Annotated in this window: 36 protein-coding genes (1 of these 36 only partly in view); 21 read left to right on the forward strand and 15 right to left on the reverse strand. The window is 48.2% G+C overall.

Features of this window, described 5'->3' with window-relative positions:
• From OIK42_RS16195 to xylB, 5 genes are all read right to left on the reverse strand, one after another.
• A protein-coding gene (locus OIK42_RS16195; RefSeq protein WP_273642105.1) for a TonB-dependent receptor crosses the window boundary here: on the reverse strand, positions 1-1700 show its 5' portion. The gene continues 1657 nt to the left of window position 1, outside the view; the window shows 1700 of its 3357 coding nt (coding positions 1-1700); its start codon is at positions 1698-1700; its stop codon lies off the left edge, out of view.
• A gap of 320 nt (positions 1701-2020) precedes the next feature.
• Entirely contained in the window at positions 2021-3751 is a 1731-nt protein-coding gene (locus OIK42_RS16200; protein WP_273642106.1) for a glycoside hydrolase family 9 protein, read from the reverse strand.
• 23 nt (positions 3752-3774) lie between these two features.
• Positions 3775-5697 carry a sialate O-acetylesterase gene (locus tag OIK42_RS16205; RefSeq protein WP_273642107.1) on the reverse strand — a complete coding sequence of 641 codons (1923 nt, stop codon included), beginning with the start codon at positions 5695-5697 and terminating at the stop codon, positions 3775-3777.
• A gap of 80 nt (positions 5698-5777) precedes the next feature.
• Positions 5778-7097 carry a xylose isomerase gene (xylA, locus tag OIK42_RS16210; RefSeq protein WP_273642108.1) on the reverse strand — a complete coding sequence of 440 codons (1320 nt, stop codon included), beginning with the start codon at positions 7095-7097 and terminating at the stop codon, positions 5778-5780.
• Positions 7098-7223: 126 nt separating this feature from the next.
• Complete coding sequence (gene xylB / locus OIK42_RS16215; RefSeq protein ID WP_273642109.1) at positions 7224-8681, reverse strand: xylulokinase; 1458 nt, start codon at positions 8679-8681, stop codon at positions 7224-7226.
• Between the two features lie 232 nt (positions 8682-8913).
• Between xylB and OIK42_RS16220 the strand changes: the two genes are divergently transcribed.
• The 3 genes from OIK42_RS16220 (at position 8914) to OIK42_RS16230 (ending at position 14893) form a co-directional block, all read left to right on the forward strand.
• Complete coding sequence (locus tag OIK42_RS16220; RefSeq protein ID WP_273642110.1) at positions 8914-10116, forward strand: XylR family transcriptional regulator; 1203 nt, start codon at positions 8914-8916, stop codon at positions 10114-10116.
• A 247-nt stretch (positions 10117-10363) separates the two neighbouring features.
• Entirely contained in the window at positions 10364-12037 is a 1674-nt protein-coding gene (locus OIK42_RS16225; RefSeq protein ID WP_273642111.1) for a glycoside hydrolase family 43 protein, read from the forward strand.
• 12 nt (positions 12038-12049) lie between these two features.
• Entirely contained in the window at positions 12050-14893 is a 2844-nt protein-coding gene (locus OIK42_RS16230; protein ID WP_273642112.1) for a glycosyl hydrolase 115 family protein, read from the forward strand.
• 75 nt (positions 14894-14968) lie between these two features.
• On the opposite strand, the gene OIK42_RS16235 is transcribed toward OIK42_RS16230, so the two are convergent.
• The 3 genes from OIK42_RS16235 to OIK42_RS16245 all read right to left on the reverse strand — a co-directional run bounded on the left by OIK42_RS16235 (position 14969) and on the right by OIK42_RS16245 (position 18787).
• Positions 14969-16039, reverse strand: a complete 1071-nt coding sequence (locus OIK42_RS16235) for an MBL fold metallo-hydrolase (RefSeq protein WP_374211877.1) — start codon at positions 16037-16039, stop codon at positions 14969-14971.
• Between the two features lie 238 nt (positions 16040-16277).
• A complete protein-coding gene (locus OIK42_RS16240) occupies positions 16278-17708 on the reverse strand; it encodes a sugar porter family MFS transporter (RefSeq protein ID WP_273642114.1) in 1431 nt (476 codons plus the stop codon).
• Positions 17708-18787, reverse strand: coding sequence for a glycoside hydrolase family 43 protein (locus tag OIK42_RS16245; RefSeq protein WP_374211878.1), 1080 nt, complete (start codon positions 18785-18787; stop codon positions 17708-17710). The genes OIK42_RS16240 and OIK42_RS16245 overlap by 1 nt, the downstream gene beginning before the upstream one ends.
• Before the next feature lie 379 nt (positions 18788-19166).
• On the opposite strand from OIK42_RS16245, the gene OIK42_RS16250 reads away from it, so the two are divergent.
• The 14 genes from OIK42_RS16250 (at position 19167) to OIK42_RS16315 (ending at position 33038) form a co-directional block, all read left to right on the forward strand.
• The gene (locus OIK42_RS16250) at positions 19167-20189 is read left to right on the forward strand and encodes a C4-dicarboxylate TRAP transporter substrate-binding protein (RefSeq protein WP_273642116.1); all 1023 of its coding nucleotides are present in this window, start codon (positions 19167-19169) and stop codon (positions 20187-20189) included.
• Positions 20186-20653, forward strand: a complete 468-nt coding sequence (locus OIK42_RS16255; RefSeq protein ID WP_273642117.1) for a TRAP transporter small permease — start codon at positions 20186-20188, stop codon at positions 20651-20653. Before OIK42_RS16250 ends, OIK42_RS16255 begins: the two co-directional genes overlap by 4 nt.
• Entirely contained in the window at positions 20650-21936 is a 1287-nt protein-coding gene (locus OIK42_RS16260) for a TRAP transporter large permease (protein ID WP_273642118.1), read from the forward strand. Before OIK42_RS16255 ends, OIK42_RS16260 begins: the two co-directional genes overlap by 4 nt.
• A gap of 25 nt (positions 21937-21961) precedes the next feature.
• Positions 21962-23170 carry a D-mannonate dehydratase ManD gene (gene manD / locus OIK42_RS16265; protein ID WP_273642119.1) on the forward strand — a complete coding sequence of 403 codons (1209 nt, stop codon included), beginning with the start codon at positions 21962-21964 and terminating at the stop codon, positions 23168-23170.
• A 220-nt stretch (positions 23171-23390) separates the two neighbouring features.
• Entirely contained in the window at positions 23391-24416 is a 1026-nt protein-coding gene (gene dusA / locus OIK42_RS16270; protein ID WP_273642120.1) for a tRNA dihydrouridine(20/20a) synthase DusA, read from the forward strand.
• A 189-nt stretch (positions 24417-24605) separates the two neighbouring features.
• Complete coding sequence (locus tag OIK42_RS16275) at positions 24606-24887, forward strand: hypothetical protein (protein ID WP_273642121.1); 282 nt, start codon at positions 24606-24608, stop codon at positions 24885-24887.
• Positions 24888-25480: 593 nt separating this feature from the next.
• Positions 25481-26149, forward strand: coding sequence for a phage shock protein PspA (gene pspA, locus OIK42_RS16280; RefSeq protein WP_273642122.1), 669 nt, complete (start codon positions 25481-25483; stop codon positions 26147-26149).
• A 64-nt stretch (positions 26150-26213) separates the two neighbouring features.
• On the forward strand, positions 26214-26417 hold the full coding sequence (locus OIK42_RS16285) for a PspC domain-containing protein (protein ID WP_273642123.1): 204 nt from the start codon (positions 26214-26216) through the stop codon (positions 26415-26417).
• Positions 26417-26743, forward strand: a complete 327-nt coding sequence (locus tag OIK42_RS16290; protein WP_273642124.1) for a hypothetical protein — start codon at positions 26417-26419, stop codon at positions 26741-26743. Before OIK42_RS16285 ends, OIK42_RS16290 begins: the two co-directional genes overlap by 1 nt.
• Before the next feature lie 157 nt (positions 26744-26900).
• A complete protein-coding gene (locus OIK42_RS16295) occupies positions 26901-27893 on the forward strand; it encodes a DUF2333 family protein (protein ID WP_273642125.1) in 993 nt (330 codons plus the stop codon).
• Between the two features lie 3 nt (positions 27894-27896).
• A complete protein-coding gene (locus tag OIK42_RS16300) occupies positions 27897-28658 on the forward strand; it encodes a TIGR04219 family outer membrane beta-barrel protein (RefSeq protein ID WP_273642126.1) in 762 nt (253 codons plus the stop codon).
• 90 nt (positions 28659-28748) lie between these two features.
• On the forward strand, positions 28749-30584 hold the full coding sequence (locus tag OIK42_RS16305; RefSeq protein WP_273642127.1) for an assimilatory sulfite reductase (NADPH) flavoprotein subunit: 1836 nt from the start codon (positions 28749-28751) through the stop codon (positions 30582-30584).
• Positions 30584-32296, forward strand: coding sequence for an assimilatory sulfite reductase (NADPH) hemoprotein subunit (cysI, locus tag OIK42_RS16310; protein WP_273642128.1), 1713 nt, complete (start codon positions 30584-30586; stop codon positions 32294-32296). The genes OIK42_RS16305 and cysI overlap by 1 nt, the downstream gene beginning before the upstream one ends.
• Positions 32289-33038 carry a phosphoadenylyl-sulfate reductase gene (locus tag OIK42_RS16315; RefSeq protein WP_273642129.1) on the forward strand — a complete coding sequence of 250 codons (750 nt, stop codon included), beginning with the start codon at positions 32289-32291 and terminating at the stop codon, positions 33036-33038. The genes cysI and OIK42_RS16315 overlap by 8 nt, the downstream gene beginning before the upstream one ends.
• Before the next feature lie 20 nt (positions 33039-33058).
• On the opposite strand, the gene OIK42_RS16320 is transcribed toward OIK42_RS16315, so the two are convergent.
• Positions 33059-33958, reverse strand: a complete 900-nt coding sequence (locus tag OIK42_RS16320) for a TIGR03899 family protein (protein WP_273642130.1) — start codon at positions 33956-33958, stop codon at positions 33059-33061.
• A 127-nt stretch (positions 33959-34085) separates the two neighbouring features.
• Here OIK42_RS16320 and OIK42_RS16325 point away from each other — a divergent pair, with 127 nt between their 5' ends.
• Together OIK42_RS16325 and OIK42_RS16330 are read left to right on the forward strand one after the other, a co-directional pair.
• Complete coding sequence (locus OIK42_RS16325; RefSeq protein ID WP_273642131.1) at positions 34086-36317, forward strand: bifunctional diguanylate cyclase/phosphodiesterase; 2232 nt, start codon at positions 34086-34088, stop codon at positions 36315-36317.
• 172 nt (positions 36318-36489) lie between these two features.
• Positions 36490-36795, forward strand: a complete 306-nt coding sequence (locus OIK42_RS16330; protein WP_273642132.1) for a pyridine nucleotide transhydrogenase — start codon at positions 36490-36492, stop codon at positions 36793-36795.
• 150 nt (positions 36796-36945) lie between these two features.
• Here the strand turns inward: OIK42_RS16330 and sthA are convergent, their stop codons facing one another.
• The 4 genes from sthA to OIK42_RS16350 all read right to left on the reverse strand — a co-directional run bounded on the left by sthA (position 36946) and on the right by OIK42_RS16350 (position 43902).
• A complete protein-coding gene (sthA, locus tag OIK42_RS16335; protein ID WP_273642134.1) occupies positions 36946-38373 on the reverse strand; it encodes a Si-specific NAD(P)(+) transhydrogenase in 1428 nt (475 codons plus the stop codon).
• A gap of 78 nt (positions 38374-38451) precedes the next feature.
• Positions 38452-40311, reverse strand: a complete 1860-nt coding sequence (locus OIK42_RS16340; RefSeq protein ID WP_273642135.1) for a sensor histidine kinase — start codon at positions 40309-40311, stop codon at positions 38452-38454.
• 2 nt (positions 40312-40313) lie between these two features.
• Positions 40314-42572 carry an EAL domain-containing protein gene (locus OIK42_RS16345; RefSeq protein ID WP_273642136.1) on the reverse strand — a complete coding sequence of 753 codons (2259 nt, stop codon included), beginning with the start codon at positions 42570-42572 and terminating at the stop codon, positions 40314-40316.
• Between the two features lie 202 nt (positions 42573-42774).
• Positions 42775-43902 (reverse strand): acyl-CoA desaturase, encoded by a 1128-nt coding sequence (locus OIK42_RS16350; RefSeq protein WP_273642137.1) that lies wholly within the window; start codon positions 43900-43902, stop codon positions 42775-42777.
• A gap of 105 nt (positions 43903-44007) precedes the next feature.
• On the opposite strand from OIK42_RS16350, the gene fabR reads away from it, so the two are divergent.
• Entirely contained in the window at positions 44008-44628 is a 621-nt protein-coding gene (gene fabR / locus OIK42_RS16355) for an HTH-type transcriptional repressor FabR (protein WP_273642139.1), read from the forward strand.
• Positions 44629-44631: 3 nt separating this feature from the next.
• Here fabR and trmA read toward each other — a convergent pair whose 3' ends face one another.
• Positions 44632-45723 carry a tRNA (uridine(54)-C5)-methyltransferase TrmA gene (gene trmA / locus OIK42_RS16360; protein WP_273642148.1) on the reverse strand — a complete coding sequence of 364 codons (1092 nt, stop codon included), beginning with the start codon at positions 45721-45723 and terminating at the stop codon, positions 44632-44634.
• A gap of 215 nt (positions 45724-45938) precedes the next feature.
• Between trmA and OIK42_RS16365 the strand changes: the two genes are divergently transcribed.
• On the forward strand, positions 45939-47219 hold the full coding sequence (locus OIK42_RS16365; RefSeq protein WP_273642140.1) for a DUF5610 domain-containing protein: 1281 nt from the start codon (positions 45939-45941) through the stop codon (positions 47217-47219).
• Positions 47220-47306: 87 nt separating this feature from the next.
• On the opposite strand, the gene OIK42_RS16370 is transcribed toward OIK42_RS16365, so the two are convergent.
• Positions 47307-47789 carry an RNA recognition motif domain-containing protein gene (locus OIK42_RS16370; protein WP_273642141.1) on the reverse strand — a complete coding sequence of 161 codons (483 nt, stop codon included), beginning with the start codon at positions 47787-47789 and terminating at the stop codon, positions 47307-47309.
• Positions 47790-48348 lie beyond the last annotated feature (559 nt).

A 48348-nucleotide genomic window follows, 5' to 3' on the forward strand; every position in this document is an offset into this window, starting at 1 on the left:
GAACCCCAGTTCCAACCGGTAGAGCGCACGGTTTGCTCACGCTTAGCATAGCGAATACCACTTTGTACTGACGTAAAAATACCATCAGACTCGAGGTGGTACGTACCGTCTAAACGGGCGGCGATTGAATCACCCTCTGAGCGCTCATAGTGTTCCATGGCGCTACGCAGCCAGTAAGACGTTGGGTCCTGGAAGAAATTAGAATCACCCGCTGGGTCGCCGGTGAAGCCCGGATAATTGCCTCCGGCATACACATCCGGGTTGGCATCACGATAGCCAAACCATGGCTCAATTAAAGTCATTGTTGGCGTTTCACCGGCCAGATCGTACTGCTGACCAGCAAAGGCGCCGGTGTGAACCGTCACATCGTCATCCTGAGTTTCGGCCCAGATATACTGAACGTCTGCAGATAATTCCAGACTTTCGGTTGCCATCCATTCCAGGTTAAACGATAAATCTTCAACCAAGGTTTCAGTTTGCTTAACGCGCGAATCAAACTGGAAAGGATAACCAAACTGCGGGCGACCACCCGCTTCCCAAGAACGTACAACCCGATCAGCGTTACCATCGGCGGCACGCCAGCCATCAACGCCCTGAGTCATGGTGCCGGATTCGAACAAACCTTCGTCGTTAAATTCAAATTCTGTGCCTTCCAACGCACGGGTGCGGCGGCCATCAAGGTTGTAGTAACCGCCCTGATATTTAATCGCTTGCTCATGCCACGACAGGCTCGCATCTGAGCGAATGTACTGCATGGTGGCAAGAATGGTTTCGTCTTCATTTTCCCACTGCAGGGCACTGGCAAAACCTTCACGAGAACGGTCATCAAACTTGTTCAGTGCGTTTGATGCATTTGGCATCCACACCGTACCGTTACCATCTTCGCCTACAAAGCGCTCGGCACCGGCTAAATCACGGGCATAAAACTGCACATAGGCATCAGACTGAATACCGTGTGAGCGTCCGTACAGCTGTGAGTTGGCGTAGTTAAGTAACAGGCCAATCTCGCCGTTTCCATCGAGCTCCCAACGGTCACTGAATAAACCTGATAATGTGGGACTGCCTTTTTCGGCCAGATCGCCATACGAATAGTCAGCACTGAATGCCAGTACGCGTTCTTCGGAGTCAAATGGCTTACGGGTTCGCAGGCTGATCGTACCGCCAATACCACCTTCAATCATATCGGCAGTTTGGTTTTTATAAATGTCGACACCGCCCATTAATTCTGGCGATACGTCCTGGAATGACAGACCACGGCCACTGTTTGCGGTAAAGGAGTCACGGCCGTTAAACTCACTACGTGTCTGGGTCATACCACGAATAATGGCGCCGCTGCCTTCCACACTGAAATGGTCAGGGTCATCAGGGCCGGCAAAACGTTCAATAGATACACCGGGTAAACGCTGAATGGCTTCTAACACGCTTCGATCGGGCAGTGAGCCAATGTCTTCAGCTGTAATGGAGTCGACAACGGTATCTGAGAAACGTTTGAGGTTCTGAGCGTTGAGCAGGTTACCACGTACGCCCCTTACCTCAATTTGCTCTACGACTTCTTCGTCTTCGTCGGCTTCATTAGTGTCCTGTGCTGGGGTTTCTTGCGCCATGGCACCATGCATCGCTGACATAATAGTCAGTGCTATCAATGATTTGTTAAATGTGTGCGAAAATCGGTTTTTGTTGTGTGCCCGAATCTTAGCCATTTTTACTTCTCCGCTGAGATAGAATGGAATTCTTGTAATCCACCTTATTGACTCAAAAAACTACCACCAGAAGACAGTGCCGATGTAAGCCAATTATGGTGTGAGCATAGTGTGTTAGGTAAGTTGAAGTATCAATAGTATGTTAAAATATCACAAAGTAAAAACCATATATCGCAACAATGAATTAACATTTGGCGTGAAGTGAAATGCAAATAACTGTTTTAAATGAAGTAAATTTTGGTAAAGCCGTTTATTTGTATGACAAATAAAAGCGGCGAGAAACAAAGTCTTTACAAATGCTTCTCGCCGGCGGGGTGGGATTATTCGCTGTAGTTGAGCAATGCGGCAACGGAATACACCAGGGGGGCATTCCAGTTTATGGTTACTTCGTTAGTCGAATAACTGCACCAATCATCTAAATACGATGTGGCAGGTAGCGAAGACGAGTAGTTGCAATTATCCTGATGCCCGTTTTGGGGGCCGCCGGCCAGAAAGCCGGGTACTGGTTCGGCGATATCATCGGCATGCGACTGACGATGATGAATGAACATCGGTGTCTGTTCACCATGGCCGGTAACGAAACTGTAGCCGGTAGGATTTTTACCCAACACATAGTCAACAAGCCCGGTCATCGCTTCAAGGTAGCTGCTGTCGTTACTGAGTTCATAGGCTTTAGCCAGCATCATTGCATGGTTCATTGCCACACCGTTACTGCCCCACACAAAGTCATTGCCGTTCATGGCAACTTTTAGCGGTGAGACCTGTGCTCGTTCAGCGAGTTGGGTGGCATAGTCCAAAAAACGCGCCTTAAGTTCGTTGTAACGCGGTTGGCCCAGGGTCGACTGACCCTCTGATGACAGTAGCGATAGATAGGCGAGGCCCATCGTATTTGACCAGCCCGGCGTTGATGGATAGCCGAGATAATTGTCCATTGCTGTCAGGTAAGCCTGATTACCCGTTGTCAGATACAGTTCAGTCGCGGCCCAGGCAAATTCGTCGTTGAATTCGTTGTCGCCGTATTCCCCGGTTACCACATTCTCCGGGTTGGCAAAAGGTAAGTCAGGGTGACTTGTTGCCCACTGCCATGCTTCTTCTGCTGCCGAAAGATAGGTATTTGTCATGTCCGGGTAAACGCGGGCGGCGGTAGCCATGACACCGGCAAAATTGAGCGTCGCTGCAGTACCTTTGTCTACAACATAGCGCTGTGCAGTGGCTTGTGCCGGCATGACATCAGGGGCAAAATTAAGTGTGGTAAGTTTGTGAAACACGCCTCCGTCTGCGTCCTGCATGGTAAGCATCCAGGCCAAATTCCAACTGACCTCATCGAGCAAATCGGGCTGAGCATTGGTTGATTCAGGAATATTCCAGGTACGTCCGTCATAAAAGTCAGCGAAGTCCAGATAGGCTCGCATTAACGTGTACGTGGAAATGCCGGAATTAACGATGTATTTATTATAATCACCAGCGTCATACCAGCCCCTGGGGCTGGACAGGGGTTGGTCGGGGTTATTCAAATTGATGATATGGGTATCAGGGTGGCCTGCTGCGCGCTGCCATTTACCGGCAAAAGCTGGATCCAAAGCGGCGCTGGCGCGATTAAAGTAATAGGCTTTTATGCTGGCATCATGCAATGCTTCGGCGCGCTCTGCCGACACTTTAAAAGCGGTATAGTCATCAGAATCTGCCACATTTAAGCGATACTGACCTTCTGCAGTGATACCGCTTACGTCAGCAACGGATAAGGTTTCATCGGCCAAAGACCAGTATGCCGGTTGCGATGTGACGCCGGATAAAACAGTTTCTCCATTGTTCATATTGCTCACCGTAAACGCCAGTGGTGAATCGGTACGCACGATGATTAACTTTTTCTGTGCAGGCACATAGCCCACCTGATTTTTATAAAATGCAATGGTTTTGGTTTCCACCGGTGATTCGGTAACCGGTGGTATAGCCGGCGCAGCGTCGCCACCACCGCCACATGCCACGAGGCCCAGAGCCAGGGGTATAGCAACCAAGAGTTTGCGATATGATGTACTGATATTGTTGGACATAGTAATTCAGCCTGTTGTCACGGTTAATTAGATGCTTCTGCATTCTCAATACTGAGCGTGAAAGGTGCCGCTGGCAGTGCTGCCCGGTTATATAGCCCTGGCTCCGGATTGTCTGCCCAGCCATAACGTACGGTAACCGGCTCTGTCACCTTGTCGCTGTATAGCGTTACTGACTCCTTATTCATAACCGTTCTTGCCCAATAATACTGCCCGTCGGCGCCGGCGAGGGCGAAGCTGCGTCGCAAAGACGAGGCGGCGGTAAGCCCGCCGACAGTATTGTCAAAATACACCGTGGTTTTACCCTCATTAAATTGTGCTTTGGTGGCAATCGGGCCTTGATAAGCAACATCCTGTCCATAAGCAATATTGCGCGCAGCAAGGGCTAAGCGTTTTGCCACTGCGGCTTTGTTGACCGGATGAATATCGTTCCATTCACCCAGGTCAATGGTCACAATCGATGCCGTATTGGGCAGCTCACTGACTTGTTGTTGCTGGTCCCGAAGTACCGCCCAGTTGCTGTCGACAGGATGGCGCTGTTGGGCCATGAAATTGGTTAACTGGATCACAAAAAAAGGCATATCCGGCTGTTGCCAGCGCGTGCGCCAGTGTTTAATCATGGCAGATAATTTGGCCGCATAGTCGTTAGGAGAACTACTGTTTGACTCACCCTGGTACCATACCGCTCCGGTTACAGGAAAATCAGTTGCCGGAGCAATCATGGCATTGAACAAGCCCATCGGCTTCCAGCGGATAAATGTAGAGCCTGCCACCGGCGACACTTCTGTGGCAACTTTGTAGCGCCATTCGCCAATCAGGCTATGGCGGGCATTGTCAGTTCCTAAGAAGTAAGTTTTATCTTTAACGAAACCAGTTTGCATTTTATTGGCGGTGATGCGAACCGCTATGACATTCTCACCCGCCTTGAGTAATTCGGGCGCGACCTGATATCGTCGTGGCGGATACTGATAGCCGGTGCTGCCGACCTTTTGCCCGTTAATGTAGGCCTCATCGGCGTCAACAATGCGCCCCAGACGTAAAATGAGCGGCTCATCGGGCACTTGGTCAAGATGGATTGTTTTGCGGAGCCACCACACGCCGGTGAATCCGTCAGCTTTGGCGGGCAAATTACCCGGCATCATTATGGTTTGCCAGTCGCTATCGTTAAAGTCGGATGCATACCACTTTTCGGCCAGACCCTGGTCTTTCTGATGCAGTTCGCTGTACCATTTGTCGGCGCGCTCCTGGTCTGTTTTACGTGTGCTGGCATCCACAGCTGGATCAGCGAAATATACCCCTTCAGCAATTTTATCCGGGTACGGAGCCAGAATATCTTTGTGCATCCAGGCTTCTATTGGCGAGCCACCTAACGACGCGTTCACGATGCCAATGGGAACGTTTTGGTCAAGGTAAAGTTGGCGGGCAAAGTAGTAGGCTACGGCGGAGAGTTGCCGAATATTTTGCTGGGTGGCGCTGCGCCAGTGACCATTTTCGTAATCTGTGTTCTCACCATCGAAACGGTACGTATCCGGCACCGTAAACTCGCGGATCAAAGGATAATTCGCCTCGGCAACATCGAGGGGGTAAGCTTCCTCAACACGAGCCATCGTCAGCTCCATGTTTGATTGTCCGGAAGTAAACCAGACATCACCAAAATAGAGGTTGGTAACAGTAAGGGGATTATCTGCTTTTATGGTGAGTTGATGCGGTCCGCCAGCTTGCTGTGCGGGCAATTCATACTTCCACTCGCCGTTTGTAGCTGAAGTTTCACCGAGTAACTGCTCGTTTAGGTAAACCTGAATAGGCGTGGTGGTATCTGAGGTGCCTGTTAAGGGGATAGGTTTATCGCGTTGTAATATCGCGTTATCAGCGATCAATCGGTGTAGGGTTGTTGTTGCCCCGACAGAGATCGAGAACAGGCAGGTACAAAGCAAAATTAACCGAATCAACTTTTTCTCCTTCAGAAACAAAAAAAGTGCAGAGAATGTCTGCACTTTTTAGCAATCAAAATCAATTAACGCAGCGTCAATTAACGAAAAATGACTTGGTTTACTTGGTTTTCTAACAACTCCTGGCTGCCGGAAGCTTGCTTCGGATCAAGCTGTTTCTCGGTAGCAAAGCTTGCCAGCGACTCCAGCGAGTAACCACCGCTCAGAATCTTTTCGCCAAGTTCCTTGTTCCAACCTGCATAGCGCTTGGCTTTAGCGTCAGCAATGAAGTCGTTTTCGATCATCGCTGCGGCTTTTTTCAGGCCTAATGCACAGGTGTCCATACCGCCAATGTGGCCATGGAATAAATCTGCTGCATCAATACTCTGACGACGTAACTTGGTGTCAAAATTAAAGCCACCGGAGGTATAACCGCCGTTTTTCAAAATTTCATAACAAATTAATGTCATTTCTTCTACGCTGTTAGGGAACTGATCTGTATCCCAGCCTAACTGCGCGTCACCGCGGTTAGCGTCAATTGAACCAAACACGTCCAACGCAAACGCCGTGGCAATTTCGTGATGGAACGAATGACCTGAAAGTGTGGCGTGGTTTGCTTCGATGTTTACTGCAAACTCCTTTTCCAGACCGTATTCTTTTAGAAACCCGTAAACAGTCGCAGTATCATAATCATACTGATGTTTGGTTGGCTCTTGTGGCTTTGGCTCAATTAACAGCAGCCCATCAAAGCCAATTTTGTACTTGTGCTCAACAACCATGTTCATGAAGCGGCCTAACTGAGCGCGCTCACGCTTAAGGTCGGTGTTCAGCAAGGTTTCATACCCTTCGCGCCCGCCCCATAGTACATAGTTTGCGCCACCAAGCTTTTTGGTTGCATTCATCGCATGAAAAACCTGCGTCGCAGCGCGGGCAAAAATCTCTGGATCCGGGTTCGTAGAAGCGCCAGACATATAGCGCGGGTGGCTAAACACGTTAGCCGTGCCCCATAGCAATTTCATGCCGGTTTCTTCTTGTTTTGCACCAAGAATGTCGGTCATTTCGCCAAAGTTACGAATGTAATCATTAATGGTGTCGCCTTCAGGCGCTACATCAATATCATGAAAGCAGTAAAAAGGGGCGCCCAGTTTGCGGAAAAATTCAAAGGCAACATCTGCTTTTTGCTTGGCGCGCTCCATCGCATCGCCTGGCTTCAGCCAGGGGCGGTCGAAAGTGCTGCCGCCAAATACGTCCGCACCATCCCAGCAGAAGTTATGCCAGTAACATGAAGCAAAGCGCAGGTGCTCTTCCATGGTTTTTCCTAACACCACTTCTTTGGGGTTATAGTGTTTAAATGCTAGTGGGTTCGTCGACTCAGCGCCTTCATATTGAATTGGGCTGATGTCCTGAAAATAGTCCGCCATTGTTAACTCCTGATTGGGCCGAGTGGCCCGTTATTTAATGTTGCTAATACTGTGCAATCGTGGCTACTTCGACAATTATGTAAATTTCATCGAGTCTTGTGTTTTTTGTTAAATTTGTATTTTTTGTTAAAAATGTGAATGAAGTGAGAAATACAACTCGCGAAACTGCTGACGTCGTTGCGCATAATAGTCCTTAAGCGCACTATTTGGGGCATAGCTGGCCACCAGTTCCGGTACCGGGCATATGTCACTGACAGGGGTGTTCGGCGATACGCCCATTTGCGCCAGGCGCGCTGCGCCAAGGGCTGGTCCTACATCGCCACTTTTGCGGAAGTTCATATCAATACCGCTGACATCGGCAAGTAACTGACGCCAGTAAGTGCTTTTAACACCGCCACCGATAAGGCTGATGCCGTCTACCTTAATGCCGCATCCATGCACGGCGTCTATGCCGTCTGCCAGTGCCATGGAGACACCCTGAACAACCGCTTGCGCCATGTGGGCTCGGGTCGTGGCGGCAGTGAGGCCGAAAAATCCAGCTTTAGCATTGGGGTTGTTATGAGGCGTGCGTTCACCGGTTAAATAAGGTAAAAAATAGGGCGTGTTAGGATCATCCGGTTGGGTATTGGTCACCACGTCATCAAATAACGCGCCCACATCGGCGTAGCCGGAGTTTTTAGCGAACCAATCCAGGCAACTGGCTGCACTTAACATTACCGACATGAGATGCCAGCGATCGGGCACGGCATGACAAAAACTGTGTACAGCAGATTCAGGATCGCTACGGTAATCTTTCGTTACCGCAAAATAGACCCCCGATGTGCCCAGCGATAACATCGCCTGACCCGCGTCAACAATACCACAGCCTACGGCCCCCGCCGCGTTATCACCTGCGCCGGCCACAACGGGCACTGCTTTCATGCCCCATCTGGCTGCTGCCTCGGTGGTCAGGTGGCCGGTAATCTCATTACCTTCGTACAGTTTCGGCATATGTGCTTCACTTAAACCACACGCCAGCAGCATGGATTTACTCCAGCATCGCTCACCGGTGTTGAGCCAACTGGTGCCCGCTGAGTCAGACATATCCGACGCAAATTCGCCGGTTAATTTATATCGCAGAAAGTCTTTTGGCAGTAATACTTTGTCAATTTGCTTAAAGATATGCGGCTCATGCTCTTTTACCCACAGCAGTTTTGGCGCAGTAAAACCGGGCATTACCAGGTTGCCCGTGATGGCCCGCGAACTCGCAACCGTGGCTTCCAACGATTTACACTGAGCTTCGCTACGGCCGTCATTCCATAGTATGGCCGGACGTAGTACCTGCCCTGTCTTATCTAACAACGTAGCTCCGTGCATTTGGCCTGCCAGACCAATCGCTTTGACCGGAGCTAAGTCGTTACGTTTTTTCAGTGAATCCAAAGTGTCGCAAGTTGCTGCCCACCAATCATTTGGATCTTGTTCAGACCAAAGCGCTTGTGGCATCGAAACTGATAACGAAGATGAGGCGGAGTCAACCACATTGCCGCTTTCATCGGTCAATATGGTTTTGACACCTGAGGTGCCAAGATCAATACCAATATACATATATACTCTCATGAGAAATTTTATGGGCTTATGCTGATTGCGAAATCATGAAATCGCAATTATGAAAATTTGTTATTTTTTTGTTAATTCAAGTACGATGTATTAGTATGGCTCCAAAGAATAAAAATCGTAAAAAAAAGTTACTTAATTTTAAAGTGTGTGGTCACCAGATGTACTGATTTGCGCTAAGCATACATCGCAACGGGCACAAAAGGGTTACGCGGAGCAGTTCATGTTTGAAAATAAACACAGTATTACACTTTTATTCAATGCCAATAAAATTTATGACAGACGCATTATTGCCGGTGTAGGTGAATACCTGCAAACATCCAAAGTTGACTGGGATTTATACCTCGAAGAAGATTTCATGGCACGCTTGGATCACCTCGATGAATGGAGCGGTGACGGAATTATTGCCGACTATGATAATCCGGAAATTCAGGCCGCGCTGCACAAAGCGAAAGTACCGGTAGTGGGGATTGGTGGCTCATATGAAAACACCGAGGAGTACCCGGATGTCCCTTATGTTGCCACTGATAATTATGCCCTGGTGCAGGCAGCCTTTGAGCACCTGCGTCAAAAAGGTATCCAGCGTTTTGCGTTTTATGGTGCGCCGGTGGATGAACATCATCGCTGGGCTCAGCAGCGCGAGAACGCGGTACTGGAGATAACCCGCGAACAAGGCTATGACTGTCATGTTTATCGTGGTCATCCGGTACGTCCTGAAACCTGGCAATATACCACTAAGCGTTTGGCGGACTGGTTACGCAGTTTGCCGACCCCAATCGGCATTATTGCTGTAACAGACTCGCGGGCCCGGCATTTATTACAGGTATGCGATCACATCGGTATGTTAATTCCAGACCGGATGTCGGTTATCGGTATCGATGATGATGAGCTGGCCCGCTACCTGAGCCGGGTGAGTTTAAGCTCGGTACGTCAGGGCTGTTTTGAAATGGGCGTTCAGGCGGCAAAAACATTGCATAGAATGTTAAAGGGGCATAATCAACCCCGTAAGCCGGTGCTGATTCCGCCCGAGTGTGTTGCAGAACGTCAGTCTACTGACTTTAAAGCTATCAGCGATCCACACGTGATGCAGGCGATGCATTACATTCGTCAAAATGCATGTCGTGGCATAAAAGTCGATCAGGTGCTCGATTATGTGGGGGTATCACGTTCAAATCTGGAGCATCGCTTCAAAGAAGAGCGCGGACACAGTATCCATACCGAAATACACAACGAAAAATTGGGGCGGGCATGTAAGATGCTCGAAAACAGCGATGAAGCTACCGCCCATATAGCCAAAATTTGCGGCTATCCTTCGTTACAGTATATGTATGCGGTATTCAAAAAGCACTTTGACCAAACGCCTAAGGAGTATCGTGATGCTAAACGAGATAAAGACGAGCCCGGCTTTTCACTCAAAGTATCCTGAAAGGCAATCAGTCACGCCAGGGATAAACCTGACAGCTAGCCGAAACGGCCCGTAAGTTCCTATCACAGCAGCGACCGCTTAGTCCGTGTAGTGATAGGAACAAGCCAGTCATTCCTTCATTGAGTGGTTGTTTACAAATACTTCACAAAAAACGCAAATCTGATTGGGGTTTTTCATAACGGCACCGCGTTGAAGCCGGCCAAGCTTTAACGTTAAATGCATGCATGTTTAAACACAGAGAATGTTTATGAAACAGCGTGTTATATTTTCATCGATAGTTGCCGGGTTATGTTTATTGGGCTGTCAGTCCCAGTCAGAGTTGCCGTTGTACAATGAGAGCGATAAATCACAGGTCACCTTCGACTGGTTTGAGTATTCAACACCCAATAATCGTCCTGCTGCTCCCCCCGGTGAGTTTGCCAATCCCGTACTGCCCGGGTTTTACCCCGACCCATCGATAACTAAAAAGGGTGATAATTACTATCTCACCACTTCATCATTCAGCTATACGCCAGGCTTGCCTATTCTGCGTAGTAGTAATCTTACCGACTGGACGCTGATTGGTTACGCGCTGGACCGCGAAGACCAAATGCAGTTTGCCGGAGCAGGGATTTCGCGCGGTATTTTTGCTCCAACCATTCGTTATCACGACGGTCTGTTTTATATCATTACTACCTCAGTAGACAATGGTGGCAATTTTATTATCACCGCGTCAGATCCGACCGGTCCCTGGTCTGAGCCTGTTTGGTTGCCTGAGGTGGGTGGAATCGATCCGGATATCTTCTTTGACGACGATGGTCGTGTGTATATTACGCACAATGAGGCGCCCCCGGGAGAGCCGCTTTATGACGGACATCGTGCTATTTGGATGTGGGAGTACGATCCTGAAACTCAGAAGGTGCTCCCGGATAGTCGCCAATTATTGGTAAACGGTGGTGTGGATCTTAGTAAGCAACCGATTTGGATTGAGGCGCCACACATCTATAAAATCAATGGCTGGTATTATCTGTCGTGCGCTGAGGGCGGTACCGGACCGCAGCATTCACAAGTGGTATTTCGCAGTCGTTCGCTGGATAAGCCCTTTGTACCTTATGAAAATAACCCTATCCTTACTCAGCGTGACTTAAGCTACCCTCGACCCAATCCTGTGGATACGGCCGGGCATGCCGATTTTATCCAAACCGATGCCGGTGAATGGTGGGCCGTATTTTTAGGCACCCGTCCATATGCCAATTACCTGTATAATACGGGGCGTGATACCTTTTTGTTACCCGTAGAGTGGCGCAATGAATGGCCGCACATCCTGCCGCCTGAAACACCTATCGCCCCTACAATTAAAAGACCGGCGGGCACGCAAAAACAGCCAGGCACCGACTTTTATGACTGGTCTGACAGTTTTGATGGCAACGCGTTAAGCCTTCGCTGGCAGGCGCCGCGTGAGTTTGACCGGCGTTGGGCAAGCATTGAAAACGGAGCACTAACACTCTCACCACTGGCAAACCCGCTGTATAGCAGAGCCAAAGTCAGTTATCTGGGAACACATCAGGCAGCCGCTTCTTTTGCCGCCAGTACTGAGTTAACAATGGCGGCCGATTCAACAACAACGGCCGGACTTGCTGCGTTCCAAAGTGCCGATTATCACTATTTCCTGGGGCTACGCCCAGTGAATGGTCGTTATCAGGCGTTTGTTGAGCAGGTGGTTGACGGTCAGGTGTCAGTGGTCGCAGAGCAAAACCTGGCAGTGGCATTGGGCCAGCCCGTCACAATTAAGATTCACGGTGAAGGCGCGGCCATTGAATTTGCTGTAAAACAAGGCGATGACTGGCTGGCAATTGGCGAGCCACAGGATGCGACCTGGTTAAGTACTCAAAAAGCAGGTGGTTTTGTGGGCACTACTATTGGTATGCATGCCAGACAATAAAGGTAGCAAAAAATGTTGAAATTCTTAGCCAGCGCAGCGTTGTTATGCGCAAGCTTTATCGTCAGTGCCAGTGGTTATGTCACCCATATCGGGCAACCAGGTGATCTGACACTGGCAGATACCAATAAGCGGCAAACGGCGACGATTTGGGTTGATGCGCAGGCCAATACCGGCATTAAAATGGCTGCCAGGTCGCTCCAGCAGGATATTGCCCGGGTTACCGGGTTAACCCCGGTCTTGACCTCTGACATTAGTGATCTGGCAGGGCAGGTGGTTATTGTGGGTGAGCGGGGGCACTCAGCGTTGGTTGACCGGTTAATTGATGCTGATAAGCTCGCGGTAATGGCCGGGTCAGATAAATGGGAGGGCTACCAGCTCAACCATATTACAAACCCGCTGCCCGGCGTTGAACAGGCCTGGGTGATCAGTGGCTACGATCGGCGCGGGGTGATTTTTGGCATTTATGACCTGAGTGAAAAAATCGGCGTATCGCCCTGGCATTGGTGGGCGGATGTGCCGGTACAGAATCACGAAAAGCTGTTTATCAGGGCCGGTACGGCATTAAGTGATGCACCTAAAGTAAAGTACCGGGGCATTTTCCTGAATGACGAAGCGCCAGCACTGACGGGTATGGTGCATGAACAATTCGGTGGCTACAATGCGCAATTTTATCAGCATGTGTTTGAGCTGCTGCTGCGTTTAAAGGCTAACTTTTTGTGGCCGGCGATGTGGAATAACGCGTTTGCTGATGACGATCCACAAAATATGTACCTGGCTAACGACATGGGTATTGTGATGAGCACATCTCATCACGAGCCCATGATGCGCGCCGACAAAGAGTGGAACCGCTATGGCAAGGGGGCCTGGGAGTATTCTACTAACCCTGAAGAGCTGTATAAGTTTTGGGTAGAAGGTGCCAAACGCTATAAGGATAAAGAGGGGATTTTTACGCTGGGTATGCGCGGTCAGGCAGACACGCCCATGAGCGAAGGCGAAAATATCGGCCTGCTTGAGAAAATCGTCCACGACCAGCGCGAAATACTATCTGACGTAATGGATAAACCACTCAGTGAAGTACCGCAGGTGTGGGCATTGTACAAAGAGGTTCAGGGGTTTTACGAGCGGGGCATGCGGGTACCGGATGATGTGACCTTATTGTGGGCCGATGATAATGCCGGTAACGTGCGGCGCCTGCCTACCCAAACAGAGCGAGAGCGCAGTGGTGGCGCCGGGGTATATTACCACTTTGACTATGTGGGCGGTCCACGCTCCTATCGTTGGATCAATACTGTGCCACTTGGCAAAGTGTGGGAGCAGATGAACCTGTCGTGGGAATATGGCGCAGATCAAATCTGGATTACCAATGTGGGTGATTTAAAGCCAATGGAGTTGCCGATCAGTTTCTTTTTGGCCCAGGCCTGGGATCCGGAGCGTTTTGATGCGCAATCACCCGCGCGGTTTACCCATCAATGGGCGTCACAACAGTTTAACGGTCAGTATACTAACGAAATCACCTCGTTACTCAATACTTATACGTTGCAAAATGGCCGCCGCAAACCCGAATCCTTAAGTCCTGATACGTTTAGTGTTTTTAACTATCACGAAGCAAAACGGATAAGCCTGACCCTGGCAGAGGCCGCTGATTTGGCCGAGTCAGTTTATCAGCAAATTGATAGCGAATATCAGGATGCGTTTTTCCAGTTGGTAGCCCATCCGGTATGGGCTACTCAGGCGGTGTTTGAACTGAATCACAGCCAGGCACTGAATGCCCTTTATGCCGGGCAAGACAGGGCAACAACCTCAGCCATGGCCGCTAAGGTCAATGCCTGGTTTGAACGTGATGCGGCGCTGACCAGGCAATACCACAGCATTCAGGACGGCAAGTGGAATCACATGATGTCACAACCCCATATTGGCTATGTGCACTGGAACAATCCGCCCGCCAATATCCCGCCCGTCGTGCATACCAAGGCACTGGCTGAACCGGCGGTGGCGAATATGGGGGTTGCAGTGGAAGGCAGCGCTGCCTACTGGCCGGCTTCGGATGAGCTGGCGTTACCAACGTTTACACCATTTGGTGAGGCGGAGCGTACGCTGACTGTCTATAACCGCCAGGCTAAACCGTTTGACTGGACAGCAACAGTGTCTCAGCCCTGGGTTATTTTGTCGGCAGAGCAGGGCACCGTCACTGGGGATACCAATGTGGCAGTTGCCATCGACTGGTCGCAGTTGAAAACCGGTCATCATACAGCAACTATCAATGTCAAAGGCACCGGCTGGGGGGGCGCCAACGTCCGGGTGCTGGCACACAAACCGGAAATTACCCAGCGCCCGGCCGCCGGCGATTTTCTTGAAGCTGATGGCTACGTCGCGATCAACGCCAGTAATGGGGTGGTGACATCCAATGCTACAGGCAGTTGGCAGAAAGTCGCTTTGCACGGGCGTACCGGCGCAGCAATGCAAGCTGCATTGCCGCCCTATACCAGCCTGAAGCCTGCTGAGGCGCCGGCACTTGAGTTTCCGGTGTTCTTTACCTCAACCGGTGAGTTTCCGGTCAGCTTGCAGCTATCGCCATCGCTGCCGTTTGACAGCACAACCGGAATTAAAGTGGCAGTTGAACTGGACGGCAGGCATGTGGCGACACTTGCGCTGCCATCTCAGAAAGATAAACAGGCCTGGGCCGATGGTGTGATGGATAACATTAAACATCTCACTACATCTATTGAGGTAGAGACAAGCGGCCGTCACAGTTTGTCAGTAAAGGCATTAACACCTGGCGCGGTGCTGCAACGCATAATCATTGATACCGGTGGTTTAAAACCCAGTTACATGGGGCCTTTGGAGCGGCGCAAATAGTGTCGCTCTAATCGGTATGATTTACGCTCATCTGTAAGCAAACATCCCGGCCCGTATGGGCTGGGATGTTTGCTCTTAAAACTTGACCTGTTCACCTTCGTTTAAGATATACAGCGGCGTGTCTGATGCCAGTCGTTCTTTCATAGTAAGCAGGCGAAACAGCGCTGAATGGGATGTTTTATCGCCCATTTGCCAACTATAGTTGCCATACCCCCATGGCACCATCACTTTGCATCTGAGCTCTGTGGCGGCGGTAAGGGCGTCCTCTGGCGTGGTGTGCACCTGTCGATACCAGTCAGGGGATTCCTCGCTAAAATACGAGGCGATGGGAATTAAACACACATCAATACTGCCAAACCTGTCGGCGATTTGTTTAAAGTGCGGCGAGTAGCCGGTGTCGCCAGCAAAATACAGTGTGTTGCCGTCTTTTTCCAATAACCAGCCGCCCCATAGTGTGGTGTTTTCGTCTTCGTATAAATAGGGCACGACGATACGATTACTGAAATGGTGAGCCGGCACAAAGTGCGCGGTAACATCCCCTATTGTTTTACTGGCATACCAGGCCATTTCAGCTATTTTAAAACCACCCTTCGGAAAATGCGCGGCAAACCCCAGTGGCGTTAAAAACCGGGTGTTGCGAGCAAAGGCGTCGATGTCGCTTTTGTTGAAGTGATCGTAATGAATATGAGAGTACATCACTGCATCGGTTTGCCAGAATAAATCATCTGCAGGCTGTGCGGGCTCCCTTCGGTTGAAGCCGGCGGCAAGACGAAATGCCCAGTTAACCGGCCAGTCAAACTGACCAAATACCGGATCGAACAAAAACTGCTGGCCGCTTTCTGTATTGATTTGAAACGATGCGTGGCCTATCCATTTCACTGTAAAACCTGCGTTGATGCTCAGTTCCGGGTTATCCCCGGTATAAGTACAGTCTTGCATGTGAGCATGACAGGCAATGTTTTTCTGTGGTTGGTAGCAGTCTTCGTTACAAGTCACCGGGTAATCGGTATTTCTGGCAAATAAATTAACAAAGCGATCTTCATAGCCTTGCACCTTAGAATACCGCAGAACGTTTGCGTCCGGGGTAATTTGTTGGACAGTGTTATTCACACTGCATGCGTTTAAACATAGCGCTAAGAGGAGCATGACGCGTTTCAAGGGGATTCCTTACCATTCATTCTAAGTTATCGGCGGCTAGCGGCTGACGATGGCAGAAGTTTACCAGCAAGCGGCGACGTAACGAAGTGAGTGGCGATCGCAAATGTGTAACTAAACATATCTCAGGTGATGTCGTTACTGATGAGCTCTCAGGTAAAAAAAAGCCAGCGCACAAGCGCTGGCAATTTCTGTCTGTAGTTATTGTTATAGTGCGGGAGTCGGTAAGCTAGCCCTGCATTTGTTCGAGTTCTTTGCCTTTGGTCTCGTTGATAAACTTGATCACGAAGATCACCGATAGGCAAGCAAAGATCGCATAGATGCCATAAGCACCACCCAGGCCAATACCTGCGAGCAGAATTGGGAAGCTAATAGTGATTAAGAAGTTTGACGACCACTGAACCAAGCCACTGACGGCTAAACCTGAACCACGAATTTGGTTAGGGAACATTTCGCCAAGCATTACCCACATTACCGGGCCCCAGGACATATTAAAGAAGAACACGTACAGGTTAGCAGCAACCAATGCCGTGGTTCCCCAGTCGCCCAGAATAAGCTTGCCATCAGGACCTTGTGAGGCGTTTAAGAATGCTACCACCATGGTGCCAAGCGTAATCGTCATGCCGATAGAGCCCCACTTAAGCAGCGGCTTACGGCCAATTTTATCGATCACCAGCAGAGTCAGAATACAGGCAGCAATACTGATCGCACCGCTTAAAACGTTGATCAGCAATGCGTCGGCTTCAGAAAAACCCACGGCCTGCCACAGCACAGCACCGTAATAAAATACCACGTTGATTCCAACCAACTGCTGAAAAGCTGCCAGACCCAAACCTACCCACACAATAGGGCGAACCTTAGTGGTCGTTTTGTCGATGAGATCGCGAAGCTGTGGCGGATGATCATCAGCCAGTGAATGCTCTATTTCGGCTAATTTCTTAGCAGCAGCACCTTCGCCAAGCAACCGGGCTAACACTTTCTCTGCTTTGGCAGATTTATTGTTAGACACCAAAAAGCGCGGGCTTTCAGGAATAAACCACAGCATCACAAAGAAAAGCGTGGCCGGAATGAGCTCAATCCAGAACATCCAGCGCCATGCTTCATAGTTTAACCATAACTCATTGGTTGAACCCTGAGCTTGTCCTGCCAGCATGTAGTTACTTAAAAATGCAGCGAACAAGCCACTGATAATAGCAATTTGCTGAATACTGGTGAGCATGCCGCGATAGCGGGCTGGCGATACCTCAGAAATATAGGCAGGTGCCATTACAGAGGCAGCACCAACAGCCAGGCCACCTAATATGCGGTAGATAACAAACTCAAACGATGATGTTGCTACCCCTGAGCCCCAGGCACTGATTATAAACAACACCGATGCCACAATTAGCAGCGCGCGGCGCCCGTATTTGTCGGCGAAGCGTCCGGCAAAGAACGCACCTACCGCACAGCCAAGCAGCATGCTCGATACGTTAAAGCCGGTGCCGGCGCTTTCAGAATTAAACGCCTGCTGCAGACCATCCACGGTTCCGTTAATCACGCCGCTGTCAAAGCCAAAAAGAAATCCGCCAATGGTGGCTACGATACTGATGAAAATGACAAAACCGATATTTTCACCCGATGGCGCTTCAGCGGTATTTGACGTTGTTGCTGATTCAAGCATTACTTCTGCTCCAGGTAGGGATCGATGGTGACAATAGTGCCATCCGGATTATAAGTAAGTTCGGTCATTTTCACGCTACGCAGGTGAGTTTGGCCGCCGGATAGTGAGCTATCGTGATAGAACAGATACCATTTCCCTTTAAATTTGGCGATAGAGTGATGGTTAGTCCACCCTAACACAGGCTCGAGTATGACGCCCTGATAGGTAAAAGGTCCGTAAGGGTTGTCGCCCGTGGCATACACGATTTTATGTGTGTCACCAGTCGAGTAAGAAAAATAGTAGGTACCTTCGTACTTGTGCACCCACGCAGCTTCAAAGAAACGACGATCATTATCACCTTGTAAAATCGGTGTGCCATCTTTGTCGAGTAGTTCAATTTCTTTTGGTGTTTCGGCGAATGACAGCATGTCGTCAGCCATTTTCGCTATGCGTGGTTTTACTGCAGGCGCATCGTCTGGCGGATATACGTCTTCAGGGTTGTAGGTGCCGCCTTCGTAACGTTGTAACTGACCGCCCCAGATACCGCCGAAATACATGTAGTACTCGCCGTCGTCATCTTTATACACCGCCGGATCCATGCTGTAGCTGCCAGCAATTGGTTCAGGCTCAGGTGTAAACGGGCCTTCAGGTACGTCACTGACTGCTGCACCGATGTGGAACACATCGTTTTTGTCTTTCAACGGGAAGTATAAGTAATACTTTCCGTCTTTCTCTGCGGCATCCGGCGCCCAGAGCTGGCGGCCTGCCCACGGAATGTCGTCAACTGACAGCGCCACACCATGATCGGTAACTTCGCCACCTACGTCATCCATGCTCAGAATATGGTAATCGCGCATATCAAAATGATCGCCATTGTCATTTTGTGGGATACCTGACTCCACATCGTGTGAGGGGTAGATATACAATCGATCGTTAAACACATGAGCCGAAGGATCAGCCGTGTAAATGTGCTCTACTAACGGTTCGGCCAGGCCACTTTTTACAATCTGGCTTGGCCCGCTTTGAGCAGTTTTGGGTGATTGAGGACTTTCGACTTCAACTTTTTGTTGTTGTTCCGGCTGACACGCTGTAAGCACCATGGCTGACAACAACGCAGAAAAGGTCAGTGAATATTTAGGTTGAAACGTCACAATACGCTCCCGGTCGGTTAATAAAATTCAGGGCCAAATAATGCAGTGAGTAAAATCAATCAGCAATGTTAATCAGCGGTGAAACGATAAAAAGATAAAGGGGTATCGAATAACATAAATTTTACAGTTATGTTTATTTGCGGAGAAGGGCTTATCAGCAAATAGTTTGGAGGTTGTTGTTTATTATTACTTTTATTGATTTTATCAGATTTGGTGATGAATCTTGGTGGGTAAAAAAAACATTGCTGGAATGTGAAAAATTGCAATGTGATGATCTGCTGCCTAAGGTTACCTTAATGTGCCTATAAATTAAGAAATGAAGCAGCGAGTGGCAAATAAACGGAGCAGATGCATTGTCTTTACAGCGTTGTGGTTAACGATTGGTGCGCTGAGTGCACAGGGCAATCTTGTTGCAGATGTGCCATCGAAGCAAGCCAATGTCTTGAATGTTGTCACCTCTTTGAGTAGCAGCGATCCGATGTTTGCCGGGCTGCAGCGCTTTAAAACACTCGTTGAGGCACGCAGTGGTGGCCGGCTGGCGATAAATATCTTTGTTGGCTCACAGCTAGGAAACGATGACGACATCCTCGAGCAAGCCATGGCTGGTGCTGCCATAGCCGTGTTGGTAGACGGCGGCCGCTTGTCGGTGTACAGCCATGAGCTGGGTATTCTTGGTGCCCCCTATCTGGTAAATAATATCAATGAGTTACGCGCACTGGTTGGCTCTCCATTATTCGAACAGTGGAATCGCAAATTACAGGATTCTGCGAATTTAAGGGTACTTGCATTTAACTGGTGGCAAGGTGCCAGGCACCTGTTAACCCAACAACCGGTAACGCAACCGCGGGATTTATCCGGCGTGCGTTTGCGTACTATCAGCGCGCCAGTTTGGATAAGCACAATTGACGCTATGGGAGCAACACCAACTCCCCTTAGCTGGTCAGAAGTCTACAGTGCACTGCAGCAGCGGGTTATCGATGGTGGCGAGGCGCAATTGGCCGCTGTATGGGGTGCGCGACTGTATGAAGTGATCAGTCACGTGACCAAAACCGGCCATATTCAGCTCATTTCCGGACTGGTCACCAGCGATGACTGGTTTACTGCGCTTACGCCAACAGAGCAGGACATGATTATTCAGGCAGCAATCGAGGCCGGCGATCATGCCTCACAAAAAGTGCTCGCTGCGGAACGAAACATTGAACAATCATTGGCTGATGCCGGTGTCAGCATCACCACACCCGATATACAGCTTTTTATCGACGCTACCGAGCCCGTCTACGAACGATTGGGCTATACCCGGTTGCGCGAAGAGGTGCGCGACTTTCTGAGTAAACAGGGAACACCGCAATGAATTGCCTGGACAGAGTTGAACGTACGGTTTGCATACTGCTGCTGGCGCTGATTGTGCTCCTGGTGTTTGCCGCGGCGGTGATGCGCACAATGGGCATGCCCATTATCTGGTCTGTGGATGTGGCGCAACTGTTGTTTACCTGGCTGTGTATGCTGGGCGCAAATCAAACCTTAAAGCACAGTCATCACGCCAGCGTCGATATTATTACTCAGTATTTACCGGCGCGCTGGCAGCAAATACTACATGGTTTTGCCGTCATTATTATATTGGCGGTACTAACCACTCTGGTTGTTTACGGTCTTGCCCTGTTTAATTTAAATCCCCAGCGCACACTTGGCAGTACTGACATACCTTACCGGTACGTCACACTGGCACTGCCGGTGGGCGCCGTGTTGGTGGCGCTGACAGTGTTGCAGCAAGGCTGGCGCTCGGTAAAACAAAGCACTGAGGCTAATACGCTATGATTATGCTGGGGCTGTTTTTAGTGCTGTTACTGCTTGGTGTCCCCCTGGCATTTAGCCTGATGTTCAGCGGCCTGGCCTTTTTTGTGTTGTCAGACACATTGCCGGTTGTCGTTGCCGTGCAGCGCATGGTAGCAAGCAGCCAGAGCTTTCCGCTGTTGGCCGTGCCGTTTTTTATTCTGGCCGGCCATATCATGAATGCGTCGGGCATTACCTCAAGGTTGATCAGCTTTGCCAACTTGCTGGTGTGCTGGATTAGCGGGGGGCTGGCCCATGTGACCATTGTACTGAGTGCACTCATGGGCGGGGTGTCCGGGTCGGCTATTGCAGATGCTGCCATGCAGGCACGTATATTAGGTAAGCCCATGGAAGACTCGGGCTTGCCACGTGGCTTTAGTGCTGCAATTATTACGGTCAGTGCGCTCATTACGGCCTGTATTCCGCCGAGTATCGGACTGATCTTATACGGCTATATGGGTAATGTATCCATTGGCAAGTTGTTCATTGCAGGGTTAGTGCCCGGCGCAGTGCTGACAATTGCCTTAATGCTTTGCGTGCGCTGGGTGGCAGCAAGTAAAGCGCTTGGTGATACGGGTAATCAGTCTGCCCCGGCGTTAGGTGAGGTGTTGCGCGCCGCCGGCAAATGCAAATGGGCATTGCTGTTCCCGGTGTTATTGATTGTGACGATTCGCTGGGGGATTTTTACACCGTCAGAGGCCGGCGCATTTGCGGTAGTATATGCGGTGGCCGTGGGCATGCTGGGATATCGCGAACTCACCGTTAGGCAATTATGGGCGGCACTGAACGAAAGCGTGCGCGACATCGGCATGATTATGTTGATTGTGCTGGCTGCAGGTATTGTGGGCTATGTCATTGCCTTCCAACAATTTCCGCAGGAACTGGCGCAAGGCGTGTCGGCGCTCACACAATCGCCAGTGTTGGTGTTGTTCATATGTTTAGTATTATTGCTGGCCATAGGCACATTAATGGAAGGCACTATTACCGTGCTGCTGTTAACGCCGATTTTAGTACCGGTGATTCAAAGCGTGGGTATCGATCCGGTACATTTTGGCATTTTACTGGTACTGGTAGTCACCTTTGGCGGCACCACGCCACCGGTCGGCATCGCCATGTACACGGTGTGCAATATTATGGATTGTTCAATCCAGAGTTTTATTCGCCAGGTCTGGCCGTTTTATCTCACGGTACTTATGGTGCTTGTTGTCTTGGCGTTAGTGCCTGACATTGTGCTGTTTTTACCTAATCATTTTTACGCCACGCCATAACCCCATTGTTTAATGAGATATCACCATGAAAATTACCCAAGCTTATGTGATTGTTTGTTCGCCGGGCCGCAACTTTGTCACCTTAAAAATTGTCACCGACGAAGGCGTTTATGGCATTGGCGACGCCACCCTGAACGGCCGTGAGAAAACCGTTGTCAGCTACCTGGAAGACTATATTATTCCGGCGTTGATTGGTAAAGATCCTGCACGCATCGAAGATATCTGGCAGTTTTTTTATCGTGGCGCCTATTGGCGCCGCGGGCCGGTGGGTATGACAGCCCTGGCCGCTGTCGATATGGCACTGTGGGATATTAAAGGTAAGGTGGCAGGTTTACCGCTTTATCAACTCCTTGGCGGACGCAGCCGCGACCGTATCATGACCTATACACATGCCAATGGCAGTGATTTGCAATCAACCCTGGATGCCGTAGGCAAAGCCATTGATGAAGGGTATGACGCGGTGCGAGTGCAGTCGGGTATTCCCGGAATGGCCAGTACCTATGGTGTCGCCAAAGATGGCAAGAAATACGAACCTGCCGATTCGGCACTGCCCTCCGAGGCGGTATGGTCAACCGAAAAATACCTGAATTTTGTGCCAAAGTTATTCAGCGAAGTGCGCCGTCAGTATGGCAATGAAGTGCACTTACTGCACGATGTACACCACCGGCTAACACCCATTGAAGCCGCCCGCTTAGGGAAGGAGCTTGAGCCCTACCATTTATTCTGGATGGAAGACGCTGTTCCGGCCGAAAATCAGCAGGGCTTTGAGTTAATTCGTCAGCATACCACGACGCCCATTGCCGTTGGCGAGGTGTTTAACTCTATTCACGATTGCAAAGACCTAATCATTAACCAGTCAATCGATTATATCCGGTCGACCCTGGTCCATGCAGGCGGCATTACCCATATGCGCCGGATTGCCGATCTCGCTGCCCTATACCATATCCGCACGGGCTTTCACGGTGCCACCGACCTGTCTCCGGTGTGTATGGGCGCAGCGTTGCATTTTGATTACTGGGTGCCTAATTTTGGTATTCAGGAGCATATGCCACACAGTGCACTTATGGAGTCGGTATTTAGCTTCGATTACACCTTCGAGCGCGGTTACTTTACGCCGGGCGAATCACCTGGTCATGGTGTGGACATTGACGAAAAACTGGCCGCTAAATACCCCTACAAACGTGCGGCTTTACCGGTAAACCGATTAGAAGACGGCACACTGTGGCACTGGTAAAAACCGGGTGCCACAGCAATACCCGCCGCACGTTGTTTTAGCCCCGAGCTCTGCACGCAAAATAGGGGTTTCTTATTATTGACAGACCGGATGTCATCAACCGGCCGTGAGGATTTTGCCATTGGTTTTTTTAAAATAGCTGTTGGTTAGCGTATAATTGCGCTAATGGTCAGTGAAAGTCAGCGGTACTTTCCACAAATGTTTTAAAAAGCAAAGGTCTATGGCAAACAATATCGATTTAAACCTGGCTCGTACTATCTCAGTCGCGCCCATGCTCGATTGGACAGATCGGCATTGCCGCTATTTTTTGCGGCTCATATCACGCCATACCCTGTTATATACCGAGATGGTCACCTCTGGCGCCATTATTTTTGGCAAAGGCGATTATCTGGGGTTCAATGATGAAGAGCACCCGGTCGCAGTACAATTGGGCGGCAGCAATCCGGATCATATGACTCAATGCGCGGTTAAATCGCAGGAATATGGCTACGATGAGGTGAATATAAACGTTGGTTGCCCATCAGATCGGGTCAAAAACGGCAGTTTCGGTGCCTGCCTGATGGCTCAGCCACAGATGGTGGCTGATTGCGTTAAGTCGATGCAGGCAGCGGTTGATATTCCGGTTACGGTGAAATGCCGGATTGGTATTGATGACATGGACGAGTATGCTGATTTTGCCCGCTTTATTGATGTGGTGGCATCCGCAGGGTGCGACACCTTTATTGTGCACGCCCGCAAAGCCTGGTTGCAAGGTTTAAGTCCTAAGGAAAACCGTGATATCCCGCCACTTAATTATGAGCGGGTGTATGCGCTCAAAAACGAGCATCCCGAACTGAATATATCAATTAACGGTGGCATTACGTCGCTGGAACAGGCTGGCGACCATTTGCAGTTGGTGGATGGCGTTATGATGGGGCGGGAAGTGTATTCTAACCCCTATATTCTGGCTGACGTTGATAAGCGTTTTTATGGTGATGACTCACCAGTACTGAGCCGGGCAGACATTGTGCACAAAATGCAAATGTATATAGAGCAACAGGACGCCCCCTATTTTAAACCCTGGCATGTTGCCCGACACATGTTGGGCTTGTTTCAGGGGCAGCCCGGCGGACGTGTTTGGCGGCGCTACCTGAGCCAGCATGGTACCGGTAAACAACCCGATCCAGACCTTTTAATGAATGGGTTAGCGGCGATGCAAGAAGCGGCTACCCAGGCCATCGAATTCCAAAGTCGCAGTGTTGGTTAATTTAACCTCTTAGTTGGTTAAATTAGCCAACTCTTGGCGATGAAAAGTTTGGCTACAGCACGTCACCAATTTTCGGATCTGTAAAGTCTCATTTAAAACAATGACTTAAAATATTTTGAAAGTTTGGCACAGCTTTCGCTATCTATTGGGTAACAAATCACTTGTTAATCTAAAATAGAGGGAAACACCATGAAAGCTAAATCAATTATCATTACTTCAGTTATCGCATTAGGTTTGTCAGTAAGTGCCCAGGCTAATGCACAGGAATCGGCCGTTGATCGTTTGATGAGCAGTTTGATCAACAATGCGGTATCGGCTACACAGGCAGAAATTCGTCGCGAAGTTCAGCAAAATATTGCTAATGCTACTTACCATCTGTCACTGTCTGAAGCGCCTGTTGGTCACGTGTCTGTTAAGGATATCGTCGCAACAGAAAAAAGCACCAAAGAAAGCCAGGGTACAGCTGAGTAACAGGTGGTTTGGCTATGATGTTCAGCCACACACTACTTGTAAGCTATGTAATCGTATTACCGACCATGAGCCTGGGGCTATGCGCCATAAGCCTGGCGGCAATACAAAATTACCTACAGCGGATCCGTTGTAAACCCAGCGTCTTAGCTAGACACTTTCGAAGGCACAGGTAACCGTAAAAACGTTACCTGTTTTTTTTTGCCTGCAATAATTACGTCGTATTCTCTTTTTCATTTTGGTTCCACTCCGGTAACCGGACCTCTCTGATCAATTTCACTGCAGTAAAGCACGTCGGCGTCAGTAAATGCCGTGCGGTTCGTCTGTTGCAATCAATACCCTGACAGATCCCAGGCGCTGGCCTCTACTAACGAGCAGAACACGACTTTCTGAGCAAACAACAGCAAATTGACGATAATGACCAACTGTGTGGTCAAAAAAACCAAAATATGGTTTTAGCTATTATTCTGCTGCCAGTGGAATTCCGTCATTTAAATAAAGTTGATAAAAAACATGCGCTTATGAGTTGGCATGCGAATTGTAATACTCAACAGTAAGTAACAACGTTTATTTATTTACTATCTGGAGATTTTAAAATGGGAATGTTCACACGTATTAACGACATCATTCAATCAAACATCAATGCATTGCTGGATAAAGCCGAAGATCCGGAAAAGATGATTCGCCTGATTATTCAGGAAATGCAGGAAACCTTAGTAGAAATTCGCTCTTTAGCAGCCCGTCATATTGCTGAACAAAAACAGCTTAATCGGGAGCTTGAAAGCCTTAATAAGCGTGCTGCTCACTGGCAACAAAATGCTGAGCTTGCCATTAGCAAAAGTAAAGATGATTTAGCCCGTTCTGCTCTGATCGAAAAGAAAAACATCGAAGCTAAGCAGGAAGTGGTGAGTAAACAACTGGCCAGTATCGACGAAGTGCTGGTGTCTGTGCAGGATGACACAGCGCGTCTTAACAGTAAATTAAGTGAGGCTAAGGCGAAGCAGAAATCATTGCAAATGCGTCGTCAGACCGCATCGGTAAGAATGCAGGCCAAACAAGCGACGCATAGCGAAAAACTGGAAACCGTAATGGGCCGCTTTGATCACTACGAACAACGTGTTGATGAGTTGGAAGCAAAAGTCGATGCCTATGATTTAACTGACTCTGCGCCGAAGCAGTCGCTACAAGCCGAGTTTGATGCGCTGGAAAAAGATGACGCCATCGAAAGAGAATTGGCGGCTCTGAAAGCAAATAAAGCGGCCTAATCGATAGTGGTACCTGCGTGCAGCAGGTACTGCGCCCAAGTTAAGTAAGTGGTAGGAGAATATAATGAAAACTATTTATGAAAAGAAACGTGTCGCCAGAGATTTAAATCGTGCCGTAATTTCGGGTGTCTGTGCGGGGGTCGCTAAATACTTTGATATCGACCCGTTATGGGCAAGAGCAGGCGCTGCGGCCGGTCTGGTATTTGCGCCTATGATCACCTTACCTGCCTACATCGCAGCTGTAGTGTTATTGCCCAGAGGTGCATAATGAAAAACTTTATACTCGCTGTATTAATTGCAATTGTATTAACTAAGGTACTTGGCAGTATTGCCTCGGGCTGGTTTGACATGCACCTGGTAATGGGGGATGAAATAGTGAGTAGTTCATTGGAGTGGCTGGTTATGGCGGGTGTAGCAGTATTACTGGTTGTTATTGGCTTTGTGGTAGCCATGAGTATCTTTGCCGCACTTGGCATTGCCGCCGTTACTGTGATTGGCGCACTTCTCTTTGCCGGTATTGGGGTGTTCTGGCCGGTATTATTGATTGTTGCTGCTGTGATGCTGGTGGGCCGCTCAAAGCAATCGGCGGCCTGATTGCCAGCGGCTTAAGCGAGCCGGGCTCGTAGATGAGTCGCTCTTTTTGGCTGTTAATTTACTTTCCCGGGTGAACCACTTAGCATTATAGGCCATACTACTCTGGGCGCAGCTGGTAAGTGTTCACCTGCCAGGCCAACCGTAAACAAGGATTGATATGAAACAGTACCTCAATGTAAAAAACGTTAGCCTCGCAGTTGGAGTGCTCTTTTTACTCCTGTGGATCCTTGGCTTTTACTGGAGTATAGAGCCGGATACCTTTGACGTGAAAGCCAATGCACGTTCCCAGCAGACAACAAACAATGCTGCGCCTGTGCCCGGATATACGATTACCGCCACCTTGGTTACGGTAGCAGATACACTGCTGGAAAAGCCCGGAGGTTATCTGTCAAACGATGTGATGCCGCCCTCAGTACTATTAGATAACATGCCAAGCTGGGAGTTTGGTGTACTGGAAATGGTCCGCGATATGTCGTTGGCCATGCGTAAAGATTTCAGTCGCTCTCAGTCGCAATCAGTGGAAAATTCGTTTTTAGTTAAGGCGCAGCCTAAATTTAATATTGATAGTCGTAGCTGGTTGTTTCCCTCGTCAGAGTCGATGTACCGCGAAGGCATCGATTTACTGGCAGATTACCGTGACTACCTCGCCGACCCAACGCAGGGCGATAGCCAGTTTTACACCCGGGCAGATAATCTGCGTGAGTACTTAAAGCAGGTTGAAAAACGGCTTGGCAGTTTGTCACAACGGCTCAGCGCCAGCGTTGATGCAGAGCGGGTGAATACCGACCTGGCCGGCGACAAAGCGGCGTCAAATTCTACTCCCCGTCCAATGTCGGTGCAGACAAAAACGAGCTGGTGGCAGCTGGACAATGTATTTTATGAAGCACGCGGCGCAACCTGGGCTCTGGTGCATCTGCTAAAAGCTGTAGAGGTCGATTTCGCCAGTGTACTGGAAAATAAAAATGCACTGGTGAGTTTACAGCAAATTATTAAAGAGCTTGAAGCAACCCAACAAGCTATTTGGAGTCCGATGATTTTAAACGGCAGTGGCTTTGGTATGCTGGCGAACCATTCTTTAGTGATGGCAAACTATATTTCTCGCGCAAATGCAGCCATAATTGAGCTGTCGGAATTGTTAAATCAAGGATAAATAATGAAAAAGTGCAGATTAGCCGCTACGGCAATATTGTGTCTGGCGCCGTTGGCTAATGCGAATGCCGATACGCTGCTCGGCATCTACGCGGGTGCGCAGGGGTGGAACACCTCTGCAGCGGGCGGTTTCTCAGAAACCTCAACAGGAAATGCTGCGTTTAATTTAGACACCCAGACCAATACTTCATTATACGTTGCTTTAGAACATATGGTGCCGTTGGTGCCCAATGTAAAAGTGAACTACACAACCCTGGACAGTGATGGCGTTACCGATCTGAATGCCGCCTTTGAATTTGATGGCAATGTGTATAGCGAAAATACCGCGCTGTTATCAAACGTGGATATGGACAGCACTGATTTGATCCTTTACTACGAGCTTTTCGACAACGATTTGTTTAGTTTTGATCTGGGTATCAACGGCAAATACATCGAAGGTACGTTTTTTGTCGAAGACACAGAAACTGGCACTAATGGTGCGGCCACGTTCAAGGGAATCATCCCCATGGCCTATAGCCGGATAATGTTCAGTTTTCCGTTTACCGGTTTGTCTGCTTACGCGGAAGGGAGCTATCTGTCTTTTGACGATCATAAAGTTCAGGACCTTCAGGCAGCCGTAACTTATTCGTTTATCGAAAGCCTGGCCCTGGACATGACATTACAAGTTGGCTATCGCGATGTCACTATCGACATTGAAGATCTGGACGATATCTACGCGGATCTCTCTTATGACGGTGTCTTTGCCGGACTCGAAATCCACTTCTAGTATTTAAAGATATAAAAAAGTAAATTTTATTCTTTCCAGTTATCGTTAAAACTCATTAGCCTAAGCATATGCAAATAAGGCTAATGAGTTATGTCAGCAAATTCTAATCAAAATACCCCAACAGTTTCACCCGGCGCGATCCTGAGTGAACCACAATGGAATGCTATTACGCAGGCAATTTCCGGGCTCAATGCTCAGCAATTAACCTGGGTGAGTGGTTATATGGCCGGTTTGGCTGCGTCTGGTCAGGCGCTGCCTCAGGCTCCGGCGGCCGGCGCTGTCGCAGCGGTTGGCGATGCCCCCACACTGACGATTTTATTCGGTTCGCAAACGGGTAACTCCAAAGGGGTTGCGCAGTCATTACAGGCTAAAATGGAAGCGGCCGGCTACACCAGTAAACTGGTCAGTATGGCTGATTTCAAACCGCGTCAAATCAAAAACGAAACGCACCTGGCGATTGTTGCCAGTACGCATGGCGAGGGCGAGCCGCCTGATGACGCCATTGAACTGCATGAGTTTTTAGGTTCCAAGAAAGCGCCCAAAGTTGAAAAGCTTAAATATGCCGTACTGTCGCTGGGTGATTCCAGCTACGAGTTCTTCTGCCAGACCGGTAAGGACTTTGACGAGCGTTTAGCCAAGCTCGGTGGAAAAGCCGTGCTTTCACGGGTTGACTGCGATGTCGATTATGAAGCCGAGGCGCAGGCCTGGTGCGAAAAACTCATCGACACACTCAAAGAAGATTTCACCACCCAGGGCAGTGCAGCGGTGGCGATGCAAACCGGTGCCGCTGTGTCAACGGGCACTGCTGTACAGGCGTATACCAAAAAAGCGCCGTTTAACGCTACCTTGCTGACATCGCAAAAAATTACCGGGCGCGACTCGGTAAAAGACATTCGTCATATCGAGATTAGCCTGGAAGACTCTGGTATTGCTTATCAGGTTGGAGATGCGCTGGGTGTTTGGTTTAAAAATGACGCGTCATTAGCCGACGATATCATAACGCTCATTCAGGCGAGCGCCGATCAGAGTGTTGACGTGGGCGGCCAGCAGATGACATTCAAAGAAGCGCTGGTGCAAAAACTGGAGCTGACCCTGAGTTACCCTGGCTTTGTTAAAGCCTATCAGGAAGCGTCACAGTGCGAGGCGCTGGCGACATTAATGGAAGATAAAGCTGCCTTCCGTGAGTATCTTTCAGACCGGCAAATTGTTGACATCGTGCGCGAACACCCGCACCCGGTTCCAGCCCAACGCTTCGTTGAGGCCTGTCGGCCATTAACACCGCGGTTGTACTCCATTGCGTCGAGTCAGGCTGAAGTCGAAGATGAAGTTCACCTTACTATTGCGCACGTCGAATACGATGCCTTTGGTAAACGTCATCAGGGCGGCGCCTCGGGGTATTTGTGTGAGCGTCTCGAAGAGGGCGGTGAAGTAGAAGTATTCGTCGAGCCTAACGACAACTTCCGTCTGCCTGAAAACACCGATACACCAGTGATAATGATTGGCCCGGGTACTGGTATTGCGCCGTTTAGGGCGTTTATGCAAGAGCGTGATGCACAGGGTGCTGAAGGCAAAAACTGGCTGTTCTTTGGTAACCCTAATTTTACCCAGGATTTTCTCTATCAGGTGGAATGGCAAAGTTATGTCAAGAGCGGTTTATTAAGCAAAATCAGCCTGGCATTTTCTCGCGACCAAAAAGAAAAGATTTACGTCCAGCACCGCTTGCTCGAAGAGGGCAAAGCAGTATTTGAGTGGCTGGAAGAAGGCGCTCATTTATATGTCTGTGGTGATGCAAATCATATGGCAAAAGATGTCGAAGCAGCCTTACTTGAGATCATTAAAACCCACGGTGGTAAAGATGATCAGGAAGCAAAAGCGTACTTAGTCGGTCTGCGTAAAGCCAAACGCTATCAGAAGGATGTTTACTAATGAGTGATAATAAGCCCCCATTTATCGTAGAAGGTAAGCTGGCTGACAACGAACGATTAAAATCTGAAAGCCGTCACCTGCGCGGCACCATTAATGAGGATTTACAGGATCCGTTGACCGGTGGCTTTACTGCCGATAACTTCCAGCTGATCCGCTTTCATGGCATGTATCAACAGGATGACCGGGATATTCGCGCCGAGCGTGCCAAACAAAAGCTTGAGCCACTGCATAATGTAATGCTGCGCGCCCGTTTACCCGGCGGTATCATTAAGCCAGAGCAATGGCTGGCAGTTGACCAGTTTGCCGAAGAGTATACCGAATACGGCAGTATTCGTTTGACCACGCGCCAGACGTTCCAGTTTCATGGCGTGCTCAAACCGCATATTAAACGTATGCATCAAACGCTTAATAAAGTGGGCATCGACTCTATTGCAACCGCAGGCGACGTTAACCGTAACGTCCTGTGTACGTCTAATCCGGTTGAGTCAGAGGTTCATCAGCAAGCCTACGATTGGGCAACCAGGATTAGTGAGCACTTACTTCCTAAAACCAGGGCGTACGCTGAAATCTGGCTCAACGGTGAAAAAGTTGAAACCACCGATCAGGAACCTATCCTCGGTGATACCTATCTGCCGCGTAAGTTTAAAACCACCGTGGTGATACCGCCGCAAAACGATGTGGATGTGCATGCTAACGATCTGAACTTTGTTGCCATCAGCGAAAATGGTCAACTGGTTGGCTTTAACGTGTTGGTCGGTGGTGGCCTGGCAATGACTCACGGTGACAAAACCACCTTCCCCCGTAAGGCGGACGATTTTGGTTTTATCCCGTTAGAGAAGACCCTGGCGGTTGCGGAAGCGGTCTTAACAACCCAGCGCGATTGGGGCAACCGGGTTAATCGTAAAAACGCGAAAACGAAATATACCCTCGAACGTGTCGGCGTTGATAACTTTAAAGCCGAAGTTGAAAAACGCGCAGAGGTGAAGTTCGCTGCCAGTAAACCTTATGAGTTTACCGGTCGTGGTGATCGCTTTGGCTGGGTTGAGGGCATTGATGGTAAGTACCATCTGACCCTGTTTATTGAGAATGGCCGCATTCTTGATTACCCCGAAAGAACGCTTAAAACCGGTTGCCGGGAAATCGCCAAAATACATCAGGGCGACTTCCGCATGACGGCGAATCAGAACCTGATTGTTGCGGGTGTCCCTGCTGATCAAAAAGAGGCCATTGAAGCATTAGCCAGGCAACATGGTCTCATCCGGCCTGAGGTATCAGCCCAGCGTCTGGATTCTATGGCGTGTGTGTCATTACCGACCTGTCCACTGGCGATGGCCGAAGCAGAGCGCATGTTACCGGCCACGGTTGACGAGCTCGAAAAAGTACTGGCTAAACATGGTATGGCCGATGACAGTATTATTTTCCGTGTAACCGGGTGCCCTAACGGCTGCGGCCGGGCGATGCTGGCAGAAGTCGGGCTGGTGGGTAAAGGACCGGGTCGGTATAACCTTCATTTGGGGGGAAATCGGGAAGGTACGCGTATTCCGCGCATGTTTAAAGAAAACATCACCGAGCAGGAAATCTTAAGCATCCTGGATGAGCTTATTGGCCAATGGGCTGGTTCACGCGAAAACAAAGAATCATTTGGCGACTTTGTTGTACGCACGGGAGTGATTGCGCCGGTGGTCAACTCAGCTCAGGATTTTTATGACTGATCTTGATACTCAACAGCTGCGCCAGCCAGTAACCTCGTCAACCACTGATGAGGAACTGGCGGCGATAAATCAGGCTCTTGAAACACTGGATGCACCGCAACGCGTCCAGTGGGCCATGACGTATTTACCGGGTAATCATATTGTGTCGTCGAGCTTTGGCGCGCAATCGGCAGTCATGCTGCATTTGTTGACCGAGGCAAATCCTGATATTCCTGTTGTACTGACGGATACGGGTTATTTATTTCCCGAAACTTACCAGTTCATCGATGAGTTGGTGGCAAAGTTAAAGTTGAATTTGCAGGTGTATCGCGCCGATATTTCACCGGCCTGGCAAGAAGCTCGCTTCGGCAGAATGTGGGAGCAAGGCATTGATGGTATTGAGCGGTACAACAAATTAAACAAAGTTGAACCCATGCAGCGTGCCCTAAAAGAGCTTGAGGCAGGCACATGGTTTGCCGGTTTGCGCCGCAGTCAGGCTGACTCGCGTCAACATTTGCCGGTATTACAGCGTGCTGGCCGTCAGTTTAAATTTCACCCGATCATCGACTGGTCGAACAAAGATTTGCATTATTACCTTAAAGAGCATGGCTTGTCGTATCACCCGTTGTGGGAACAAGGTTATGTATCGATAGGAGACTGGCATACCACGCAGTCGCTGCAAGAAGGCATGAGTGAGCAGGATACGCGTTTCTTTGGTTTAAAACGCGAGTGCGGTCTGCATGAGTTTGGCGACGGGATTTAATGGTTACCGTTACCGCTCGTTCAGCTCAGCGTAAAATGCGGCGCAAACACCTGTTCCAGGTGCTGAGTGAAACCCTCTGACTCGGGTTTCGGTAGTAAGCGCGACAGCTCACTGCCTACCGCGGTGAATTTATAGTACGACATCAGTAACTTGTTTGCTTTAGGCTGCACGGTCACGGAATGCTGTGCAAACTTTAAGGTGAACGGTGTGTTTTTGTTGAGTAATCCGGTTTCGATTTCGGTGGCGTAAAGTAGTTTCATACTGCCTAACGCCAGAATATCCGAATAGGATAAGCCAAAGTGACTGAGCTTAGTTTGCGCTGATGGTGCCGTAAAGAGAGCTCTCAGTAAGCCTGACTGCTGGTGGTATCCGGTGATAATGATTGGCGCCGGGTCGTGGTTACGCCGGCATGCAACCAGGCAGGCTTTGCTAAATAGTTTGGCGTCTCTCTGGGTGAGTTTGGTCAGTGTTTCTAAACTCCGTAGCGAAAAACTACCCGGCCTTTGCACTTCTACAGCAAAGATTTTTCCCCATAGTTCCTGCATGGTTGGCGAGTATATGTTCTCAGCCATCATAATAAATGAATGAAACCAGTCAGGATCAATCCGCTCTTGTTGCTGTTCGCCCGGCGATACACTTAGCGCGATCGCCATGATTCGCTGTAAGTTTGTAATGCGCTTTTGTTCGCGCAGGCGATTGAATTGGGCAACTTGTTTCGACGTATATGCCCCATAGCCGGCGCTGGATTGCTCAATGCCTACCGACGCAAACCAATGGCAGATTCTATGCTGAGTGGAACTGCTTGAATTGGTGGTTTTGCGCTGTGCTTTGTCGGTGTCGGGCGTCACTTTCTTTACGCCGGGTTGCGCCGGGGTAACAGATGTAATTACCTGCGGTGGATTCTGCGACGGAATTTTCATTTCATAACTTAAGTAGCAGCCGTTGTCATAAAATATCGTGTTTCGACTTTTGTGTATAGGAAGATTGCTTTGCAAAGGGCTATATTAGAGGTAGGATGGAGCAATTATTAAGCAAAACCCGAAAAAGATGTCTGCGGAATACGATAATGATGAGTTAGTTTTTTTAGATGAAGACAGCCATCAGGAATTAGAGCTTAAGCATACTAAACACTGGAATATCTTAATTGTCGACGACGATGAAGAAATTCACACTGTCACACGATTAGCCTTATCTGATCTGGAAGTCCACGACCGAAAATTGCAGTTTATTCACGCCTATTCCGGCGCCGAAGCTAAAGCCAAGCTTAGAGAGCATAATCGCGATATCGCCATGATATTGCTTGATGTCGTGATGGAAACTGACGACGCAGGTTTACAAGTGGTGCAGTATCTGCGCGAAGAACTAAAGCTGCATGAGCCACGTATTATTTTACGCACAGGTCAACCAGGCTTTGCGCCAGAAGAGCAAGTTGTTAAAACCTACGACATTAACGACTACAAGACCAAGACAGAATTAACCCGCGCCAAGCTATTAACATCGGTCATTGCGTCAATTCGTTCTTACCAGCAAATACTGACCATTAACCAAAGTCGGCTTGGCCTGCAAAAAATCATACGTTCCTCCGCTAATCTTCTTGAAGAGCATTCCGTTAAAGGGTTTTGTGAGGGAATTGTAACGCAAATAAGTTCGTTAATCGGGCTTGAGGCCGAGGGTATCGTCTGTGCCAGGGCGGGCTCTGTGCTCGACCGTGATGACAACGGAGTGTATGTGCTTGGCGCTGCCGGGAACTACGCGCCTTTTATTAATGAACGTATAGAAAATTTGCACAATGCGTTAATTGTCGAAAACGTTGGTCGATGCCTGCGGTTAAAAAAGCATATTTTTGAAGCCGGTGTTTCTATTCTGTTTCTCAATAGCTCGGGGTTTGAAGCGGCAGTCTATTTAAATTTGCCTAACGAGATTAGCGAGCTTGACCGTGAGCTGCTGGAGGTATTCTTAAGCAGTATTTCGGTTGGCTACGAGAACGTCTATTTGTTTCACGAGTTGCGTAACGCGGCCTTTCGTGACTGGCTGACCAGATTGCCCAATCGTAATGAGTTTATCAATTTTCTCGATCATTCAAAAAACTATCATACTCAGGATAAATTGTGCGCTGCACTCATCGATATTAATCAGTTTTCAGATATTAATGACGGGCTCGGCCAGGAAGCCGGTAACGAACTGCTTAAAGCGGTGGCGGTGCGCCTCAACGAATGTTTTGATATTGAGATTAAAAAGAGCCGTATTGCCGCTGATGTATTTGGCCTGTTCGGGCTGGCTAACGAGGTAAGCCCGCAAACGATTAACCAGGCATTTCAACAGCCCTTTAAGGCGGGTGACAATACAATGCCTTTAAATGTCACCATAGGTCTGTGCGTTTTAGGTAACACGCCGGAGCCTGGTGTTGATATTCTCAGACGGACCAATATTGCGTTAAACCGTGCCAAGAAAACGCCAACCGCCAACTATGAGTATTTTGCGCCTGAAATTGAAGAGCAAACCACCTGGCGCTTACATATGATAAGGCGGTTGCGAACTGAATTTATGGCGCGCAATCTGGAATTATGGTTTCAGCCGCAGGTAGATTTATCCAGCGAAGCCGTCATCGGTATGGAAGGGCTGTTGCGCTGGCCCGATGGCAGTGGCGGGTATATTTCGCCAGCCGAATTTGTGCCATTGGCCGAATATTCAGGTCTGATCGTTGATATCGGTTACTGGGTGCTGGAAGAGTCATGCCGACGTTTAAACGAACTGGCTAAAATGGGGTATCCCAATCTTCGGGTTGCTGTGAATGTCTCAATTCCCCAGTTCAGGGATCCCAACTTTGTACAAAGCATTAAGCAGCTCATTACGCATTCCGGCATTAAGCCCGGTTTGCTAGAGCTGGAAATTACCGAAAGCATCGTGATGGATGAGCCACATATCGTTATAGACGCACTGACGGATCTGAAGAAATTTGGTGTCACTATTGCCATTGATGACTTTGGGACCGGGTTTTCGTCTATGAGTTATTTGCAAAAATTACCGCTGGATAGGCTCAAAGTAGACCGTTCGTTTGTGGCTGAGATAAAGCCCGGGGAAACCGCGTTTATTGCTGAAACAATTGTCACACTCGGTAATAAGCTCGGCTTAATCACCATCGCTGAAGGCATTGAAAAACGAGAGCAGGCGAGCTTTATGATTAAACTTGGCTGTGACGAAGCGCAAGGTTATTTGTTTGGCCGTCCTATGCCTTTTAGCAGCCTTGTCGAATATCTGGCAAAACGCAAAAAAGGTTAACGCATTCCTCGGCACTTTCGTTTATACCTGGGGATAAAGTGTTGGATAGCGAAATATTTTTAGATATGACATTGTGTGTAATATTACTGTAATAAAGCTATGATTGAGAATTTGCTAATTGGATGCATTTACAGTATAGTTACAACATCGTTAATAAAAGGAGATATTTCTCATGCGTAAAGTAGTCTTAGCATCACTGATGTTCGTTGGAGCTAATCTGGCGCATGCTGACACTGGTAACGATAAAGCATTTTCTTGTATGGATACAAAGACATTCGAAATTAACAGCACGTGTATGGTTGATACTATTAGTAACAACATGCACTTTAAAGCCGCTCAACATGATATTGTTGAAACAGCCAATGCCAATAGCAGCCAGAATGCGATGGCAACTATGACTTTTAATGTCGAAGAAATGACTATCGATATCGTTGCTCACCGCGATGCGTTACTAGTACGTAATACGCCAAAGCAATAGACGTTGTCAGTAAAAGTCCAAATATATAAAAACCGGAGTCATCTCCGGTTTTTTTGTTTTTGTAGTACAACAATAAGCAAACGCCTGAGCGACAGACCGGGCGTTGACTATACACTCCACAGTCTGCTGGCGCAGCCGAATTAGCTTTGTTTAGTCACTGAAAATACGATTTAACCCATTTAGCGCTGCAACACGGTATGCTTCTGCCATTGTAGGGTAATTAAAGGTGGTGTTGATAAAGTACTCGATGGTGTTACCCCCCCCTTGTTGTTGCATAATCGCCTGACCGATATGAACAATCTCCGAGGCACGCTCACCAAAGCAGTGAATCCCCAGCACTTCTTTTGTCTCACGATGAAACAGAATCTTGAGGCTTCCCACCTGAGTAGAGGCAATTTGAGCCCGGGCAAGATGTTTAAACTGCGCACGGCCAACCTCATAAGGTACTTTCATCTGCGTCAACTCCTGCTCGTTTTTACCTACCGAACTGATTTCCGGGATAGTGTAAATACCCGTGGGGATGTCTTCTACGAGTTGCGCGTTGGCGTTACCCTGCAGCATGGCTTCAGCGGCAAACCGCCCTTGATTGTAAGCGGCTGAGGCCAGACTTGGATAGCCGATAACATCGCCGATGGCATAAATGTTTTCAACCTCGGTCTGATAGTTTTCATTAACCTTTAGCTGTCCGCGTGAATCTGCTTTGAGGCCCACAGCGTTAAGATTGAGCATGTCGGTGTTACCGGTTCGGCCGTTAGCAAATAACAGGCAATCCGCTCGCATGCGCTTACCGGACTCAAGGTTAAGTATAACCGAGTCTTCGCGCCCTTCTACGGAGCTGTAAGATTCGGTATGGCGAATAACCACACCGTTGTTCCACAGGTGGTAACTTAATGCATCAGAGATTTCCGCATCCAAAAAAGACAACAGGCGATCGCGCATATTGACTAAGTCAACTTTAACGCCAAGGCCCCTGAAAATTGACGCGTACTCAGTACCAATAACACCAGCACCATAGATGATGATGGATTTTGGTTCGTGGTCGAGATTTAAAATGGTATCGGAGTTATAAATACGTGGATGACTAAAATCGATGTCTTTCGGACAATACGGGCGCGAACCGGTTGCGATTGCGGTTTTTTCTGAGGTGATGATTTCTTTAGAGCCATCGTTACGGGTAATTTCTACAGTATGAGGATCGATAAAGCTCGCTTCACCATGGATGAGTGAAACGCGATTGCGATCATAAAAAGAAGAACGCAGCCGGGTTTGACTGCGGATAACGCCGCTGGCATGTTTCATTATGTCAGAAAATGTCAGATTACGGGACACATGATTGTCGGCAAACAAAGGGGTTGTATTGTACTCAATGAGACGACTAACAGAGTGGCGCAGTGCTTTAGAAGGAATGGTTCCCCAATGCGTGCAACCGCCACCGACGGCTTTGTATTTTTCTATCACGGCAACGCGTTTACCGGCTTTTGCCAACTGCATCGCTGCGCCTTCGCCGCCCGGGCCGGTGCCAATTACAATGGCATCAAACTGAAACTTTTGTTTAGCTGGTTTTTTCTTGGTTGTCATAATCGTGTGCTGTTCAACTTGCGTTGGAATAATAAAATGAAATAGTCCAATTCATAGTAGCAAAAAATACTGATATGTTTAGCTATTTCTCAGATCAGCTGAGTCTGGTAACAGTATTTGTTGCTTAAAAAACAGCGTGAACTCTGCGCCGCCCAAGTGCGATTTTGTCACCTTAATATGGCCATCAAAGGCCTGCTCAATCCAGAGCTTCGCCATATGTAAACCGAGACCTATGTGGTGGTCGTCACGCCGGGTAGTAAAAAATGGGTCGAATATCTTGGGTATCAATGTGTTCTCGATACCTTTGCCGTTATCGCCAATGATCACCACGATATCGTCGTTGCGCGCAGCGCAATCAACCTCGATAGTGGCGTTGGCCGTTTTATCAAAAGCATGTTCCAGGGCGTTGATGATAATAATTTGGACGATTTGGCTGAAGGCACCTGGAAAGCCACACAGTTTTACCGGTGTTTTACACAGATTGGTGATGTCAGCGTTGTGCTTTTTAAAGATACTCTTCATCGACTGCAATAAATCAGTGATTTGTTCACACGCATCAAAAGTACACAGCTCATCGTTTGCGCGCTTGAAGGTCAATGTTTTGAAGGTGGAGATTAAATCTATCGCTCGTTGATTGTTTTTAAGCGCCTGCGCCATGGTTAGTTGTGAATCAGTTAAGTAATCGTCAAATGCCGTTTTAGTGAGCCCGGCGTGTTTTTGCTCGATGAGTCTTTTTAGCAATATTTCCTGATTAGACAACGCCAGTTTAGTGGCGCCCACCGGCGTATTGAGTTCATGGGCCAGACCGGCAACCATAACGCTTAGTGATGACAGTTTTCTTGATTCTGCCAATTCACCGATGAGTGTTGTTTGTTGCGCGAGGCTACTGCGTAGTTTATCGCGCTGCAGCTGCAGGGCTTTATTCAGGTTTTTAAGTGATACCGTATAGCGCACGTACAGCAGCAATACGGCGACCCCAACTAAGCCAACCGACAGGGCAGTCATCAGAGCTGTCATTTTGGCTCGTTGACGATATTCTACTAGCAGCGCTTCGGGGGTTCTGGCGACAATGTATATCGGCTGCAGTCCATTGTCCCCAGTGTAGGGTGACGGTAAGGTTAGCGCAGTATAGATACGGTTGCCGAGTACGTTACCTAATAACTCTTGATGTTGGGACAACCGTGCCCAAAGTGCGGGTTCATCGGCAGCGATACCGGCTCCCGTTAAACCCAGATCGGGGTGCCAGAGCCGGTCTGGATCCGGATGTACAATCCATCGATTAGTGCCAGCAGCGATCAGTAAATTGCTGTTATCCTCATTGAGTGCGGTTAAATTTGCCACTAACGAGCGCAGATCAAAATTAATGACTAACAGCCCCCGGCCGAGTTCTGCTTGCTCAGCCAGCATCACCGCGCGTAATGTCGGCTGGTGTGGAAGCTGGACCAGTCCATTTTCAATGTTGAGATCAATCTGCGAAATAAAGACCTCGTCGGGGCGCAAATTGAGCCCTTCTTTAACGTAGTAGCGATTCCATTTGTTTTGCAACTGGGTAGGTTGGACACTAATAAGCTCGCCGGTGTGGCGTTGATCAATTCGTATTTTTTCGTTGCCAGACATGCCAATCCAGCGTACCTGAAGAATGTCGGGATACACTTCAAACATGGTCACAAAGGCTTGTTCAATATTTTGTGGGGAAGGGTTAATTAAGCCAAGTTCGTGCTTAAACAGTTTTATTAACGTGCCAACTAAACTGAGCTTGCGGTTAATTAAAAGTGCGGCCTGATTGGTTTGACTGTTTTGTATTGTTCCCAGTTCCCGCTTTACTTGCGCGATATCATCACTATAAATAAACCGGTACGTTGATACGCAGACAAACAATGTGAACAGCAACCACAACCCTCTCCACAATTCAGTCAGTCCCGACAATTTAAAGCGCATGATTAATCACTACTGGAACGGCCCTGCTCTGACTGTGACCCTAACCAAATCAGCGCATCTTCCACCGGCATGGGCCGCGCAAATAAGTAGCCTTGCGCAATTTCATATTTATTATCAATAAGTAACTGGCGTTGTTGCTCTGTTTCCACGCCTTCGGCAACCATATTAAATTTAAATCGTTCTGCCAGTTTGCTAATCATTTGAACAATATGTATCGCGTTACCGTTTTGCTTGGCCGATAAGTCACGTACAAATTTCTGGTCGACCTTAATGGTCGTGGCGGCCAGTTCCGTTAGTTGCGATAAAGAAGAATAGCCGGTACCAAAATCATCGATACTCACTCCAACGCCTTTATCAATGAGGCTGCGTAGTATGGGGTTAATGACGGAGTAATCCTGGGTGGATTGACTCTCGGTTACTTCAATGTCCAACATTTCGGGGGGGATACTTTGATTGTCGATGACACGATGTATGGCATTAAAAATCACTGCACTGGTAATATCACTGTTGGCTAAATTAAAGGAGATTGGCAGACAGTAGCCAGCCCCCATTAGCCGTTGAATCGCGGCGATAGTTTGATGCAGAACCAGCTCGGCAATCTCCAGACTCAGCCCGGATGCCTCGGCAATAGGAATAAACTCATTGGGGGGACACAACTCACCATTGAGAGTACGCCAACGTAGCAGCGCTTCAAAACCTACAGGTTCACCGGTCGTTAATTTAACCTTGGGTTGCAACACCATAAAAAAGCCATCTTTGGCGATTAGCGCTTGTTTTAGCTCGGATAAAATTTGCGTTCGCTTGACCAGGCGCTGCATCATCGCATCGTCAAATTTAACGACGAGTTCACCGTTAAGTTTAGCTTTATTTAATGCCTGATTGGCCAGTACCAATACCTGATTGAGATTGTGCGCAGAGACATCCGAAAAGTCGAGCAGGCCAATTTGAGATTGCAGTTGTATATCTAGGTAATCCATCTTAATCGGCTCAGCGCGAAACGCCTCAAGGTCGGTAATTGGCGGCTGATGCCCGGTTTTAAATACCAACGCTATAGTCTCCTGGTCCCAAACCGCCGACAGATAATGTTCGGGAAAGTGTGTTTCTACCGCGTCACTGAACGCTTTGAGTATGGTGGTGGCGTATGTATGACCCAGTACCATTTCTGTGCTTTCGTAATTAAGCAGTCTGAACAGCACCAGCGTTGTTTGGCTGCGACAACCTGTTGTTTGCTGGTTGAGCTCTCTGACCAACCAATTACGGTTATGCATACCTGTTGCGCTGTCCAGATAAGCCAGTTCGCTCAATCGGCTCATCAACGCCTGATTGACAAAACCACTGCTGATATTTTCAGAAAATACCTGTAGTAGCTTTAGGTGACTGGTATCAAGGTTCAATGGTGAGTCGACATACATCAGGTACTGCTGGCCATCGTATTCACTGGTATCGAAATACAGTATCGAAAAGTTACCATCGAAAGCGTGTTGTTGGTTTTGCCAGGCACTGTAAATGGCCTTTTTCACCCTCCGTTGATGCTGGGTTGTAAATAATTTAAAGAGGTGCTCAAGTCTGGCTTCAATTAAAGATTTAAAATGTTTGCTGGCAGCCACGATGGGGGCCATCTCAACGCTATCGGATTTTGACTTAACGATACAGGCGATACCGCCAGAGTTGGGTATGTTAATAACCCGGGTAATTGCTTCGAGAACTGTGTTGGCAAATTCTTTAGTGTTTTGCTTGGGGGTTAATGATCGGGATGCATCAACAATCATTTGCAAGCCACGCTTTGCTACCTGCAGTTGATACGAAGTTTGCCAGGTGCGCAGGTTACTTATCACCACGCTTTTTAGTCTGTCAGCGTGCAGATCTGTCTTATTCCAGTATTCGGCAATGTCGTACTCATGGATAGCTTCGTTACGGGGCATCACGCCAGGCTGGCCGGTAAGCATCACAATGCGTATTATGCTATTGCCAATAACATTGCGTATGGTCTCAATGAGAAACAACCCGGCATCGTCGGTTTCCATTACCACATCAAGTAGTATCAGGCTGATATCGTCTCGTGCAGAGAGTATGCTAGCAGCCGCTGCCGCCGAGTTAGCTTTAAGCAACTCTATGCCGCGTTCCTGATATTGTAAGTCTTGTAACGCCAGCCCCAACACGTCCTGGTACGCGCTATCATCTTCAACACTCAGTACTTTCCAACTATCCAGCCTGGTCGAAGATAGGTCCTCAGGTTCACTAAATTCAAACAGTTCGCTCATCCCATTTCCTTTACGTCGAAACAACAACGATACTTGTACTGAAAATTCAAACGAATGTACTTTTTGCTACGTACCCAATGCGTCTTTTTACGTATGTTAAGTGTTGTCTAATATTGCAGATTTGCAAGGGAGTGGAGAGATTTATAGTGCGCTAAAAGTGTAAAGGCGCGGCAAACTAAACAGACATTTGCCGCGCTGCAATCTAGCTGAAGGAAAACTCCAGTTGGCTGAGTTTGAGCCACTTTTCTTTCTGTAGTAAGAGTGACTGCTTTAGCTCTTTATATTTAAAATCGAGCTCCAGTCGGTCTATGCTTCGAATCAAATGCGCCTTTCGCAAGGTCATGATGCGTTTTTTGGTTGTGTAATAGTCATTCATCTTTTGCATCAGCACATCGTACTCTTTATGCAAAGTCTGCATGATCTCTTCACCATTTGGCAGCATCGACACTTTCTCGCTGGCGTATTTTAACTGCATCGCCAGACGGGCTTTCTCAATACGCTCTTCCGGGCAGGTACGCAGATTTTTAGTTAATCCAACAAAAGATAAACTTTTGATGAGCCATTTAGTTGGATCGTACTGATACCACTTAATGCCATTGCGGTAATCGTATTCAAAGATATGGTGGTAGTTGTGATAGCCCTCACCAAAGGTAAACAACGCAATAATACCGTTATCGCGGGCAGAATTGGTATCGGTGTAAGGACGGCTTCCCCAGTAATGGGCCAGTGAGTTAATAAAAAATGTCACATGATGAACCATAACCAGACGGAAAACCCCAGCCAGCAGTATCATGCTTAATACGTCACTGTTTATCCAGCCAAGCAGCGCAGTAATACCAAAATTTGAGGCCAACACAATAGCCAGGTAATGCTTGTGTTGCCACATGACTACTTTGTCTTTAAGCAGGTCTTTACAGTTACTGTAATCATCGTAACTCTCTGCCTGATATTCACGCAGCATCCAGCCAATATGGGAAAACCAAAAGCCCTTTTTAGCCGAATAGGGGTCTTTGTCGTTAACATCCACATGCCGGTGGTGGACACGATGGTCTGAACACCAGTGCAGTATACTGTTTTGCAGCGCCATGGCGCCGCCTATCGCGAGTACTACCTTAACGACCGGATGGGCATCATAGGTTTTATGGGCCCACAAACGGTGGTAGCCAGCGGTAATAGACATCCCGGTGGCAAAAAATAATACAACGGTGGTCACAATTTCGGTGGTGTCAAATCCGTATGAAAAGGCCCATAAAGGCGCGCCTACAAAGGCGATTAGTCCGGTCACCACAAAGACCAGCACGTTAGTCATAATTAAACGCGGCTTGTTCATAATTCACTCTCAGCTTACAAGTGTACGCTAATTTAGCTTTAAAAGAGGTGTTTCGCAAGGTAAATACCGTTAATATTAGCCTTAAGAATGAGGAGGAGGTGCTCGTTGAGCCGTCAGGAACAAAAGCAAAAAACCCGGCAAAATATTATTGCTGCCGCATTTCAATTACTTAATGAGAACCGGACGCTTTCGGCTATTAGTTTACGTGAAGTCGCCAGAGAAGCCGGTATTGCCCCCACCTCGTTTTATCGTCATTTTAAAGATATGGATGAGTTAGGGCTGACCCTGGTGGATGAAGCTGGTTTGGCATTGCGGCAACTCATGCGCCAGGCCCGGCGTCGAATTGCTTCCGGTGGCGGCGTGATAGATACATCGGTTGATACCTTTATGGAGTTTATCGCGGCTAACAGTAATGTATTCAGATTATTGCTGCGCGAGCATACTGGCACTTCTGCAGCGTATCGGTTAGCCGTATCACGCGAAATACAACACTTTACCGATGAGCTCAGTGATTACATTATTGAGCAACTGCGCATTCCCTATGATGTTGCAGTGCTGCAGGCCGAAGCAATGGTCAGGCTGGTTTTTAGTGCCGGCGCTGATGCGTTGGAAGCAGACACCATACTGCGCAACGCCATAAGTAATCGCTTAAAGCGTCAGTTACGTTTTATCCAGTTAGGCAGTCTGGCTTATTTGCAGTCATTGCCAGACACCCCCGGCGTCTAATCATTAACGCCGCTTTAGCCTGACCCCTGTTTCGATATGGTCGGTAAAAGGGAATTGATCAAACAGGGCGACACTTTCTACCTCATGAGTGGCCGATAAGGTTTCAAGGTTTGCTGCCAGGGTTGACGGGTTACAGGAGATATAAAGAATGTGTTCGAAACGGCTTATCATTGCGGTGGTCGCGGGATCGAGACCAGCGCGTGGCGGGTCTACCAACACAGTATTAAACTGTTTATCGTCCAGAGAAATGTTTTTCAGGCGTTCAAAGGTGCGCTTGCCTTCCAGCGCTTCGACAAATTCCTCACTCGAAAGCCTGGCAATCTGAACATTTTTTATATCATTTACCCGGATGTTAAATTGTGCCGCTTCCACCGAAGGTTTGGCGATTTCGGTGCCCACCACATGTTCAAAGTGCGCAGCCAGCGGAATAGAAAAATTGCCCGCGCCACAATACAGTTCCAGCAAATCACCCTGCAATGGCTGACTTTGCGCAATTGCCCATTCAATCATATGGGTATTTACCACCGCATTCGGTTGCGTAAAACTATTTTCGATATGTTTGAACTGGTAGGTTTTACCGTCTACCGGCAGTTGCTCAATAATGTAATCGTGACCAATAATTTCTTTTTGCTTCCGGGCACGGCCAATAATGCTTACGTTAAATTCGCGGCCCAGAAGCTCTCGCAATTGTGTGGCGGCCACCTGCCATTCCTCGTCCAGAGGACGGTGATACAGTAAGCTGATCACACACTCTTCAGACAAACCACTCAGAAAATCAACCTGGAACAATTTTTTACGTAAAACCTGATTATCCCTGACGTGGTCTATGAGCGTTTTCATTAATGCATTGATGGTTTTCGATGCGGCAGGAAATTCATCTACCCGGTAGGGGGTTTTAGTTTCCTTATCAAACATTATGTAATAGAGATCATCACCATCATGCCAGACACGAAATTCAGCGCGCATTCTGTAATGCTTAATTGCCGAGCGATATACGTCAATATCACGCGTATAGAAGGGTAATAGTAACTGGCTCAGGCGTGTGGTTTTGGCACTGAGCTCTTGCTGATAATCGGCCTCAGAGGGTGCTGTTATGTTCATTTTATCTTCCATCCCGCAAATCGAGCGGCATTGTAGTGGGTTTTAAGGCAACTTCCAATCCGCACAAAGCATGTTATTCCGTGCTTTTCAATAATGCTACACGGGTAAATAAAGGCTGGATACCAACGCCGGTTTATTCATTTTGTATTAAAATTAAACTATCTCAACTTTCTGCCGATACAGTTAATGAGGTGAGAGAGGATTAAATTATGACTGTGGAATCGATTCCAGCGGCTAAGGGTGCTCAAACGACGGTTGAAAAACCAGACGTGGCGCTTAAAAAGCAGCTTCAACAAGAGGGCTTACGCCAGGCGCGTGAGTTTCAGCAAAATAGTCAACTCAGCAATACAAAGGTTGTTGCAGACCAACCTGCCAGTCAGGTGTCTGTATCGCAGAGCCGGGTTGCAAGCTCATTACTGGTCAGTTCGTTTGAGCAGCAGGTCGTCATTAATGAGCGCCGTTATAATAACGCTCAATATGACACGCCAAGCGAAGAGAAATTGGGTTTTGATTTTGAAAAGGTCGCAAGCAACGTATTAAAGTTTGTCGGCGGGGTGGTGCGTGGTGCAGCCAAAAGCGGCGCCGACGAAGCAACCCTGACTGATTTGCTCGGTCAGGCTCGCTCGGGAGTTGCTAAAGGCATTGCCATGGCCGAAAAAGATCTGGCTGGGTTTATGAATCCCGAAATCAGTGATGGCATCCGTAATAGCAGAGAAGCCATTGGTACGGGCATCAATAAGCTCGAAGACGAAGTGTTGTCGCCGTTTCGCGATACTGCCATTAATGGCGCAACACTCAGTGGCGCGTTGGGCGAATCCCAACAAGCGGGTTTGCGTATCCGGACCAAAGACGGTGACGAGGTAGAAATTAACTTTGGCCAGTCACGCCAACTGCGATACAGCGTTAGCCAGCAAAATACGTACTATGCAAATTCTGAAGGCAATAATGATGGCAATAACAGTGCACCTGTTGCGCAAACTCAGACATCTGCCAGCATGGAGTACTTTGAATACCGGGGCTTGAGTTTTTCGGTTAAAGGCGAACTGGACAAACAGGAGCTCACCGCCATCAGCGACCTGCTGAAGCAAATTACCGATGTCAGTAAGTCGTTCTTTGATGGCGACCTTGACAAGGCTCTGGATAAGGCACTCGATTTAGGGTTTGACGAGAACGAGCTGGAAGGCTTTGCCTTAAAACTCAATCAGCAGCAAATCGTTAGTGAGAAGATTTCCGCCTATCAGGAGGTTGGCCAATCTGATGCATCAGAGCTAAAACAGTACCTGCGCCCAATCAAAGAGTATATGGAAGAACTTAAGTCCATGAATGACTTATTGGACTCTACCGTGCAGGACGGTGGCAGCTATCAGTCGCTGGTGAACGGCGTTATTAACCAGATGAAGGAAGTACATGTACCTGATGTCGTGTCTGCCATTAATCGCTTTCACCAGTTTAATGGCAAATTAAATGGGCCAAAACAAAAAGCTGAGTAATTACGATAAATAAAAAGCCCCCGTTTGGGGGCTTTGTGTTATCTGATAAACCTATAACGATAACAGCACGCTGTATATCATATAGTGTTAGTCGGTCACCTTGTCTTTGGCTGGCCGGACTTTCAGCGTTCTGTCCTGGAAAACCGAATCGTTAAACTGGCTAATAATGGCGTCGATGTCACCATTTATTACTTCTATAAACCCATAGCCTTTCCGTTTGCCGGTTTTCTTGTCTTTCATTAAACGAACAGACTGAATTTGAACATGGTCTTCAAAGTATGCTTTTACTGCTGCTTCATTGGCTTTGTAAGGCAGGTTTCCTACATAGAGTGTAGAAACATCCTCAGCAATGCCCCCGGCGCTGACCGGCTGTCGTGAGGCGGATTCTTTCCCTGTGCTCGCCGTACCTAACAAAGAGGCGATCCAGGGAGTAACGATACCGCTGAGTAATAATGAGGCGGCCACTACTGCTGGAGCAGGGGCTTCAATAGCGACTTGATGAGTTAAAATAAAACCTAAAACAGCCAAAACGAGGCTGACTAAAAAACATTGCATTAAGCTGACTTTCATAATGCTACCTTAATAATTGTTATGAAAAGAAGGGTGGCTCCCTGAATTTTACTCATTTATAACAAAATGAACAATATTAGTTCACAAGTATCTCGCAACGAATGCCATTTGTTAACCATATTGCTGTGAAAATAGGCACTTAAGCCCCTTTTTTTAAAAAAAGCGCTAAAACCAACAAAAAAGTATTGACCATTTATGTGTGAGATGTAGAATGCGCGCCAGTTCTTAAGGGCTACCAAGCAAAACGCTTAGCAGCCAGTAAGCACCAAAACTTAAACAAAAAGATTAAGAAAAGGTGTTGACATTGAGAATTAAAAGCGTATTATACGCATCCCGCTTCGGCAGAGCCTAAACAGCCACGAAGCAGCAAGGTTCAGTTAAATAGCTGAGTGTGGCGGAAGTGCTCCTTGCGCAGAAAGGTAAATCTTTTTGCACATTGTTCTTTAAAAATCAGATAACAAGACAATTTGTGTGGGCACTCATTAAGAGTGTCACAACGACAATTCAAAATTTCGATATATTTAATTGAAGAGTTTGATCATGGCTCAGATTGAACGCT

This window comes from Alteromonas gilva (assembly GCF_028595265.1).
Lineage (GTDB): Bacteria > Pseudomonadota > Gammaproteobacteria > Enterobacterales > Alteromonadaceae > Alteromonas > Alteromonas gilva.

Bases quoted from the DNA above. Each gene is read 5' to 3' on its own strand.
- OIK42_RS16200 (WP_273642106.1), bottom strand. From the start codon at position 3,751: ATGTCCAACAATATCAGTACATCATATCGCAAACTCTTGGTTGCTATA.
- xylA (WP_273642108.1), bottom strand. From the start codon at position 7,097: ATGGCGGACTATTTTCAGGACATCAGCCCAATTCAATATGAAGGCGCT.
- xylB (WP_273642109.1), bottom strand. From the start codon at position 8,681: ATGTATATTGGTATTGATCTTGGCACCTCAGGTGTCAAAACCATATTG.
- OIK42_RS16220 (WP_273642110.1), top strand. From the start codon at position 8,914: ATGTTTGAAAATAAACACAGTATTACACTTTTATTCAATGCCAATAAA.
- OIK42_RS16225 (WP_273642111.1), top strand. From the start codon at position 10,364: ATGAAACAGCGTGTTATATTTTCATCGATAGTTGCCGGGTTATGTTTA.
- OIK42_RS16230 (WP_273642112.1), top strand. From the start codon at position 12,050: ATGTTGAAATTCTTAGCCAGCGCAGCGTTGTTATGCGCAAGCTTTATC.
- OIK42_RS16235 (WP_374211877.1), bottom strand. From the start codon at position 16,039: ATGCTCCTCTTAGCGCTATGTTTAAACGCATGCAGTGTGAATAACACT.
- OIK42_RS16240 (WP_273642114.1), bottom strand. From the start codon at position 17,708: ATGCTTGAATCAGCAACAACGTCAAATACCGCTGAAGCGCCATCGGGT.
- OIK42_RS16245 (WP_374211878.1), bottom strand. From the start codon at position 18,787: ATGGTGCTTACAGCGTGTCAGCCGGAACAACAACAAAAAGTTGAAGTC.
- OIK42_RS16255 (WP_273642117.1), top strand. From the start codon at position 20,186: ATGAATTGCCTGGACAGAGTTGAACGTACGGTTTGCATACTGCTGCTG.
- OIK42_RS16260 (WP_273642118.1), top strand. From the start codon at position 20,650: ATGATTATGCTGGGGCTGTTTTTAGTGCTGTTACTGCTTGGTGTCCCC.
- manD (WP_273642119.1), top strand. From the start codon at position 21,962: ATGAAAATTACCCAAGCTTATGTGATTGTTTGTTCGCCGGGCCGCAAC.
- dusA (WP_273642120.1), top strand. From the start codon at position 23,391: ATGGCAAACAATATCGATTTAAACCTGGCTCGTACTATCTCAGTCGCG.
- OIK42_RS16275 (WP_273642121.1), top strand. From the start codon at position 24,606: ATGAAAGCTAAATCAATTATCATTACTTCAGTTATCGCATTAGGTTTG.
- pspA (WP_273642122.1), top strand. From the start codon at position 25,481: ATGGGAATGTTCACACGTATTAACGACATCATTCAATCAAACATCAAT.
- OIK42_RS16285 (WP_273642123.1), top strand. From the start codon at position 26,214: ATGAAAACTATTTATGAAAAGAAACGTGTCGCCAGAGATTTAAATCGT.
- OIK42_RS16290 (WP_273642124.1), top strand. From the start codon at position 26,417: ATGAAAAACTTTATACTCGCTGTATTAATTGCAATTGTATTAACTAAG.
- OIK42_RS16295 (WP_273642125.1), top strand. From the start codon at position 26,901: ATGAAACAGTACCTCAATGTAAAAAACGTTAGCCTCGCAGTTGGAGTG.
- OIK42_RS16300 (WP_273642126.1), top strand. From the start codon at position 27,897: ATGAAAAAGTGCAGATTAGCCGCTACGGCAATATTGTGTCTGGCGCCG.
- OIK42_RS16305 (WP_273642127.1), top strand. From the start codon at position 28,749: ATGTCAGCAAATTCTAATCAAAATACCCCAACAGTTTCACCCGGCGCG.
- cysI (WP_273642128.1), top strand. From the start codon at position 30,584: ATGAGTGATAATAAGCCCCCATTTATCGTAGAAGGTAAGCTGGCTGAC.
- OIK42_RS16315 (WP_273642129.1), top strand. From the start codon at position 32,289: ATGACTGATCTTGATACTCAACAGCTGCGCCAGCCAGTAACCTCGTCA.
- OIK42_RS16320 (WP_273642130.1), bottom strand. From the start codon at position 33,958: ATGAAAATTCCGTCGCAGAATCCACCGCAGGTAATTACATCTGTTACC.
- OIK42_RS16325 (WP_273642131.1), top strand. From the start codon at position 34,086: ATGTCTGCGGAATACGATAATGATGAGTTAGTTTTTTTAGATGAAGAC.
- OIK42_RS16330 (WP_273642132.1), top strand. From the start codon at position 36,490: ATGCGTAAAGTAGTCTTAGCATCACTGATGTTCGTTGGAGCTAATCTG.
- sthA (WP_273642134.1), bottom strand. From the start codon at position 38,373: ATGACAACCAAGAAAAAACCAGCTAAACAAAAGTTTCAGTTTGATGCC.
- OIK42_RS16340 (WP_273642135.1), bottom strand. From the start codon at position 40,311: ATGCGCTTTAAATTGTCGGGACTGACTGAATTGTGGAGAGGGTTGTGG.
- OIK42_RS16345 (WP_273642136.1), bottom strand. From the start codon at position 42,572: ATGAGCGAACTGTTTGAATTTAGTGAACCTGAGGACCTATCTTCGACC.
- OIK42_RS16350 (WP_273642137.1), bottom strand. From the start codon at position 43,902: ATGAACAAGCCGCGTTTAATTATGACTAACGTGCTGGTCTTTGTGGTG.
- OIK42_RS16365 (WP_273642140.1), top strand. From the start codon at position 45,939: ATGACTGTGGAATCGATTCCAGCGGCTAAGGGTGCTCAAACGACGGTT.
- OIK42_RS16370 (WP_273642141.1), bottom strand. From the start codon at position 47,789: ATGAAAGTCAGCTTAATGCAATGTTTTTTAGTCAGCCTCGTTTTGGCT.